The following is a 53513-nucleotide window of genomic DNA, read 5'->3' on the forward strand; positions in this document are numbered from 1 at the left end:
TGCCGTCGTCGGCGCCCCTTCCACGCGCCGCAATCCAGCGCACGTCGTCTTCTATGCAGATGCGAAAGTCGATCTCGTAAGACCCCACGAGCGATCGCGTCGCGTTGAACGCGGCGCGGACCCTGTCGCGATCGACGGGATGGATGCGAACCGACAATTCCTCGAACGTAACTTCGTCCGCCTGGGGCACGCCCCAGAGCTCGAAGGCACGTTCATCCATTGAAAACCGGTCCGAATCGACGTGCCACGCCCACACGGCAACGCACGCGGCCTCGACGGCCACCTTCAGTCGCTCTTCCGGCTGAATTATCAATTCCGAATTATTGGCCACCAACCGCCTGCCTCCAGTCGAGAAATCCCGTGCGCCCTTGAGCGAGATAGTACAAGCAAAAGGAATAATCAGAGCATCTGCAAACCCACTTACGGTTTGCGGGCGTCAAGATAACCAGTTCCTCACGGAGCATTTCGCAATTGCGGGATCCACCATATGTGATGAACCGCAATGTTAAATTGTAATCAATTTGAACGGTATGGGGCTAAAACTGACTAAATACTTTTGCGCCCGCCCGTCTTTTGGCGCAGCGCGCAACCCCAGACAACCAGTCTCTGCCTGACGCGCCTCGTTCTCTTGGCGGACGTTGAACGGCCGGTCATGGTCAGCGTCTGCGGGCCCTCGCCTTATTCCGCTCATGTCCGCAAGGCCACTCGACGCGTGGCCGGCGCAACAGCCAGGCGCCAAAGAGCCGCGCGACCGATGTTCCAGCCGGTCTGAGGCCCGCATTTTTCCATGCCCAAGACGGCACAAGAATTGGCTGACCGACGCGGAACGAAACAGCCTTGAAATTGTGCGCGTGCGAAGAGATACTCAGCTGATGCGCTGCACCGCAACACCCGCCGGCAAGCTCCGCACGACCCGACATACAAGATGATGTCGATGTCGCGCGTGACCCTTGTCACCCGACTTCCCGTGCCGGCGAGCACGGCATTCTCCCTTCTGACCGACCCGGTCCATATCCGATCCTGGTGGGCAGGACCCGGCGGTCGAGTTGCCAACGTCCAGATCGATGCACGCGACGCTGGCCTGTTCTGGATTGCGGCGGTTCCGGAAGGTGGGCCGGGCCGCAGTGATTATGGCTGCTTCACCTGCGTTATTCCGGGCGAGCTCATTGAAGCCGATTGGACCCATGACGCGACCCGCACGTCTCGCCTGGTCATCCAGCTGGTGCCGCTCGGGGTTCAGACCGAGGTTTCACTCCACCATCGCGACCTGCCCGACCCGGCCACGCGGGAGATGCAGGAAGCGCATTGGCGCCAAGCCTTCGCCGCGCTTGGCGCTTATGCCGAGACCTGCGCTGCGGACGACATCGACCCGGACCAATGAAGCGCGCACTCAGCGCACATCTGATCCGCGCCTATTCAAATGAAGAAGAAGAGACGCCCCGCGCGCGGACTTAGTAGGTGCACCCGCATTCGCGATCGTCACTGCCGCAGTCGGCCCCGGCAATGCGCGATGCCTCCCAGCAGCATAGCGCCTAGTCGCGTCACAGGCGCATAGCGCATCAACCCAGACCTCGGAACGTCAGCTCGGGGCTTGCGAGCGCAAGCGCTCCAACTGCTCGAGACCGAGTGCTTCCACGATGTCCCGAAGCTGGCGCACCGATGCAGCGAGGGCCTCGAGATCCTCGGCACTGATCTCGTAGCTGGGTGAATAACGCGCCTCGACATAGGCGCGCTTGAGCATCTCGAAACGACGCCGTTCAATACGGGTCGCGCGCGGCCAGACGTCCACAAGACGCGGCTCCTTGTCCTCGGAGAGCGAGCGCAGAAACTTGATGTTGTGTGATCGCGGAAAGTAAAGCGTCCTGACTAACAGAAAGCAAGCGTACGCGGTTTCGGTGGCCTGATGCAGCAGAAAGGCTGAATGTCTGCGTCGTCGGTCAGGATCATCTTCGCGCTCTCTGTGCCGGTCTGCATCCTCAATCCACATGTCTATATCCGCAAAGCGGTCGTCGAAGTACCTCTCCGCCATTGCCAGCGCATCCGCAGGGGTGAGCGGCTTAGGCGCCGCAAGCGGATGCTGCGGCAGCTCATACAGCACCACGCCGTCGCGAACGATGTCGGCCCAGAAATACTCACCGCGCTGGAGCGCCCGGTTTACCTCGTCGAGCGTGTGGACGATGATGTTGACCGGACGCTGCACCGCCGGATCGTGCAGGATCTTGTCCTCGGCGATATACCAGTAGCCAGCGATGTCGGTCAGGTCCTCGTGGCTGACGATCACAAGCAGGTCGAAGTCGGACTGGTAGCCGTTCTCAGGCTCGTCGACCCAGTCGTTGCGCGCATAGCTTCCAAACAGGATGATCTTGAGGATCCTGCCGTTCTTCTTCCAGGGCTGGGTGCTGGTCGCGATCGCCTGCGCGAACTCGGCCATCAGCGTGTCGCGCACGCGCGCCAGTTCAGCCTGCTGGACTTGGGGAAGATGATCGAGATCGACACGCATGATCGGTTCCTAGCGGTGGCTTGTCCTATGCTCAATGTTGGTGCGGCTCGGCATGAAACGAGACGAGATGCGCCATCGCACATGCAAGGCGCCGCTCGACCTCCTCGATCCCGATGCCAAGGTCAGCGGCAATCGCCGCAAAGTCGAGTTGCTCAAAGCGTGCGCGCTCGAACACGGCGCGATCGGGCGCGGGCATGGCGTCAAGGGCAAGACGCAGTCTGCGAAGGTCGCTTGTCATCGATCATTCTCCATCGCGTCGGCCAGGGCCGGGGGGAGAGACGGTTCGGGTTCGCGCCAGGAGGCGGGGCGCACCCGCAGGGCCGCAACGCCAGTGGAGGACGCGGGGCGCAGCCCCGCGTTGCGCCGCGCCGGCGCGGGCCCAAAGACCGGCTCGCCCGGCCCTTGCCGGTAGCGAGGCAGCGATCATCGGCGCCTGTGATCAAGGATCGCGATGCCAGCGCTGCGCGCCTTGTCGAACAGATTGTCCTGGATGCCGCCACCGGGGAATATGATGATCCCGCGCGGCATGAGACCGATCACCTGATCGTTGCGCTTGAACGGCGCCGAGCCGCGGCTGTGCCGCGCAAAGTCGGGCGCAACCGGCACCTGAGGCACCTTGCGCTCGCGCGCCCAGAGCGCAGCGATATGCTCGGCACCCGTGCGCGATCCGCCGTGCAGCAGCACCATCTGCGGATGGCGGCCATGGACCTGGTCGAGCACGAGCCAGACCTTGCGATGGTCGGCATAGTCCGCACCGCCGCTCAGATAGATGCGCGCGCCCTGCGGCACGAGCAGGGTCGCATCGGCATGGCGCCGGTCGTTTATGAATTCGCGGCTTTCAATCACCGATGCGGTCATCGCGCGCCGGTTGAGCATCGAGCCGGATCTGGGCAGCCAGGGCTTGCGCAGATAGTGGCGGAACTGCTCGGCAAACGCCTCGCGGAACGCTTCCATTGCGTCGCGGCGCTCGATCATCGTGCGGCCCTGCGCGATCAGCGTCTCGAGTTCGACAGACTTGACCTCCGAGCCGTCCTGTTCGCGCTGCGAACGTTGTTGCGCAAGTTCGTTGGCATCGAGCTGATGGTCGGCGCGCTCGGCAGCGCGGTGGAAGACATTGGCGACCCCCCAAAGCAGGTCTTCAAGCTCGGGTTCGAGCCTCGTGTCGGCAAGGCATGCCGCCATCGCATCAAAGGTGTCGGCTGCTGCCGCCTCGACCAGTCGGCCCTCGGGGAGCGGCCGTGGATCGAGTTCGTCCTCGAAGGGTCTTTGGCCATAGAGTTCGAGTTCCTGCAGCAGGTGGCTGAACTGGGTATCGCCCTCTCCTGTCGCGTGATCATCGTCCATTTCGCTATCTCCTGTCGGCTGCAGCCGCGACGCTCGCGGCCTTCCTGGCGACAACAGGCGGCGGCGCGCGCGCCCGCGCACGCCCGAGCGCAGCGGACGGCGCAGCCGGCGGGCGCCGGAGCGGGAGCGAAGGACCCGGGAGCGCGGCTAATTTGCTTCGCGATGCAAAGCGCGTCCCCGTGGGGGCGCAGCGGCGGAAAATAGCCGGGCGGACGGGTTGCGCTGGCGCACGCGCTGCCGACCCGTCGCCCTCTTGGGAAGGCGCGTGACGCGGCCTTGCGCAACCGGGATGCGGGTGAGGCTCGCTGCGAAAGGTCAGGGGCGATCCTCGGCGAACATCTGCGCCAGGATGCGGGATCGCAGGCGCGCGAGGCCGATGGCGCGAAGATCGGCATTGAGGTCGCCACGTTCACTGTCGAGCGGCAGGACGTCGATCCCGCTCCGCGCGGCACGCTCACTCAGCACGTTGAACGCCCGGCGCCCTGCCTGGTCGGGTTCCCGAGCTACATAGAGCCGTACGAGTTCGGGCGGGAACGCGAGCGCCCCGAGATGCGCTGCAGAGAGCGCCGCGATCACCGGCAGCCTCGGGACAGCAGCACGCAGCGAGAGGATCGATTCAACGCCCTCGCCTGCTGCCATGACCGCTGCAGCTGCTCCGAACCGGACGCCATTGCCGAGCAGTTCACCCATCGCACGGCGCGGACACGCGACCGCTGCCTTGTCGGTGCCGTCGGACCGAAGCCAGGTGCGATGCGCGCCTGAGACCTGTCCCGCGACATCGGTGACTGCCGCGATCATCGCGGGCATCGCACGCGGCGCATCGCGGTCATCGTACGATCGCCGATACCAGCAATGCGGATGAAAGCGCAGGGCATCAAGGTCGGCGACACAGGGGACACCACGCGCGCGCAGATAGGTTTCGACCGGTGTTCCGACGATCGGTCGGGTCATCGCCAGCAGCCGTCGCGCCGCCCCGGGGGAGCCGGATCGCGCCGCCCCACGCGCGCTGTGGGCGCTGGCCGGCGCTTCTTGAGGAAGGCTGAGAAAATGCCGGGCTTCGGCAAGTGCCTCGGCGAATGTACCCGAGGCGGTCGACGCCCGAATGATGTCGAGCAGGTCGCCATGTTCGCCCGATTGGGCATCGGTCCATTTACCCGCCCGACCACCCCCGTCCGGGACATCGCGCAGGCGGACATAGAGGCTGCGGCCTGGCGCGTTGCGCACATCTCCAACCAGCCAGTAGTTGCCCTCGCGCCGGCCATTCGAAAGATAGCGGCGGCACAGGCGCTCGGCCTGGCCGGCGAGCTTGCGCGCGATCGCGCTCGCTGAATGCGTCATGACGATCTCCCGCTGAGGCAGAATTGGCCGACGCCCGCGTCTTCGGGTTCAACGGCGCGGGCGCCTTATACGATGGGTTCGCTTGGATCGGCAGGCGGCCGGTAAAGCTCGAACGGGTTGCCCTCGGCGAGGTGACCAAATGGGGTCAGGCGATAGACGCCCTGATCAAGGGCAACGGCGCACACCACAAAGCGGGGATCGCCAGTGATCGCGTCGGCGCATTCGACCAGCGCAAGATTGCCGTCGGCTGCTGCGCGCAGCAGCGTGTCGAAATTGGCGCAATAGGCGTCGGGGATGGCCATGATGCTCTCCTGAGGCTGAATGGGGGGATGAGCGGGACACGCAGGTGTCCCGCTCCTCGAGTTCATTCGGCAGCGATTGCGAGCGAAATTCCACCCGAGTCCGCGCCCTCGCCCGACACAGTGAGGAACGCCGGAAGCGCTGCGCCTTCGCTGACCTCAAGCAGTTCGGCCTGGGCGGGCAGTTCGGGCGTACGCAACGGCTCGGGCAGCCAGCCGGCATCCGCCATGAGCCGCTCGGCCTCACGTGCCATGTCAGGCTTTTTCAGGTGATCGATCAGCGCTGCGGTCTCGGCTCCCCTGCCCTCGGTCACCGCCTCGAGGATCCGTGCCTTGGTCACCTTGCCGAAGAAATTCTCGGCGGTGGGCGTCCAGCCGGCGGCGACCAGATCGAGACAGACGCCCCGGGCAAGGACATTGGCGTGCGCAAGCCGGCGCTCGACCATATGCGCCGAGATGCGGCCATTGTCGTATTTGGGCGCAACCTCGAACAGCGCATTGACCGAATAGGCCGCGCAATGTGCAAACAGCTCCGCCTGAGCGCCCGCGTCGAGCAGGAGCAGCGCGTCCCACAGCTCCTTATCCGACCGGGGCAGCTGTTCCTTCCACATGGCATGACGCGCCTCGATCGCGCGCGCGGCGAGACTGTGCTGCATGCCCGATGGCTGCACCGCGAACCCGACCTTGTTCAGGGACAGCGTCAGGCAGCTCTCGGTGCGCCCATGATAGAAGCAGGCAAGCACGAAATTGTGCAGCACTGCGGCAAAGGCGATGGCCGGGTTGCCGGCGAGCGCGTCCTGCAAGGCAAGGGTGCGCTCTGCGGTCAGCTCGCAGACCAGTCGGTCGGGCAGAGGCTTGAGCCCCTCCTCATCCTCCTCGGTCGCCTCGCCTTCAGCGCTCGCCCTGGCCCCGGCGCCATCCGCCTCGGCGCTGCCTGCGTCAGCGCTGCAATCCTGCCCGGCCGCGACAGGCTCACGCTCGCGATCGTCCGCGCCCTCCATGTCAGGGTCCGGCGCGACAAGCGGCTCGTCCTCTGTGCGGACCCAGCCCGCCTCGACTTCCAGCGCACCGGTGCGATTGATCGTGACGAACACCCCGGCGATCGCCATCTCGGCCGGATCATAGCTCCAGCTGCCTCCAGCCAGCTGCGCGATGCGCTCGTCAAGCGCGGTGATCTGCGCATCGACCGTATCGGGGATTTCGTCGGCATTGGCCCATTCATCCTCAAGCGCCTGCGCCTGCGCATGAAGGCTTTCGACCTCAGTGAGGTCTTCCTGCGTCGGTGGCGTGTGCAAGGGCTCAATCCTGCGCAGTCCGTGCGCAAACCCATAGGGAAGGTCGATCACCGCCTCGACCCATTTCCAGCCCTGGCTGCCGATACGCTCGGCCTCGGCGCCGAGCTTTTCGAGCACCAGGCGATCGAGCAGGGCTGCGTCCTGGAGCCAGCCGCCACGATCCTCCTCGAACAGGTCGCGCAGGACGCAGCCGCCGCCTGCGACATAGGCATCGATGCCGACGAACAGCGCCCGCGGATCGCGCGCCGGAACTGTCGACTCGTTGAGGCGCGCGCGAATGAAATGCGCAGACTGATTATGGTGGGACTGTACCAGCTCCCAGACCTGCTCCTGTCGCGCATGGTCATCACAGACGGTAAACGCCATCAGCTGCTCGAGGCTCATGCCATCAGCGGCATAAACCTCATGCAGGGCCGGCGAGACACTGGCGAGCTTCAGTCGCTGGCGCACCACGGCGGGGGTGACATGAAAGCGCGCCGCGACATCCTCAATCCCGTCGCCCTGCTCGACCAGCATTTTCATGCCGCGGAATTCGTCAAGCGGATGCAGCGCTTCGCGATGGGTGTTCTCGGCATAGCTGTCCTCCTCGGCCGAGATCGCTGCGTCGGCTGGCTTGACGATGCAGGGGACGAGCGCGTCGGAGGCGAGGCGCTTGCGCCGGACCAGCATCTCGAGCGCACCGAAGCGGCGTCCCCCGGCCGGCACCTGAAACCTCCCGGTTTCGTTGCCCTGTTCATCGAGGACAGGCCGGACGCTGAGGCTCTGAAGCAGGCCGCGGCGCTCGATGTCCGCCGCCAGCTGCTCGATCGAAACCCCGTTCTTGACGCGGCGGACGTTCGATTGGGACAGCACGAGCTGGTTGAACGGGATGCCCTTTGCGGGCGCGAGGACGAGTTTGGGTTGGGCTTTCGCCATGTCACTTCTCCATGAGACGAAGCGGACAGGAAACTCTCTCCCGACCTTCACTTCGCCACAGGATCGGCGCAGCCCTCTTCCTCTTGGGGGAGCAGGACCGCGCCGGAGGTAACAACGGGAATGGGTTCAGCGGGCCGCAGCCAGGAGCCTTGCGCCCTTGCCTTCGAGATCGAGCCGCGCATCCTGGTGCGGCTTGTCGCGCGCCAGCGCGGTGATCCCCTGGACGAAGTCGAAGATCGAAGCGGGCGGATGCCCCTCCTCGTCGAGTACCGTTGCAATGATCCGCCCGGTTTCGGCCTTGGAGAAACCGCGCTTGCGCAGAAAGTCCTGCCGATCCTCATCGGTTCGCGCGACGATCCGCGCCCGCGCCGCCATGATGCCCGACATGAATGGCTGGGCGGACGAGGTCGCGAAATTCTCGAGCGCGGGCGCCGCCTCGTGCGCGAAGCGGTTGGCGGCGAACTTCGAGTGGCGGATGCTGATCTCCTCAAAGCCCTCCGCACCCCAGATATTGCGGTTCATGCACACCGCGCGCAGGTAGAAGCTCGCCATTCCGAGCGACTTTGCGCCGACCTCGCTGTTCCAGCAGTAAAAGCCACGAAAGAACAGGTCGGGGTCGCCATTGGGCAGCCTGCCCGCCTCGATCGGGTGCGCATCATCGACGAGGAACAGGAACACGTCGCGATCGCTCGCATAGAGGGTGGTCGTGTCCTTCGTGACGTCGACATGCGGATTGTGGGTCATGGTCGACCAGTCGAGCAGACCGGGCACCTTCCAGCGCGTGTCGCCGGTGCCGTTCCCTGCGATCTTCATCACGGCTGCGACAAGCTCATGGTCCCAGATCCGTCCATAATCGGGGCCGGTGACCGCGCGAAGCTCAGTGCGGCCGTCCTCGGTCTCGAGCGTCTTGATCAGTTCGGCGCGGTGCGAGAGCAGCCCGTGCTGAAGATTGATGCCGGCGAGCGGTGCCGGTAAGTCGCGCAGATATCCCGAGGGTGCGCCGACCAAGCTGCATAGCTGGCCGAATGACCAGTGGGTCGGCGCAACCGGCACATCGCGATCCGGTACGATCAGCGCCAGCCGCTCGGGATCATCGCGACTGGCCTCGACCCGCACCGCGCGGGACTCGAGTGTACGCGTGGTCGCCCTGCGCGCCCGCGCCATGGTTGCGGCGTGCAGTTCGCCCAGCGAGAGATAGCGTTCATCGTCAGGCCGCGAGAACCACTCGGACGAGACTCGCCCGATGCGGGACCCGCGCGAGATATCGACCTTATAGGGCGCCGAAGCCCGAAGCGGCGCGGATGGGTGATTGAGGACAGTTGCCATGGAGCGTCTCCGCGACGGGCGCCGAGAGCCTCTCTCTCAGCCCTGACCCGTCACGGCCGAACCGGCCGCCCTCTTTCTCTCCTGATCTGCGACGCCACGTCTCGAAAACGAAGCACATCTCGCGCCCGGAAGGCGGCGCCAGCGGGAATGCTCCTGTTTCGTTCATTTCGGAGGGAACCTTGCCTGCCCTTCGACAATTCAGGCGCCTGAAGGAGAGAGCCATGAGCGATGACAAGACGCTTCGCGCGCCTCAGGATGCCTCGCGTATCGCAATGGGCGAGGACTATGAGGTACGCTACTGGACCGGCAAATTCGGGGTCAGCCGTGAAACACTTCAGGAGGCGGTCGATGCAGTCGGAAACAGCGCCGACGCGGTAGCGACCTATCTGGAACACTGAGATTCAAGACGCCCGTCATTTGTTGGCGGCGGGTCACCGGTCCGGACTAGAAGCGGGCAGGCGTTCAATGCTGGCGCGACCAAGGGTCGTAGCGACGCGGGGCCGTCCGGAACCCGCACGCAGTAGGCGGAAGGTCGACACAGCCTCGCGGACGCCCGCGGTCTATTCATGGATGGACCGTATTGAGCGCCTTCATTCCACCCATCGCCGACTGAAACCGCATTTTCTGTCAGGGACTTGCGATGGGCGCTTTGTGCATTGGCTGTTTACGTGAACACGCAAGTCCCCCACATGTCGATCATGTTTGGCACTGATCTCGAAACAGCATGATGGGATCAAGTCACGCGATGACCATGCCCGGCACGCATGATCACAATCTGGTGATTCTCTCGGTCGCGGTCGCGATCTTTGCTTCCTACACCGCGCTCACGCTTGCCCGCCGAATCCGTGCGTCTCAAGGACGGGCACGGCTGGCCTGGCTCGCCGCGGCCGCGATCGCGCTGGGCGGTGGGATCTGGTCGATGCACTTCGTCGCGATGCTCTCCTTCAGCATGCCGGGCATGCCGATGAAGTATGAGCTGACGCTAACTCTCGTGTCGCTGGCACTCGCGGTCGGATTTACGGGGGCTGGTCTTGCCAGTTTCAACTGGCAGCACGCTTCGCGGGCGCGGATCGTCATCGCAGGCCTGCTGATCGCGACAGGTGTGGTCGCGATGCACTATCTTGGCATGGCCGCCATGCGAATGCCGGCGTCTCTGAGCTATGACTGGCGCTGGGTGGCGGTATCGGTGATCATTGCGGTCGTGGCCGCGACGAGCGCTATCTGGCTGGTTTCGCGTGATCGACAGACGCCCTGGCAGCTGCTTGCTGCGGTGATCATGGGGGCTGCAATCGCCGGCATGCACTATGCCGGAATGGCCGCAGCCATATTCACGATGAACAGCCCGGTCGATACCGTGCCAGGTGCGGCGAGTTTCAGCCAGACCAGCCTCGCGATCGCCGTCACGGTCATCACCGTTCTGATCCTGCTTTTGTCGCTGGGGGCTGCGCAGCTCGACCGAATGTTCGTTCGCGCGGAGCGGCGCGAGGCGCGCAGCATGCTGCGTCTGAAGGTCGCCGATATCTTGCGCGGCTCCAAAACCGAAGATGCGCTGACCGAAGTCGCCGAACTCTTGTGCACGCATTTCGGAGTCTCCCGCGCGGGGCTCGGCGATCTTGACCCGGTTGCTGACGAATTTGACTATCGGATCTGCTGGACCGACGGCAGCGTGCCACCCCTGAACGGTCGATTTCCTGCCGCAGCCTTCGGAGTGAAGATCGTCGCCGCGCTCAGCGCTGGCGAGACGGTGGTCATCGATGATCTCTTCGCAACGGCCATGAGCGATGAGGCCCGCACGCTCGAAACCGCGCGCAACGTCGATACAAGATCAATCCTGGTCGTCCCCTTCGTTCGCGACGGTCAACTGCGAACGATCGTCTATCTCAATGGTCGCGAGCCGCGGGCATGGCGGGCGGACGAAATCGCCTTCATGGAAGAGATGGCCGAGCGAATCCGGCTTGTGATCGAGCGAATCGCGGTGGAGGATCAGCTTCGCCAGCTTAATTCGGAACTGGAAGCGCGGGTCGAGGCGCGGACGCTGGAACTGCAGCACGCCGAAGGGGCAAGGCGTGAAGTAGACGCTCTGTACCGAGCCTATTTCGAAAATACGCCGGACTCTTTGTTTGTCATCGCGGTCACGGCCGAAGGCAGCTTTCTCGTCGAGCAGATCAACCCTTCGCATGCGCGCGACGTGGGCTTCGCGCTCGATCGCGTTCAGGGACGACCTGTCGAGACAATCCTGCCGCCGGGTGCCGTTGATCAGGTGCTCGAAAGCTATCGTCGCGTCGTCGAAACGGGAGAGATCGATCATCGCCGCGACTTTTTTGAGTTGAATGGCGGACCCCAGCATTGGGACACAACTTTGGTGCCGCTGAAGGGGCCCGACGGCCGCGTTACAAAGATCATGGGCGCGAGCAGGAACGTGACGGCGCAGGTCAATGCCGAAGAAGCGCTACGGCAGTCGCAGAAGCTCGAGGCGATGGGGCAATTGACCGGCGGGGTCGCGCACGATTTCAACAATCTTCTCACCCCGATCCTGGGGGCGCTGGATCGGCTGCATCACAAGGGCCTTGGCGACGAGCGTGATCGACGACTCATCGCTGGTGCACTTCAGTCCGCCGACCGCGCGAAAACGCTGGTCCATCGCCTGCTTTCCTTTGCCCGTCGGCAACCGCTCCGCCCCGAACCGGTCAATCTGTCCGATCTGACCAGCGACATGCTCGACCTGGTGAAAACCACGGTTGGCCCGCGGGTGAAAGTCGATCTTGAAGCACCATCGGATGTGCCGTCCGCGCATGCAGATGCGAACCAGATCGAAATGGCGCTGCTCAATCTGAGCGTCAACGCGCGCGATGCGATGCCAGAGGGCGGGACGCTGCGGATCTCGGTTGGACGGGCTACGGACCGGCCCGATCGTCCTGCCATGCTCCCGAACGACGAATTTGTGTTCCTGTGCGTGCGCGACACTGGTGTCGGCATGGACGAGCAAACCCGCCAGCGCGCGATTGAACCCTTTTTCTCGACCAAAGGGATCGGGAAAGGAACCGGGCTTGGTCTGTCGATGGCACACGGGCTTGCCGCTCAGCTTGGTGGAGCGCTGTCGATCGACAGCCAGCCTGGAACAGGCACCGAGATTTGCCTCTGGCTGCCCCAGAGTGAGGCGGCTGCGAAAGCACCGCAGGCGGAACCCCGCGTCACGAGCATCCTGGCCGGCGGCCGCGTTCTGCTGGTCGACGACGAGGATGAAGTCAGGGAATCGACCGCTCAAATGCTGGAGGATCTCAATTTTGAATTGACCATCGCTTCGTCTGCGGTTGAGGCATGGGAGATGATCCGGACCGGCTTCTTGCCCGAGATCCTGATTACCGATCACCTGATGCCGCAAATGAGCGGCTGCCAGCTCGCGCTCGCCACGCGAAGGGTCAGTCCATCGACGCGGATATTGGTCATCTCGGGATATACCGAAGGAGATGGAATTGACCCTTCCCTCCCGCTGCTTGCCAAACCATTTGCAAAGGCCGATCTTGCTCTCGCCCTGGAACGGCTGAGTGCCGACACTCGGGCAACGCTTGATGAACGGACTTCGCCGGAGGGGTTCGGGGAACGCAATCATGCTTCGGGACAGAACAGGCTGGCAGACGAGATTGATTGACGGTGTTGCGCCGCCGGGGGGCGCTGCTCGACTGCCGCAGCAATATCATGCAAGCGCCTCGCCATTCGTCGACCAACGCTTTGTGGGCCCGCTCGGTCAGGCTATTCGCATGGGCAACTCGATCGATCAGGCGATCGGCGGCCGGTCCGAACCGGTTGAGGCGCCAGTGTCTCACTGCCAGGCTCACTGAGCACAGCCATGCCAATGGGGACCCGGCATCGTGTCACAGGATTTCTCAAGGACTCGCGACGCGGTCTGATCCTCGAGGTCGATGGCGGCGGGGTCTACGCGCTCGACGCGGAGCCTGGCGCGCGCCAGTTCCTTGGTCGCAAGGTAACGGTCGAAGGCGTCCGCTCGGGCTTTGACCGGCTCGACGTCGACTGGATCGGCGCCGCGTAGCGGCCCCCCCCCCCCCGCCGTTCGGCGCGCATCGAGAGGCACCCTTGCAGGCGACCGGCCGCCCCGGCGGCGTGCGCCCGCGCAAGTGGGTCAGCCGCCGTCGGGTCCTCCGGGCGATCGCAAGCGTGCGACGCGGGCCAAAAAGAAGCTGCGCACCCTGCCGGCTTCTTCGAAGCCGCAGAGCGCGCTCAACTGGCCTCCCGCGTTCCGCCAGCACATCTTGTCGCGCAGTCGTTACCTGCACTTTGTCTGAGGCGCGCCAGCAGTCGAGACGGGGCCGTCCCAGTCGCTCGCGCAGTCAAGTTGTTCGATCTTCAAGGCATGGAGCTCCTGCTTCCCTTGGCTACCTGCACCGAGTGAGAGGGACGCCTGCCGCTGACCATGCTGTAAAGCAGATCGGTCGTGACGTTCCTTAGACAACCATAGGCCCGGACAGTCCATGGTTGCCCGCATGACGTGTCCTCGGCTCAGTACGCCGAACGAAGCCCGAGCAATCACCCATCGTTACGCGTCGTCACCAAACACGACCGGGATCAGTCCACGATCGCATCTCATGCGCACAATGGAACTAGCGTGCCGCCAGGCTGCGGAATGTGATCGACCAGCGTGTCACTTCGAGCGGCGCGATGCTGTGCTCCCAGCTGTGCCGCACCTCGCCGGAAAGATGATAGATCGAGCGTGGCGCAAGCGGCACTGCAATGCGCTCGAAGGTCTTTCCGTTTCGTCGCCTGAACCGCATCGTTGCCGCGTGGCCGAGCGAGATGCCGACGACATCCTCGAATACCGGCCGATCCTTGTGCCAGCCGATCCCGGCACCTGGATCATAGCGCAGGAGCAACGCCTGGACGAGCGTGTCTGGCCCCAACCCTGCGAACAGCTCCGCCCGCGCCCGGATCGGCTGCAGCCAGTCTGGGATCGCCTTGGTTTCGCGCAAGCTCCCTTTGTCGAAGTCGTAAGCCCATCCGAAGGACTGGGTCAGACGCTTGCCGAGCCAGCCCTGGAACCGAAAGGGCGAGAGATCCACACCATCGATTCCCGCAATCAGATCTGCTTCCTCCGCCGCACTGATCACAGCATCGTCGGAGCGAAAACCCGCGATCGCCGGACCGCCGAACAAGTCGGCCTGCAGCGTCATCGCAGCTGACTGTCCTTGCTGCCGCGCCGATTTATCCCAGCGAATGCGGCTCGCCGGGCGTCGCGCTCACCCTGACAACTCACGCACGTCCGCACGCCAACCAGCACCAGGCGGCGCCGTTGCGGTATTTCGTCCCCGCACATCTCGCAGTCCTCGAGGCTTTCACCGGTCGGCATGCGCGAGCGCGCCTCAAGGATCGCATCGGTAATGCTGTCGTCGATCTGATCCTGAACTGCGCCGTCCGGCGCCCAGCCATTCGCCATCGCAAAATCTCTTTGCAGTTGAGGAACATAGATAGGAATTGCGGGCCTTATGTCCACCGTTGCTGTTCGTCGGCGCTGCGAGCGTGTGATTTCGTTGCGGCCACAGAATGAAGCGCCAAATACCCGCAGCGGCAGACGGTCATAGGCGTGAGAGGTTCGCACCGGACTGCACCAAGTCTCGCAATTCAGCCGAAAACTTATGGATCTTTGTCCATCGCGTGGGCGAAGCGCGATGATAAGGTAAGGCCCGCGTCAGGTCAGACGCGCAAGATTCCCCGCCTACAGGCGGCACCGGCTGCCCGTGAACAGATTCCCCTAGCTGGAATCGCGGAGCATCGCGGGTATCAGACCGACGATATCGCGGGCGAGAAAGCCGAGCGGCCCTGTTCGGGCGGCGAGCGTTCGCCCCGCCTCGCCATGCGCCCAGACGCCCCATGCCGCAGCTTCATGTGGTGCCACGTGACGTGCAAGCAGTCCGCCGATGATGCCAGCGAGCACATCGCCCGAGCCGGCAGTGGCGAGGCCAGGGCTGCCATTGTCATAGCGCAGGCTTGGTTGCCCCGGCGTCGAGATCCATGTGCAAGAGGATTTGAGCACCACTGTGGCGCTAAACCGTGCCGCCGCCGCTTCGGCAAGTTCGCAGCAGATATCGTCCGGCGAGCAATCCATGAGGGCTGCCATCTCGCCAGGATGGGGTGTCAGTATTTTGGGACCGGAATAAGCTCGAAGCTCGTCGTCAACCTGCGGCAGCGCATGCAGCATCGCGGCATCCAGCAGCAGGGGAATGCCGGCTCGCGATTGAGTGATCTTGGCGAGAATGCCAGGACCATCCGACGTCGCACTCGTGCCTGGTCCGAGCACCGCTGCGTCGTTCAGCTTCATGAGACGCATGATCTCCAACGCGCTGCTCGCCGCCAGCTCGCCATCGGCGTTGCAGTCCAGCGCAAAAACCGCCGCCTCGGGAAAGGCCAGCCCGAGCCCTGTCGCGACCGTTGCAACGGTCGCCAGCTGAACCTTTCCAGCGCCGGCGCGCAACGCCGCTTCGCCTGTCAGAAGCAGAGCCCCCGGAACGGTTGACGAGCCGCCGGCCACAAGCAGGCGACCCCGGTCATTTTTGTCTGTGCCTTCGCCTGGAAACGGCAGCGGGTGACGCGCGACCCACTCAGCGTTGAGCTGTATCATCCGCGCGCTCCGACCATGGCATCGGGCGCCCGGGTAACCTCAGCGCTGCACCCTTCTTCGACCGGAGCCGTGACATTGTATCGGACCAGTGCCAGCCCGCCGTCCTTTCCAAGAGCCGAGTCATAACGATATTCAGTGACCGAGCAGTTCGCGACGTCGCCTTCCCGGTCGATCGCAAGGATTTCTGCCTCGCTCAGATTTTCAAGGATGTAGCGCAGGCAGAGCACCACGACCTGGTGTGCAATGATCATGACGCGACGCCCGCCATAATGGAGCGAGACTGTGTCGAGCAGCGCGCGGAGGCGGAAGATCACGTCACACCAACTCTCGCCACCAGGTGGGCGATGATAGAATTTGCCAAGCAGTCGCCGGAATTCAGCTTGCTGAGGCTCCTCGGCATGGACGCCCGCAACGGTCAGCCCATCGAGGATGCCAAATTCCTTTTCGCGCAGGCGCTCGTCCGCACAGATCGCTTCATTGGCGGCAGCCCCGCCCGCGCCGCGAAACAGGCGTGCGGTCTCCAATGCGCGCAGATAGGGACTGGAGAGAATGACATCCGGGCAGTCATCCGCGCCACTGCGGGCAAACCATCGGCCAAGCGCTCGCGCCTGATCTTCACCTAAGGAAGAAAGCGGGACATCGACATCGCGAATGTTCAACGCGATGCGATGAAGTCCGTCGGTCATGGCAGCATCGAGGGCGACATTGCCCGCGCTCTGCCCATGGCGGACCAGCCACAACCGTTCAGGCCATCGGCTTGCGCTCATCGCTCAGTGATCCGGCATGTCTTTTGGATAGTCATCGGGCGTGACCGAGCCGACCATCGGTCGATCCTCGACATCTTCAGGTGGTTGCACGCCCTCGCTCTGCGGCACGCTATCCGGCGTATGCTGTGGGTTTTGCGCATCGCTTGCAGCGGCGTGTTCCGTCGGCTTTTTCGGGCTCGACTGCGCCCCGCTGTCCGCTGTGCCAGTGTTGGCATAACCAGCGCGAGAGGCGGCGTCGATTTTGGAATCGTCCATCATCGCTCTCCGGTCCGTGTGGATAGAACCAAACGCGCGAGCGCTCTGAACGATGCAAGAGGTCGATGATGCCCCGCCTGGTTCTCGAACGGGAACTATATTCCGCAGCGGCTCCGGCTCGAGGGTCATTGTTCCCGAACGGGAATATGTTGATGTTTTGGTCGGCGGCGTCGATACGTGTTCCCGAACGGGAACGGAATATGGTCAAGTCTAACCCTCACTTTGACGATCTCGCCAAGCAAATGACACTGAGCGACCCTCTCGCGGCGGCGCGCGAGGCACTCGACCCGCTCTACAATGCCAGCCTGGGGGACGATGCGCTTCTTGCCTATCGACGCCAGCAGGAAGCGCTGAAGCTCGACCCCAAGCTGATCGATCGCGCACTTGGCGTGAATGAGGACACGCTCAAGAAGATCAAGCTGCTGGCCGATCAGAACAAAGCCTATCGCTCGCCGGTGCACGAAGCGATTGAGGCCCTGAAGCAGCCTCTTTTCCCCGCCAGCGGATCGCTGCCGGCAGCACCCGTGGCTGCGGCACTGCCAGCCCTCAATCCCCTGACCGTTGTCCAAAGCGTTGCCGATATCGGCAAGCACGTCCGCGAAGCGCGCCGCAAGATGGGCATGACGCAGCAGCGATTCGCCGACCTTGCCGGAGTCGGCCGTCGCTTTCTGCTCGAACTCGAGCGGGGCAAGACGACGCTCGAAATCGGACGGGTGCTCGCGGTCTGCCGGGCAGCCGGCATAAAGCTCAGGATCGAGCCATGACGCAGCATCGCGTGCTCGATGTGTGGCTCGACGGATTTCCAGAGCCCGCCGGGCAGCTTGACACATTGCTGTCAGGCAGCGTCGAGTTCCGTTACGCGCCTGCCTTTCTGGGGACGGACCTTACCCTGTCGCTTTCGATGCCGCGTTCCGAAGTGCCGGTCGCCGATCCGCTCACCCGTGCCTTCTTCGATAACCTGCTCCCGGAAAACAACCAGATGCAGCGCATGATCGAACGTGAAGGAATCGACCGCGGTGATTTGGTGTCCATCCTCGGCTTGGTCGGCGCGGATTGCGCGGGTGCAATCTCCTGTCTGCCGGCTGGCTCGCCGCCGATAAAGGTGCCGGGCGAGCTTGCGAGCGACTATACGCCGCTCGATCCTGCGGAGCTTGGCCTCATCGTGCAGCGCCTCGCCGACCGCGAACCGCTCCCCGCTGCCGTCATCGACCCGTCGCCGGTTGCTGGCATCCAGCGCAAGCTCGCGCTTACCATTCTACCCGATGGCCGCTATGCCCTGCCGGCCCGGGAGCGCAAGGTTCCAACCACCCATATCCTTAAGGTACCGCGCCGCACAGAAGGGGGGGAAGCGCTGCAGGAAGCCGCGGCCTGCAGCCTTGCGAGCGGATGCGGATTTGCGGCGTCGAACACGCAGCATGTCGTGATCGATGGCGTCAACGCAGTGCTTATCGAGCGCTTCGATCGCCTCGTCGTCGATAATGTCGTCTATCGCCTTCACCAGGAGGATTTCGCGCAGGCACTGGGGCTGCCCGCTTCGCTCAAATACGAACGAAACGGCGCTGAGGGACGCCGTTTCGACACAGCGGGCATCTATGGGATATTGATGCAACTCGCGCGGCCCGCCCAGGCGATCGAGACCTTCCTGCTTGCGACCATCTTCAACCTCGCGATCGGCAACACCGATAATCACGCCAAGAACCATGCGATCCTCTATTCGCCTGACGGAGCGGCGCGGCTGGCCCCGCTCTACGACATGCTCCCGATCCGTCTGAGCGAGCGCTATACTCACCAGCTCGCTTTCCACCTCGCCGGTGCTAAATTCTTCGATGCGATGACCGCAGCCGACCTCAAGGCCTTTCTCGGGGGCTTTGGCCTCGCTGGCGCGCGCGCGCGGCGCTTCATCGCTGGGCCAGTGCGCGAGATGCTCGAGCAACTCGAGCTGCGATCCGCAGGGCTTCGTGCCGCCGGGCTGCGGTTCTTCGACGATCTCATTGGCCGTGAACTTGGTCATCTCAATGGCCTGCTGGAGCTCGGCCTCGACCTGCGCGAGCGGGACTTTTTGGTGTCGGACAGGGCGCTACGGGGGGATGGGCGGGCGTCAGCTGAGGACTACTGATCGGCCTACCTGAAAACACGCACTGACGGAGCTGTTCACGGCACCGACTCGCAACACTTGCTGTTGGCATGGCCAGCGCATCCAAGCGCGGTTCCTCCAGAACAGCGGCGTCAAATGGAGATATCGCACGGTGCGTTGCACGGCGCGCTGGACGGACGCGCAATGTGAGCGGCTGTGACGGGCAAATGCCAGACAATCGTCATGATGCAGGTTACCATGATCGGTATTTCAGGAACCAGCAGCGGGACGCTCTGTTGGCTTGGCGTAGCATCCATGCTGCGGCCAGCTGGAGAATGCTGATGTCAGCCCATCATTGAGGCGCATGGCGGGCGGCTCTGGGCCGAGGCCGCTCCCGATGGCGGGACCGTTTTCCACTTTACCGTGAGCGCCGCAGATGGAGGAAATACCGTTGCGTGATGCCATGGGCCTACGCTTTGGCGCAGCGCGGTCTTTCATGACCCGCAACGATGGCCCGCGCGGCCTGCGCATCGGCTTTGCCAGTCTCAACGCGCATGAAGCGCGCATCGCCATTGCGGCATTGCGCGAAGCGGCGGGGTAAAGCGCACTGGTCCCTCGAACGCGATCAACTTGGATGTTTTCCGATCCACCGCATCGGCAGACATTTTGGGGAAACGGGAGGAAACCAGATGAAACACGCATTGTTTGCGCTCGCCCTGCTCGCCGCTCCAGCTGCGCTGGCGCAGGACACCCCGCCGCCCCCCGCACCGGCTGCCGAGGCAGAAGCAGAAGCATGGCCGGAGGCGTGGTTCGAGATCTTCAAGCTGGCACCGGGCAAGCAGGAAGCGTTCATCCGCCGCATCGCCCAGGCTGACGAAGTCGCGGCAGCGGGCGGACAACCGCCGATCCAGCTGTTTTTCCATGAAAATGGCGCGGACTTCGACGTCATCATCTTCAAGGCCGTGACGGGTCGCAAGCCGACTGCGGAACAGCAGGCGGCGATGGCGAAAAAGAGCAAGGAACTAGGGATGGAGAGCGGACCGGCCTATTTCGTCGGCATCCGCGAACTGATCGCCGAACATACCGATTCCAAGACCTATGGCCCGCTGTCCGCCGCCAAATGGCTTGGGCGACTGGACAAATGGCGGGCGGAACATCCGCCGCGTTCAAAGGCAGGTAAGTGATGCTCGGCCGCCGCGCACTCTTTGCGCTTGGTGCCGGAACCGCGGCGGCGGCGATCAACCGCACCGCCTTCGCCCGAAGCGACGACCAGCTCGACACTGCCTGGATCAATGCGCGCGTCTGGACCGGCGCGGGACCCGACACGCGGACCGATGCGATCGGGGTAAAGGGTGACCGCATCGCCGCGATCGGCGCCGATGCGGTGCGCGCGCGAACCGGCAAGCGTACCCGCATGATCGACCTTCAGGGGGCGTTTGTGACACCGGGCTTCATCGACCCGCATGTCCATTTCGTCATGGCCTCGACCATGTTGACCCAGGCGTCATTGCGCGATGCCGCGAACCAGAAGGCGTTCGTCGAGAAGATCGCCGACGCGGCAAAAGCCCTGCCCAAGGGCCAGTGGCTTGAGGGCGGCAATTGGGACCAGGACCGCTGGGGTGGCGAGATGCCGCACCGCAACTGGATCGATGCGGTCACCCCGGACACGCCGGTCGCGGTGATCCGCTACGACCTCCACATGCTGTTCCTCAACTCGCTGGCGCTCAGGCTCGCGGGGATCGATCGCAACACCGTGTCGCCGCCGGGCGGGGTGATCGAAAAGGATGCCGATGGCGAACCCACCGGAATCATCAAGGATTCGGCCAAGGAACTGGTGCTGCGCGCGATCGGCGAGCGCACCCCCGCACAGATCGACGCGACGGTCGCAAAGGGGATCGAGGTCGCGCTGAGCAAGGGGGTGACTCAGGTTCACCCGACCGAGCTGGAGACGATCAGCTTTGACTCCACCCGCCGCTTGCGCGCCAGGGGTGAGACGGGGCTGCGCTTCCGCCACTATCTCCCGCTCAAGGATTGGGAGGATCAGGCCAGGCTGATCGCGCGTGAGGGGCGCGGCGACGACTGGGTCCAGTGGGGCGGGTGCAAGGTTGTATTCGACGGGTCACTGGGGTCGCGCACCGCGAAATTCTATGAACCCTATCTCGACGACCCAACCACGCGCGGGATCATCGTCACCGACCCCGCCGACCTGCGTCGCTGGATTGAGGGTGCGGACAAGGCCGGGCTTCAGGTTACCGCGCATGCGATCGGAGACGAAGCGAACGATATCGTCCTCGACACGCTTGCCGCGGTTGCCAAGGCCAATGGCCCGCGCGACCGGCGCTTCCGCGTCGAGCATGTCCAGCATATGAAGCCGCACGCAATCCCCCGTTTCAAGGCACAGGACGTGATCGCGTCGGTCCAGCCCTATCATGCGATCGACGATGGCCGCTGGGCGGTACGCCGGATCGGCGAGAAGCGGCTGGAGACGAGCTTTGCGTTCGGATCGCTCGTGCGATCGGGCGCGCATGTCTGCATGGGGTCGGACTGGCCGGTCGCGCCGATCGACCCGTTTGCCGGGCTGGACGCAGCGGTCAATCGCGAGACGCTGGATGGCAAGCATCCTGAAGGCTGGCATCCCGAACAGCGCGTGACGCTCGCCCAGGCGCTGCGGTGCCATACGCGCGAGGGTGCTTATGCCGGGTTCAACGACGCGAAAATGGGACTGATCGCCCCTGGGCATCTCGCAGACTTCGCCGTGATGGATCAGGACCTGTTCGCGATTGAGTCGCATCTGCTCACGCGTACATCGGTGCTACGCACCATTGTCGGCGGTGTTCAGCGTTTCGGCTGAACGACTTGCCCGCCGCCTGAAGGGGCGCGCATTGCCGATGCGCGCCCCTTCCCGCCTGTTTATCGCACCACGAAGCTGGTCGTGGTGATCCGGCTGACCATCTGGACCGCGCCGGAGGACAGGGTGAAATCGCCCGTTTCCTTCAGCTCCGCCTTGACGATGTACCGGCCTTTTTCGCGCAGCGGGAGCTCGACCTGCCCCGACGCGTCGGTTTCCAGCGCCAGCATCCACCGTTCGGGCGAGACGAGCGTCACCGCCTGTTGCGCGACCGGCTTGCCATTGAAGATGACGGTGAAGCGGTTGCCATTGGACGAAACCGGAACGATTTCAAACGGCAGCCGCGCGGCCGTGTCGCTGCGCCCGCTGCGGGCGTAATAGACACCGCCAGCCGTCTTGCCGTCCTCCTGCCAGGGCGCAAAGATGTTATCGTCCCACACCCGCACGTCGCCCGGCGCGACATCCATCTCGATATAGCCCGGCCCGCGCGTCTGCTTCCCGGTCGATGCCGGCACCAGCTTGGGCGACTTGAGCGAAGGGAAGGCAGGATCGCCGGCGGCCGGGATCGGCTTTTCAGGCTCGCCCAACCAGATCTGAAGCTTGCCGTTGGCGCCGCGTTCGGCCCAAAGTTCATGCGCCTGGGCGCTGGTCGCGGCGGCCAGCGCCAGTGCGGCGATCCACATCTTCTTCATTCGATCTTCCCCTTGCGATGAGGCTCCCCGGCGGGGAGCAGGTTGAGGGCGAGAAACAACAGTCCCGCGCCCAGCATGACCGATCCGACCCACAGGATCGGGCCGAATACCCATCCCTGCGCGAGGATCGCGGGTGGGAAGGACAGCGCCAGCGCCGCCCATGCTCCCAGTCGCATAAGGCTGACTGTCGCGACGGCGGGCGCGCGGCCCAGCCGGCGGCGGTGATGCTCGGGCGTCGAAAGCCCGAACAACGCAAAGGCGAGCGCGGAAAGGGCGAGTGTCAGCGCGCTCATTGCGCCGGCTCCAGCGTCATTGCCGGAACCAACGATCTCCGCATTTTCGGCCTTGCAGGCCGGTATCGCCCCACGCGCCGCGCGACGGCGAGAAAGCCGAGGCCAAACACCAGCAACGCCCCGTCGATCCCGGCCAGCATCCCATCACCGCGCCCCAGCGCGGCGACGAGACCCGCATCGGTCCCGACCAGATTGAAGAGCGGCAAGGCCAACAGCAACGCGCCGGTCAGCGTGAACAGCACGACCCAACCAACCCGCGCCCGACTTGTCAGCGCCAGCAGCGATGCCGCGCCCCATGCAATGAACAGGCAGTGGATTTCCCACTCCGCGCGTCCCCCCATCCCGAGGGGCAACAGCCGATTGGCCCAGAACAGCGCCGCAATGCCGAGCGGCAGCCCGCCGATCGCCGCGACATTCAGCCGCTCGACCAGCCGGAACCCCAAATGCGGCCGGTTGGGATCGGGCAGCTTTTCGCGGCGTTTGACGGTCCACATGACCATCCCACTTGCGACCATCACGCATCCCGCCACACCGCTCAGGAAATAGACAAAGCGCAGCCAGTCATTCGCAAAGCGCCCGGCATGCACCCCGATCATCGCCCCGGCAGTAGTGGACGCCGCGTCCTGCGCCGGCGCGGTCCAAACCGGCTTCCCAGTCACGCCGTCATAGGTCATGCGCGGGGTGCGCGAAGACAGCATCGTCGCGCCCGACCGCAGCACGCGGACCTGAGCGCCGGCATCGCCGGGCTCGTTCACCTCGATATAGCCCGCCGCACCGCCGAGCCGTGGTTCGGCGTCACGCAGCACTGCGGTGAGATCGACCAAAGGAGCAGCGCGTCCGGTGCGTTCCGCCTGCACCCCCTCGGGATAGAGGCTGTCGAAATAGGCCTCGCCCTTGTCGGAATAGGCCGCGACGCTCGCCCAGGGCAGCAACGTCACCATCAGCGTGACGAGGCCGGTATAAGTGATCATCAAATGGAACGGCAGGCCAAGAACCGCGGTCGCATTATGCCCGTCCAGCCAGGAGCGCTGCCCCTTGCCCCGGCGCAGGGTGAAGAAGTCGCGAAAGATCTTCTTGTGCGTCACGACGCCGGACAGGATCGCGACCAGCATGAACAGCGCGGCGATCCCGACCAGCCACCGCGCCCAGATGACCGGCATGTAATAAAGGTCGAAATGGAAGCGGTAGAAAAACTCCCCGCCGCGCGTCGCACGCACATCGACGGGGTTGCCATTCGCGTCGATCGTCGCCTGTTCACCGCGGCGGCGACGGGGCCGTTCGCCCTCCTTGAGCTGTGGCACCCAGGACACGACCGCGCCATGGCTCGACGCGCCCGGCAGCGTGATGAACCAGCTCTTGGCGTCCGTTGCCCGTTGCGCCAGATAGCGCTGTGCCCCGGCGACGACCCGTTCGGGCTGGGTCACCGGGGGAAGCTCGGGCCGCATCCAGCGGTTCAGCCCCTCGCGATAAAAGGCGATGGTGCCGGTCACGAACACCGCGAACAGCAGCCAGCCAAGCAGCAGTCCCGACCAGGTGTGCAGAAACGCCTGCGACTGGCGAAAGCCCTGTTCCCCCGAGACGCTCATGGCCGCCCCCCGAGGAACGACAGCCACAACAACAGGCCCGCCGCACCGCCAAAGATCGCCGTGATCGCGAACGCGCGGGCCCCACTACGCGCCGCAAACGCCCACATTGCGATCACGGCACAGATGGCAAATGCCACCAGCATGCCCGTGGTGGTGGCGGCGGCTCGCGTCATCGGCAGCGTCCGCGACAGGGCCATCGCCCATAATGTCGCGACTCCGTAACCGATCGGCAACGCCACTGCGATGCGTAGCATCAGGTCGCCCAGCCGCCGCCGCCGACCGGCACGCCCTATCGCCACCCCGCTCATGGATAGGCGATCCGGAGCGTCGCGAACACGCTGCGCGAGCTGCCGAAATAGTTGCCGCGCCCGGTCGAGGAGATGCGGGCATAATAGGTGCGGTCGAACAGATTGTTGACGTTGACGCTCAGCGAGACCTGATCGGTCAGCTTGTAGCCGGCGCGCAGGTCAACCACCGCATAATCACCCTGTCGGACGATCGAGGACCGCGTGCGCAGGCTGCCATCGGCATTGAACACCGCCGCATTGCCGCCCCAGGTCGCGCTGAACCAGGTGACGCCGCCGCCAAGGCTCGCGCCCTTCAGCAGCCCGTCCGGCGCGACATAGTTGGTGAACAGCTTGACCGAATGTTCAGGGATCACCGGGACGAGCGAAATACCTTCGAGCAGTGCATTGCTGTCCTCGAGATATCGGCTCTTGGTGTAGCTATAGCCGCCATTGACGCGCCAGCCGGGCAGAACTTCGCCCGCCGCCTCGACCTCGATGCCGCGCGCGCGCACCTTGCCGATCTGGAACACGACATCAGGCAGGTCGGCATCGTTGAACAGGCGATTGGACTGGGTGATCTGATACCCGGCAAGCGACAGCAACAGCCGGTCGTCGGCGAGCGACAGCTTGGTCCCTACCTCATATTGCGCGCCGACCAGCGGCTCGATCTGCCCGCCATCGCTGCGTGGCTTGGCCGAGCTTTGCGGGGAGAAGCTGTCGGCATAGCTGGCATAGAGGTTGAGCTGGTCGGTGACGTCCCAGACGATGCCGGCATAGGGGGTGAACTTGCCCTCGATCCCATAGCCGGTCTCTGTCCCGAGGGTCGGCAGCACCGTCTGCAGATCGGTATCCCACCAGGTCAGGCGTCCGCCGCCGACCAGCGTCACGCCAGCGATCGGGCTGAGCCGCATCTGGCCATAGAGCCCATATTGCTCGACGCGCGTGAGCGTGCCGCCGCGCACCTGACTGACCGGGCCATTGACGCCGGCATAGGCCGGCAAGTTGGTGTAGGGATCGAGCGGCGGTTCGGCTGGCGAGACCGGGTTGTACACGTCGATCCGCGCATAGTTGGACAGGCGGGTATAATAGCTCGCGTAATCGCTCGCCTGATAATCCGCTCCCAGGATCAGCGTCTGATCGCGCCCGAACATCTTGAAGGTGCCGATGCCGTTGACGTCGAACGCCGTCGTTTTCTGAAAACTGTCGCCGCGATAGGCGATGTGGCTGGTGACGCCGCTCGCCTGCGTAATCGGCTGGTTGCCGATATAGCTGTACACGTCGATGCGATCGACATTGGCGATCAGCCCGGTCGCGCGCAGCGTCCAGCGATCGCTGATCTCGTGCGCGATTTCGCCGAACCACGACCAGCTTTCGGAGCGGAATCGATTCCAGTCCGCGCCGAGATAGGTGGAGCGATCGATGTCGAGCAGACGCCCGTCGCTGCCATCGGTACCGCCGATGATCCCGGGCAGGCCCGACTGGATCGCCGGCTTGAACCGGTCGTAATTCCCGCCCAAGGTGATCGTGGTGCGGTCATCGATGCGGACCGATGCGGTGCCATAGGCGGCGACGCGGTTGCGATGGGCGACGTCGAAAAACTGGTCCTGGTCCTGCACCATCGCGCCGACCCGAACGCCGATCGCATCGCTGAGCGGCGCGGACAGATCGATCTCGCCCCGGAAATTGTCGTAGCTGCCATAGCCGGCCAGCGCCTCGACCTTGAAGCGGTCGAGCGGGCGCTTGCGCACGAGGTTGATGCTGCCCGCCGGATTGCCCGAACCGCTGAACAGGCCGGCTGGCCCGCGCAGGATTTCGATCCGGTCATAGAAGAACAGGTCGGGGACCACCCCGGGGAAGCCAAAGGCGCGGGTCGCCACGCCATCGATCAGATAATTGTTGATGGCAAAGCCGCGCGACAGGAAGGACGGGTCCTCGCTGCCAACGCCATTGACGGTGATGCCGGGGGCGGCGGTCGCGACATCCTCCAGCGTGAACAGGCCCTGCGCCTCGATCTGCTCGCGGTCGACGACGGTGACGGTGTTGGGCACGTCCTTAAGCGGCGTGACCGTCTTGCCGACGCCGGTGCCATAGCTCTTGCCGAGGATCACCACCTCGTCACGCTCGGCGTCGTCAGCGGGTGCGGCGTCGCGGGCCAAAGCCCCCGGCGCCCACAATCCCGCCGCCGCAACGCTCACCAGCCACTTTCCCATCGTACGCATACCCGTTCACCCCTTGTTTGAGTCGGGGGTCGGATAGCCAAGATGTTTTTGCGAGTCACTAGCATTAGCGATTTAATGCGCAGGAGTGTGAGCTCTTCGCACATAGCGGGGCTCACATGGCTTCGCGGGCGCGGCGCGATGCCGCCCGGCTGCTCCGCGTGACGATCAGATAGGCAACGGTCGCCAGGATGGTCGCGTCGATCATCGGCACCGTCGTCACCGTCAGCGCGAACCGTTCGGCCAGCAGCGCCACTGTGATCGAACCGAGCCACACCAGCGTTGCGGGCCAGCGGATCGCGGGAAGCCCCCGGATCGAGGCGGCCGGATCGGCCTCACGAAACGCGGTGAAGGCATCGATGACATAGATCGCGGCAATCGGCGGAATGATGATCGCAAGGAAGATCAGGAACGGCACGAAGCTGTCGATGATCCCCCACAGCGCAAAACCACCGCCGATCGCTCCACCGGCGCAGATGAAGATCCACGGGCGCACACGTGGAAAGGTCGCCCCCATCGACAGGCTCGCAGAATAGAGATTGGCGGCGTTGATCGTCCAGATCGACAGGATCAGGATCAGCAGGACCGGAAGGCCAAAGTCGGCCATCACCACCAGCTTCATGATATCGGTCTCCCCCGTCGCCAGCGCCGGGAGCACCGATGCGATCATCAGCAGCGGGGTTGCCACCGGGAACGACAGCACCATCCCCACCGCTGCCCCGCGCGCCGTGCGGATGTAGCGCGCAAGGTCGGGCATCGCCGCGACGGTCAGCATGTTGCCGCCGACCAGTGCCGACAGCGCGATCCCGAAGGTCATCGGGATCGGCGGCGTTGCCGAGCGGTCGAGCTCGACACCCGACTGGCGCAAGATGATCCATGCGACCGCGCCGAGGATGATCGCCAGCAGCGGCACCGCCACCAGCGCCAGCCGGTCGAGCGCGCGGAAGCCGAAGATCGTCGAGACCGTCATGAGCACGCTGCCCGCAATCACGAATGTCCCGAAGCTGCCGGGGATCGCGTAGCCCTGCGACACCAGCGCCATGATCGCACCGGCGAAAAAGGACACATTCACGCCGAACCAGCAATAATGCACGATCGCGACAACGATATTGACCAGTGCCGCGCCCTGTTTCCCGAACGAGCGCTGGATCAGCAGATAGGTGGTGAGCCGTGTGCGCACGCTGACCCAGGCGGTGAAGCACGCGCCTGCGCACAGGATGGCCCCGGCGATCAGTGCGACCAGCACCGCCTGCCAGAAGCCGAGCGCCAGGCCGATCTGCGCCCCGTTGAGGAAACCCGGCAACGCGATCGAAAAGCTCGCGACGATCAGCGCGACGCGCCAACCCGCGACGGTCAGACGCTCCGGAAGCGGTGCATCGGCATATTCTCCGCCCGGAACGTCTGTGCTCATCCCCTGTCCCATCCATTGAGTGTTTCGATCGGGCAATAGGCGTCGGCAAAGCCGAATGCGGCCGGCCCGACCAGGGCCAGCGCGCGCGCCTCACGCAGCATCGCCGGCGCGGCCGCGCCGACGACCTTGACGCGCTGTCCATATTTCAGGCGCTCGGTCGTGATCGAATCCGCCGTCTCGCGGTCCATCACGGTGATCAGGTCGGGCACCATCGCCACGACATCGCCGTCACGACGGGCGACCAGATTTTCGTTCTGAAACACCAGCTCCATTCGCCCCGTGCCCGCAAAGCCCTCGATCACCACGCGACCGATCGAAAACCCGCCCTGTGTTTCGCGCTCCAGATCGACGATCTTTCCGTCGAACAGCTCGCCGGCAAAGGGATAGAGCGATGTTGCGCGCAGGGCCGCATAGAGCGCCGCGAACGGATCGTCGCCCTGCGCGCGCGCCTCACGGACTGCAGCGCCGATCGCGATCGCCGCCGATACGCTGCCGCCGATCGCATGATCCTTCGCCTCGCGCCCGGTCAGCGGATATTCGACCATGTGCGCAATGCCGCCGAGCGCGACCGACAGCCCGCGCGCGACGCGCTCATGCGTCAGATTGTCGGGCGTTTCGATCACGGTGAGCGACCCGCACGCGGCGGTCAGCACCGACGGGCAGGCCGAAAGCCCGCGAATGTTGAAGATCGCCATCTGCGATTCCGGGAACGCCCGGCCCATCCCGTCGGCATCGACCACCGGCACGCCCAGCCGCGCCGCGCTGACCAGCGGCGCCAGTCCGTTGCCTCCGCCAATCTCGATCGGCAGCACGGCATCGACCCGCCGTCCCATTTCGCGCTCCAATCGCCGCAGCCCGGCCAGCGCCTCCTGCCCGCTCGGCAGCTTTTCGACCGAGACGGTCGGCGCGCCGATCCATCCGCACGGGACGACGAGTGCATCGTCGGCGAGGCTGTCGAGCGACACCAGATCGAACGCATCGATCCGGCCAAGCTCGGCCTGCCCCAGCAGCAGGCTGTAATAAGGGTCGCCCCCGCCGCCTGATCCCAGGAATGCGGCGCCCTGGGCGAGGTCGGCCAGCGCCGTGCGATCAATCCGCATGCTGAACCTGTCGCGGCGCAGTTTCATCGATCGGCAGGCCGGCAAGATCGCCGACTGCCCGCACGCGCAACTGCGCGGCACGGCCCGGGAGATAACTCAGGAACACTTCATCCACTTCCACAATCTGGACACTCTGCGCGATGCCGCCCGCCGCAACCACTTGCGCGGTGACGTCTGCGCGCATGCGTTCGATCGCCTCGGCGCGCGGCTCGCGGTCATAGGCGATAATCTGCTCGATCTGCGCACCGACCTGCGCGATTGCGGCGCCGACCGCGTTGGCGACCGCCGCATGCTGCGGTCGCAGCACCCGCGCCGCGCCCTTCAGGCTATCGGCGATCAGGAAATTGCCGCCGCCGACCGCAAGGATCGTGGCATCCCCGCGCGTCGTCTTCATCCGGTCGACCGCTTCCTCCAGCATCGCCTGAAACCGCGCCCATGTCGCGGTGAGCATGGCGGCGCTGAATTCGGGCAGCGCGGCACGGTCGCCAAATTCCGCCCGACCGGTCGCGACTGCAACGTCGCTGGTGGTCAGCGTCGCTCCGCCGAACACCATTGCCTCGCGTGCAATGCGATAGCCGACCGAATCCGGCCCGACCTTGAGCGCGTCGGCCGGAACCTGCGCAGCGGCGTACAGCGCCGGATCGAGATGGACCCGCGTCCCCCCGCCCAGCCCGATCGCGAGAATGTCCGGCATCCGGAAATTGGTCCGCACCCCGCCGATATCGACTGCGATCGAGGACTCGCGGGGGAAGCCATTGGCCAGCACGCCGATATCGGTCGTGGTCCCCCCGACATCCATGACGATCGCGTCCTGAACCCCGGTCAGGAACGCGGCGCCGCGCATCGAGTTGGTCGGCCCCGATCCGATGGTCAGCACCGGGAACGCCGCGGCCTGCGCCGCCGAAATCAGCGTTCCGTCATTCTGGGAAATATAAAGGGGCGCGGCAATGCCAAGCTCCGCCAGCGCACGCTCGAACGAGGCCATGACGCTCGTCGCCAGCGCGGCAAGCGCGGCGTTCAAGATCGCCGCATTCTCGCGCTCGATAAACCCGATCCGGCCGATCGCGCTCGACACGGTGACGCGCGCATCGGGGTGCTCGTGCGCGAGGATTTCGGCGGCGCGCGCCTCCATCGCGGCATTGACCGGGGCGAAGGCGCAGGTGATCGCGACCGCGCGCACCCCGCGCGCCTTCAGCTCCAGCGCCGCTGCACGCACCTTGTCCGCATCGAACGGCGCGATCTCACGCCCGTCCACCTCATAGCCGCCGGGCAACAGGAAGACATGATCGCCGATCCTCCGCGACAGATCATCGGGCCATCCGGTCAATGGCGGCAACGCCTCACCCGACGGGCTGGCCAGCCGCAGCACGCCCACCGCATCCAGCTTGTTGCGTTCGATCAGGGCGTTGGCGAAATGGGTCGTGCCGATCATCACCGCGCCGACGGCATCGGGGGCAACGCCGGCTTCTTCGAGCACCGCGCGGATCGCGGCTGCAACGCCACCACTGACGTCCGCGCTGGTCGGTCGCTTGGTCCACGCCCGAATGGCCGACCCGTCCATCAACACGGCGTCGGTGTTCGTACCGCCGACATCGACACCAATTCGCACGCATCAAACTCCCGCCCTGAACCTGAGCCAAAGGGTGCGGCGGCAAGTCATTGCCCGCAACGCGAAAAACGGGTGCAGCGGGCGTGGAACGGGTAAGCGGCCCTGGATTGCGGGTAATCATGGAACCGCCGCTTGAGTGCAACGCGCGTGTAACATAGCGTGTCGGCCAGAGAGCGGGGGTTGACGGACACGATGGAGGTCGCGGCAGGGTGAAGCTGATGGATGAGCCGATCCACACCAAGCTCGCCCCGCCAATGTGGATGGGGAACCAGATCCGGCGCGACATGTTGCTCGCCCGTCTCGATACCGCGCTCGACCGACGGCTGACGCTGATCCAGGCGCCCGCCGGCTATGGCAAGACCAGCCTGTTGGCACAGTGGCGCGCGCGGTTCGATCCGGCGCTGGTCCGGGTCGCCTGGCTGACGCTGGAACGCGATGACGCCGACCTCAAGCATCTTGCCCGCTACATCACCCTTGCGCTGGACGAGACCGCGAGCGGCGAGAGCGAGCGCAACGCCGCCTCGCTCCCCGCGCGCGCGGCGGTGTCGGCGGTCGTCAACCGGCTGGCGCGCGAGACCCGGCCCGTCGTTCTGATCCTCGACGATTACCACCATGCCGAGGGGCCGGAGGTGGACGCATTCGTCCGCGCACTGATTCAGCTGGCCCCGGAAAACTGCCACTTCGTCATCGCATCGCGGGACTACCCATGGCTCGGCCAGTCGGCCCTCGCAGCCGAAGAGCAGCTGGTCGAGCTGACCGCGAGCGACCTGCGCTTTTCGACGCACGAGGCCGAGGCACTGCTGACGCGGGCGCATGGCGAGGGCCTGGCCGATACGGAGGTCCGTAGCATCGTCGCGCGGACCGAGGGCTGGCCGATCGCCCTGCAGCTCGCGTCGCTTTCGCTCAAGCGCGGGGCGGCGCATCACGCATTGGTCGAGCGGTTTCGCGGACCCAGTTCCGAGCTTGCCCGATATCTGTCCGAACAGGTGCTGATGACGATGCCGGAGGAGACGCGCGAGATCGTCGTGCGCACCGCCCTGCTCGATCGCCTGACCGGCGACGCCGTCAACCTGCTGTGCGACCGCAGCGACGGGTGGCTGGTGCTCGAACGGCTCGAGGAACAAGGCATGTTCCTGACCCCGCTGACGCCCGAGCGGCAAGCCTATCGCTACCACCAGCTGTTCGCCGAGCATCTGCGTGAACGGCTTGAGCGCGGGGACAGCGCCCGGTTCCGCGCGCTTCATCGGCGCGTTGCAACCTGGTTTGCCGAGCGCGGCGAGACGGCAGAAGCTGTCGGCCATGCGATTCAGGGCGATGACGATGCGCTGCTGGCGACGATCGTCGAGGATGCTGGCGGATGGCGCCTGATCCCGCAGGGGCAGCAGGCGATGGTCGAACGCGCGCTGGCCAAGCTGCCCGAAGCGACGGTATCGGCCCGCCCGCGCCTTGCGCTTGCCCGCGTCTATCTGGAGATCAAGCGCGGCGAGATGAGTCATGCCCGCGCAGATTACGACCGTTGCGCCGCCAGTTTCGACCGTGCCGACCTGTCCGCCGACCAGCGGATCGAAGTGCGCGTCGTCGGCGACGTGCTGGCCGATTACGAAAATGAGCCGGTGGGCCTCGACGACCTGCTCTCGCGCGAGGCATTGCTGCGGACGCTACCGTCCAACGACCATCTCATTCTGGCGAACGTCTGCGAGACCTTGGGCGCCAAATATTTCGAGGGCGGCTGGCTGGAGCGCGCGCTGGAGCCGACGGTGGCGGCGCGCGACCATTATCAGGCGATGGGGTCGCTCTACAGCGACCTGTTCACCCGCTTTCTCGAATCGCGCATCCGCCATGCGCAGGGACGGATGAAGGATGCCACCGCGATCCTGGCCACAGCACGGGCGGAGATCGAAAGCAATTTCGGGCCACGATCGGATCTTGCGGCCAATTGCGCGGCGTTCGAGGCGGGCCTGCTCTACGAACAGGACCAGACGGCCGCCGCGCTGGCGCTGCTCGACTGGGCAGTGCCGCATATGGAGCAGTCCGACGGCTGGGCCGATGTTTATGTCGCCGGCTATCTCAGCGCCGCACGGGCACACGCGGCCGAGGGGCGGATTGACGATGCACGCACGATGACCGCGCGCGCCCGGCGGCTGGCCGAGCGGCGCGGGCTGCGCCAGCTCGATCTGCTCGCCGCGCTGTGTGAGGTCGATCTGCTGATCGATCAGGACCTCGACGCCGCGCGCGCGGCTGCCGATGCAGTGGGCCTCGACGCGTTGGGTCAGGCCGATGCGGAGGACTCGTCGGTGCACCGTCCGGTCGTGACCGCGGCGCGGCTGTGCCTTGCCAAGTTCGCGCTGATCGACGGCGATCATGACGCCGCGCTCGACATCCTGCGCGGGCTGCGCCGCTGGGCGGCCCAGCATGGCGCCGGGCGGCTGTTGATCGACGTCAACATCCTGATAAGCCATGGCCTGCGCGTCTTGGGGGAAAGCGCGGCGGCGCAGGTCTGTTTCGACGACGCCGTCGGGACCGCGATGTTTCAGGGCTTCATCCGCCCGTTCATCGATCTGCGCCGGTTCGGCGAGGAAGGGGTCGATGCGACGCTGAACGGTGCAGCACAGCTCGACCGTTTCCGCGCGCAGTTCCTCAAGGGCATCGCCCGCACGCTGGCGGCCCGCCCGGTCAGCACCGCGACGCCAGGGGTCTTGAGCGATGCCGAGGCGGCGATCGTCGCACATTTGAGCTTTGGCTATTCGAACAAGGAAATCGCGCGGCTGATCGGGATGTCGCCGGACACGGTCAAATATCGGCTCAAGTCGGTGTTCAAAAAGATCGGCGTGCAAAAGCGGCGCGATGCCGTGCGCGTGCTGCACGAGCGCGGGTTGATCGCCGGGGATGCACCGGCAATCGCGGAGTGACCCGGGCGGCGCATCGCCCCTTCCCCCACCCGCCTTACCCGCTTACCCATCTTCCCCGCCACTTACCCTGAAAACCGCATGGTTCCCGGCGTGACATGGGTTTGAATGCAATCGGGAGGATTGGCGCCGCCACCGGACAGAAACGGGGCCGCCGACCAATACACATGCTCGGGGAAGGGTTCAGACAATGAGGAAGCACCACGAAGTTCAGACCAAGGCCGGCACCCGCGCAATGCGCCGGATCGCCCTGCTTACGGCCTGTTGCGCGATTGCCCTGCCCGGCCTCGCCGCGGCGCAGGACGCTGGCGAGACCGAGGATGACGTGACGGTCATCGGCACGCGCGCGCAGAGCGGCACCAAGACCGACACGGAACTCACCGAAGTCCCGCAATCGATCAGCATCATCTCCGCCCAGGAGTTCAATGATCGTGCAGCGGTGAACCTGCAGGACATCATCCGCTATAGTGCAGGCGCCAGCAGCGAGCTGAACGGCGTCGACACGCGCGGCGATTTCCTGGCGGTGCGCGGCACCGGGGCCGAGCAGTATCTCGACGGTCTGAACCGCATGCCCGGCTTCATCTATGGCGGACGGATCGAGATCTTCACGGTCGAGAGCGCGGAGCTCGTGCGCGGCCCGGCGTCGACGCTGTATGGCGGCGGCGGTGCGGGCGGCATCCTCAATTCGATCAGCAAAAAGCCGCAGACGACGTTCGGCGGCGAGATCGGGGTGATGGGCGGCACCGACGACTATAAGCAGCTTCAGCTCGACGTCACCGGCCCGCTGGCCGATGGCGTGTCCGCGCGCCTCGTTGGCCTGGTCCGCGACGCCGACCTGCAACAAAAGGGGCAGAAGAACGACCGCATCGTCGTGATGCCGTCGGTCACGCTGCGGCCCGGCGCCGACACCGAAGTGACCTTTATCGGCCTGTATCAGCGCGACAAGCTGGGCAGCCAGACCTATCTGCCGACCAGCAAGACCATCGACGGCAGCGGCGCGACCAAAATCTCCGACGACTTCTATCTCGGCGAGCCGGACTTCAACCACACTTTTGCCGACCATTATGCGCTGACGATGCTGATCTCGCACCGCTTCAGCGACGCGCTCGCGCTCAACAGCCGCACCCGCGCATTCGAGCAGGATACGGACTATCAGGAGGTGTTCGGCTATACCGGGTTCGGCGGCGCCTATGCCGATGCCGGGCGGACGGTCGCCAACCGCGCCTGGTATCTGAACCGCGCCAAATATTCGGGCCTCAGCAGCGATAACAATGTCGTGCTGAGCTTCAGCACCGGCCCGCTCGAGCATCAGATCCTCGCCGGCTTCGACTATACCGAGTTCCGCGAGGACAAGGAGGAAGGCTTCGGCGCGGCGCCCGGCCTCAACCTCTACAACCCGGTGTATGGCGTGCCCTTTGCCACCGGTGTGGGCTGGATGACCGATACCAAGAATACCCAGCTCGGCTTTTACGCGCAGGAACAGATCCGCGCATGGGACCGCGTCTCCCTAGTATTCGGCGCGCGCCACGACAAGGTGAAGTCGAACGTCAACGGGTTCCAGAACCCCGACAACGAGGCGTGGACGTTCCGCGCCGGGATCATCGGCGATATCGTGAAGGGCGTGTCGCCTTACTTCAACTATTCGGAATCCTTCCTGCCGGTGTTCGGGTCGAACTTCTTCGGCGTCGCCTATGTCCCGCGCACCGGGCGGCAGTATGAAGCAGGCATCAAGTTTCAGCCCAATTCGCGCATGCTGCTGAGCATTGCTGCGTATGACATCGAGGAAAACAACGTCCTGATCGCTGACCCGGATGAGCTTCAGAACTTCATCCAGGGCGGATCGACGCGGTCGCGCGGGATCGAGGCGGAAGCGAAGATCAAGCTGCCCGGCGCGTTCGACCTGACCGCATCGTACAGCTACATCCGTGCAGAGTATCTGGTGGTCGATGGCCGACAGCGCGGTGACCGGCGCGAGAATCTGCCCGAGCATCAGGCATCGGCGTGGGCGACCAAGAGCTTCGATCTGGGCGGCGATCTGCGCGCGAAGATCGGCGGCGGCGTGCGTTACCAGAGCGACAAGGTCAGCTTCGATCAGCTCTACACGATCGATCCGGTGACGCTGTTCGATGCGATGGCCGAACTCAGCTACGGCAAATGGTCGCTGTCGGTAAACGCCGCGAACCTGAGCAACGAGCGGGTCTACACCAATTGCAGCTATGACAGCTCGCCGACGGTGCAGGAGGGGTATTGCTATCTCGGCAAGGACCGCACCGTGCTGGCGTCGCTGCGCCGCAAGTTCTGACAACCAACAATCCGGGCCGGGGCCATGATGCGGTTCCCGGCCCCTTTCTGCTTACCGGAAGGACGATGATGCCAACCGCCGCCACCCTGACCGCCCGGCTGACCCTTGGCCTGTTGCTCGCATCCGGCGCGACCGGAGCGGCGTTTGCGGGGCAAGACCGCGCCCCGGCGGACACGATCATCACCAATGCGCGCGTCTACACGGTCGACACGGCACGGCCCTGGGCGGAGGCGGTGGCGATCCGCGATGGCAAGATCGTCGCGGTCGGGACCAGGGCGACGGTCGAACGGCTGAAGGGAAGCACCACTCGCGTGGTCGACCTGGGCGGGCGGCTGATCATGCCGGCATTCGGCGACGCGCACGCCCACCCCTTGTTCGGGGCATTGTCGTTCACGCGCTGCTCGCTGCACAATGGCAAGTCGATCGAGGATTATCAGGCGATCATCCGCAAGTGCATCGCCGACAATCCCGGTACCGGCACCATCTACGGCGCGGGCTGGGAGGATTCGCTGTTCCCGCCCAATGGCGTTCCCCACAAGAAATATCTGGATGCCGTCTCGACCGATCGCCCGCTGATTTTCGATTCCGTGGGCGGACACACCAACTGGGTCAATTCAAAGGCGCTGGAACTGGCGGGCATCACCAAAGATACCCCCGATCCGGTCAACGGCAGCATCGACCGCGATCCCGCGACGGGCGAGCCGATCGGTGGATTGCAGGAATCCGCTCAGCGCCTGATGCAGGCCCTGATCCCGCCGGTGACCGACAAGAACATCCAGGACTCGGTCAAATACACCGCCAAACTCTTCAACAGCCTCGGCATCGTCAGCTGGAACGACGCCGGGGTGGCCTGGGAAGAGGACGGCAGCAGCGCGATGATCGACGCGTACAAGGCGGTTCGCGACGCGGGCGAGCTGACCAGCTACGTTACCGTGTCGCTGACCTGGAAGAACGACAAGGGAATGGAGCAGCTGCCCGGCCTGCTCAAGGCCGCGGCGCGGGGCAACGCGCTGGGCGTGCCGACGCATACGGTCAAATTCTATGTCGACGGCGTGATCCCGCAAAAAACCGCGTACATGATCTCCCCCTATGAACACAGCCATGAACATGGCAGCGCACAAGTGTCACCCGAGACGCTGAAACAAGCGGTGAGCGCAGTCGATTCACGCGGCATGCACGCGTTCCTCCACGCGATCGGCGACAATGGCGTGCGCATCTCGCTCGACGCAATCGAGGCGGCCCGCACCGCGAACGGCAAGAAGCCGACCCATCACATGGTGACGCATCTGAACGTGGTCGATCCGGCGGACCAGCCGCGCTTCGGCAAGCTCGATACCTTTGCGCAGTTCCAGCCGACCTGGTCGTCCTGGTACCCCTATATGGAGCTGACCGAACAGGCGATCGGCAAGGAGCGGATGAAGCACATCTACCCCGCCGGGAGCATCGTGCGCATGGGCGGCAAACTGGCTTATGGTGCCGATTGGCCAGTGGCCACGGCCAACCCGCTGGAGGGGCTGGAGGTCGCGATGACCCGCCGCACCGCCGGCGACCCCGCTGCCCGCCCACTGATCGCCGAAGAGGGGGTCACGCTCGAGCAGGCGATCGAAAGCCACACGCTCAACGTCGCCTATGTCAACGGCTTCGACAAGGTGACCGGGTCGATCACGCCGGGCAAGAATGCCGACCTGATCGTCCTTGACCGCGACCTGTTCAAGATCCCCACGCATGAGATCGGCAAGACCAAGGTGCTGGTAACGCTGTTCAAGGGGAAAGCAGTCTATGGGGCGCTGGAGGCGGCAGGAAAGTAAGTCGCCCAGCCCCATCGGCAATCCCTCTAAATACATAGGGCCACCCCGGCACGACGCCGGGGTGGCCCTTATCATTTGGCGTAGCGATCGCCTAAGGCCAGGTTAGCGCGAAGCGCAGTGTGTCGGTGACAGCACGCGCGGGGACGGTCATATGACCTTCGTCCTTGTAGACGATCGACTGGACGCGCAGGCCTTGCGCGGAGAGCGGCTCCATCCGCCTGGCGAATGTCTCCGCGTCCCAACGCTCAAGGATCGCCTCCTCGCGCTCGCCCGAGACGACGAGCAGCCGTGCGACCTGCCCGCCCTTCCCTGCCTGCAGCCGTGCGACAAATTCGCGCTCCTCACGCAGCGTCAGCGCTTCGTGCCAGAACAGCGACGGGCTGGCGGCGATGATCGCGTGAAAGGCTTGCGGCCGAGTAAACAGCGTGTGCGCGGCGAACAGGCCGCCGAGCGAGTGGCCGAACAGCGACTGACGCGCGGGGTTGGTCTTGTAGCGCTTGCCGATCTCGGTCCGCAGCTCGCCGGTCAGGAAGTCAAGAAACCGGTCCCAGCCGCCATTCTTCTCCTTGGCGTATTTGGCGTAGGCCAGCGAGGTGGTCGGCGCCCCGGTGAAATCGTCGATCCGGCGCACGTCATAGGCCTGATCGGTCGGATAGCCGACACCGACCACGATCATCTCCTGCCCCTTGGTCCACCCGATCATCCGGCGGGTTTCGGCGAAGCTGGCGAACAGCGCGTTGCCGTCGACTACATAGAGGACGGGAAAGCCGCCCTCGGGCGCCTCCCCCTCGGGATAGGACACGAAGATGCGATAGGTCGCGCCATGCTGGGCGCGCATGTCCCACGTTGCGGTGAACGGCATGGTATAGCCCGCTGCTGCCGGCGCCGTCTGCGCGTGTGCAGCAGCGGGCGTCAGCATGCCTGCAGCCGCGCACAGACCCATCATCGCAACCCGTCTGATCATCGCTTCATCCTCCAGCCCGATATGTCGATTGCGACAGGCTAGGGTGAACGCGCATGGATCGGCAAACCCCGGTTCCGGGTAAGGCGACAACCTTCCGGGTAATCAGCCCGGAAAGGCGATCGACGGCCAGCGATCACCCCAAGGCGCGGCGACCTCAAGCTCCCGGCCCAGCGCCAGCAGCAGATCATCGCCCCCAAGGTCGGCGGAGACCATCACGCCTACCGGGAGGCCATCGTCGTTGTGGCCAAGAGGGAGCGAAATACTGGGGGCACCGGTCATGTTGTGGAGCGGCGTATAGTTGACGAAGCCGAACAGCGCGTCGAACAGCGCGTCGGTTGGCCGGGTCGGCGCAAGCTCGCCGAGCGGGGTGGCGACCGTCGCGGTCACCGGCGACAGGACGACGTCGTAGCTGGCGTGGAAAGCCGCCAGCGCGCGGCTGGCGCGGTCGATCTGCGCCAGCGCCTCGGCAAGCCGCTCGGGCGTGACCGTACCGCGACGCTCGGCGAGGCCAAGCGTCCAGGGCTCCAGGACCTCGGTCGCGCGGGCGCCATAATGATCGACGATCTCGCCGCCCAGATAATCCCACAAGGTCGTGAATCCCGCGCGCAATGCGGCGCGGTCGATCGGCTGCTGCGCCGGTTCGACTTGGTGACCGAGCGTCTCGCACAGCGCCGCTGCGCGATGTACCGCGTCGGCAACATCGGGCGAAGGCCCTGCGCCGTCGAGACCGGTGAGATCGAGCGCAATGCGAAGGCCCGGGCGCGAGGCGTCGTCCACCGCCTTGTCCGCCGGACGCAACAGGCGGGCAGCCCAGATCGTATCGCGCATCGAGCGTCCATACAGGCCGTCTGAACACAGAATGTCATCCACCAGATTGTGCGCACGCGCGCGGACGTTCCAGCCACGGCTGGGCTTGAAGCCGACGATCCCGCAATTGGCAGCGGGGATCCGGATTGACCCGCCTGCGTCGCTGGCGGTGGCAAAAGGCACGAGCCCTGCCGCCACCGCTGCCGCCGCGCCGCTGCTCGATCCGCCCGAACTGCGGCTCAGATCCCACGGGTTTGCGGTCGGGCCGTACAGCGAACCTTCGCAACTGGCGTTGAGGCCGAATTCGGGCATGGTCGACATGCCGACCGGAATCAGCCCTGCCGCATCGAGCGCGCGGACGAGCGGGAAGGCGCGGGTCGCGACCTCCCCCTGTTTCGCGCGCGACCCGGCCTCGCATGGAAAACCGGGATATTCGAGCGAGGCTTTGAGCAGATAGGGAACGCCCGCCATCGGCACGGTCGGGTCGATCCGCGCGGCAGCGGCGCGGCCATGGTCAAACGCGCGCGCGGCGATCGCATTGATCGGGCCGTTCACCGCCTCGATGCGGGTGATCGCTGCCTCGACCGGCGCGTCGAGCGCGATTTGCCCCGTTCGCACCAGTTCGGCCTGGCCATGCCCGTCCAGCCGGGCGATCTCGTTTGCTGTTTCAATCCGCATTGTCATCTCTCTGTTCCAGCGTGGCGTGGCCCGTGCGTCCAGCCTGTCACCCGTTTTTGCGCAGCCCTTACCCGCTGGCGCGGGTCAGGCGGCGCGCGCCTGCGCCACTGGAGCCGCGACCAGTCCGAACAGGTCGCGCGCGTCGGTCGGCGCGGTGATGAGGTCGAGCACTTCGAAGATGCCGGTTTCGCGCGCGAGATCACGAAACAGGCGGAGCGCGGCGAAATCCTCGATCGCAAAGCCGACCGAGTCGAACAGGGTGATCTCATCCTGGCGCGTCCGCCCCGGGGCCTGGCCCGCGATCACGCGCCAGATTTCGGTGACCGGGAAATCGGCGGGCATCTGCTGAATCTCCCCCTCGATCCGCGTCTGTTCGGGCAGTTCAACAAAGACGCTGGCGCGCTCGAGGATGTCGCGGTGCAATTCGGTCTTGCCGGGGCAATCGCCGCCGACCGCGTTCAGATGGACGCCCGCACCGACCATGTTGGGCGAGACGATCGTCGCATGCGCCTTGTCCGCAGTCACGGTAGTGATGATGTCCGCGCCCATCACCGCGCTGCTCGCATCGTCGCAAGCTTCGACGCGTATGCCCCGCCCGGCCATGTTGCGCATGAACTTGGCGGTCGCAGCAGGATAGACGTCGTGGACGCGGAGCCGGTCGATGCCGAGCAGGGCATGGAACGCCATCGCCTGAAATTCCGACTGCGCGCCAAGGCCGACGATCGCCATGGTCCGCGCGTCCTCGCGCGCCAGATGCCGGGCTGCGAGCGCGGACATGGCGGCGGTGCGCAGCGCGGTAAGGATCGTCATTTCGGACAGGAACAACGGATAGCCCGTCGCGACATCTGCCATCAGGCCGATCGCCACGACCGTCTGCAATCCTTTTTCAAAATTGCGCGGATGACCGTTCACATATTTGAAGGCGTAAAGCGCGTCGTCCTGCGTCGGCATCAGCTCGATCACGCCGCCCGGGCTGTGGCTGGCAAGACGCGGGGTGCGCTCGAATTCCTCCCATCGCGTGAAGTCGGACTCGAGATATCCCGCCATGCGGGTCAGGACGGTTTCGATCCCGACCTGTTCCACGATGCGCGCCACCTGACGGACCCCAACGAACTCGACCATGCCTGCCTCCCTGTTTGTCCTGGACAAGCTAAAGCGGGGCCGTGCGGACGCGACAGACGCATGCTGCGCAACCTCACCCATGTTTCTGGGCAAGTTACCCGGCGCAGTCGGGCAATTTGTACAGCGGTCGTGCTAGGTCGCAGCGATGTACGAACTCGACGACCTCGACCGCCGACTGATTGCCGCGTTGCGCGAGGACGCGCGGATGCCGATCACCCGCCTCGCCGCAGTCCTGAAGGTTTCGCGCACCACGGCGCAGGCGCGGCTCGACCGGCTGCTGGACAGCGGCGCGGTGCTGGGCTTCACAATCCGTGCGCGGCACGACCGCAACAGCATCCGCGCGATCATGATGATCGAGATCGAGGGGCGATCGACCAGTCAGATTATCCGGCGGCTGCGCGGATTTCCCGAGTTGATCGCGCTGCACACCACCAATGGCGGGTGGGACATGGTCGCGGAGATCGAGGCTGCGGGGATCGGCGACTTCGATCGCATCCTGCGAGAGGTGCGGCAAATCGAGGGCGTGCTGAACAGCGAGACCAGCCTGTTGCTGAGCAGCCTTTAGGTCTTCGCGCGGCGCTGTGCCCAGGGGAGCAGCAGTACCATCATTGCTGCGATCAGCCCGCCAAGCCCCATGGTCAGCGATACGACGAGCAGGCTGCTCCCGCCCGCGAACAGCGCGCCGGCCACCACCGGGCCGAGTGCAGATCCTCCGCGCCCGACCCCGATAACGAAGCCGGTGCCGCTCGCGCGCAACGCCGCCGGGTAGGTCTGCGCCAAGATCGGGTAGAGGCCGACGACGCCGGCATTGATGAAGAAGGCGGCGATCGCGGCAGTCAGCGACAGGCGCATGAGGTCCGCGCCCGCCAGCCCGAACGCGCCGATCGCGACGAAGCCGACGAGCATCGAACCGGCGACCAGCGGGCGCAGTTCGAACCGCTGGCTGGCAAGGCCGATGACAACCGCGCCGGTCAGGTTGCCGACATTGGCCCAGACCAGCACCCCGCCCGCCTGCGCCGCGTCGAAACCGAGATCCACGACGATCTTCGGGATCCATTTCTGGATGTAGTAGAAAAACAGGATCTGCGCGAAGTAGGCGACCGTCAGCAGGATCGTGACCCCGGCATAGCTGCGCGAGAACAGCGATCCGATCGACGGTTTGACGCGCTGTGCGGGCGGCGGCGGCAGGGCCTCGACCCGTGCGTGGCCAAGGCGGCCCAGCGTCCGGTTAACGGCCTCCAGCGCACCGGCCGGTCGCCGCGCGACCAGCGATTCGATCGACTCCGGCAGCGTGAAGATGGCGAGCGGGATGGCGACGGTGCTCGCCACCGCGCCCAGCATGAACACCGATCGCCAGTCACCGGTCGAGGCGAGCAGCGCGGAGGCGACCAGCCCGCCGAGGATCGCACCGGTCGAATACCCGGCGATGTTGAGCGCGACGTTGAGTCCGCGCCGTTTGTCGTTGGAGAATTCTGCGACCATCGCGCTGGTCGACGACAGCATCCCGCCAATACCGATGCCGGTGACGAAACGGATGACCGACAACATCATCACGTCGCGCGCGAATGCGGCGGCCAGCATGCCCGCGGCCATCACGATCAGACAGCCCAGGATGGTCGGCCGCCGCCCGATCCGATCGGCGACATTGCCAATCACGACCGATCCCGCCGCCATCCCGAGCAACTCCATCGACAACACCACGCCCAATGTCGCCCGATCGATCCCCCATTCCGCCGCGATGCCGGGCGCGGCAAAGCTGATCGCCAGCACATCGAACCCGTCGAGCGCGTTGAGCGCGATGCACAGGGCGACCACGGCGACCTGGCGCCAGTGCATTGGCGCGGCGGCGATCGCCGCGCGAGGATCGAGGGTCATGTCGCTCTCCTGAAAGACGCGTTCGCGCGTGCCGTTATGCGTTCATTCCTCCCCTGCCCCGCAGGGGAAGTGCCATCGCCAAGCGATGACGCAGGGGCGGCCGCGCGGGCAGCGGTACGGCCGGCAAGGAACACCGTCGTTTGCGCGGTGGCCCCTTCACCGCCCTGGGCGGTCCCCCTCCCCGTGCCGGGGAGGAATTGATCTACTTCAGCCGCTTCAGCCGATCCGCGACCACCGCAGCCATCTCGGCGCGCCGATCCAGGCAGCGCGAAACCGGGCCTACCACCACCACCGACAGCAACCGCTCCTCGCCGGGCAGCGGCATCGCGATGCCCGCCAAGTCCGGGGTATATTCGGTGTTGCTCTGGTGCCAGCCCATCGCCTGCGCCTCGGCCAGTCGCGCCTCGACCGCTTCCGGGCTGGCTGGAGTCGTCGGCGCATAGGCGACGAAGTCGATCTTGCGGTACAGCTTCTCCCGCTCCGCGCGCGGCATTTGCGACAACAGCGCGCGGCCTGCCGAGGTGGCGTGGATCGGCACCCGATCGCCGACCCGCGCGAAATAGCGCACGGGCTGGCGCGATTCCGCCACATCGACAAAGGTCGCGAAGATGCCCGCCGGGGCCGAGATCGCTGCCGTCTCGCCGGTCGCCTCCATCAGATCGCGGGCCAGCGAGTGGAATTGCTCGGGCAAAGGCTCGGCATCGGTCACCGCCTGCGCCAGCGTCAGCCAGCGCGGGCTGGGATAATAGCCGCCGCGGGTCCGCGGTTCGTAGAGATAGCCCATGCCGGCAAGCGTGCCGATCAGCTTGAACGTGCTCGAGCGCGGCCAGCCAAGATCGTCCGCCATCTCCGCCGGGGTGGCCGGCTTCAGACGGCGTGCGAAATACTCCAGAATCTCGAGCGCGTTGGCGGCTTGGCGGACGGTGGTCATAGCCTGATGTCTCGCCCCCGCCGCCCACTGTCAACGCGCCGTGAAGCCGCCATCAACCGGCAATGCGACGCCGGTGACGAAGCTCGCCTCGTCCGACGCCAGCCACAGCGCTGCGTCGGCGATCTCGCCCGCCTGCACCAGCCGTCCCATCGGCACATTGGCGATCAGCTTCGCCTCGTTCGCCGCGGCCTCGGCGGGATCGCCGCTACGCCCGGTAAAACCGGTCTTCATCGGCGTGTCGGCAAGGCCGGGGCACACCACATTGACGCGGATGCCGTCGGCGGCAAGCGCGAGCGCGAGGCTCTTGGTCAGCCCCACCACGCCCCATTTCGCGGCGGAATAGATCGGACTCATCATCGACCCGACCAGCCCCGAGACCGACGCAGTGAAGATGATCGAGCCGCCGCCGCGCGCTCGCATATATTGCGCGACCTGCCCTGCACCGAGCGCGGCCGCAGTGACGTTGAGATCGATCGCGCGGCGATAGGCATCGAGGTCGAGAGTCTCGACCGATGCCGGGCCGGGCATGCCGGCATGCGCCCACAGGATGTCGGCACCACCCAGCCATTGCGCGGCGGCGTGGATGCTGCCCTTTGCCTGTTCGGGATCGAGCAGGTCGGCGGGAATGCCGGTCACCTTGTCCGCGCCGAATTCGGCGACGACGCCCTCAAGCGCCTCCGCACTAATGTCGATCGCGGCGACCCGTGCGCCCTCGCGCACAAAGCGCTCGACGCCTGCGCGGCCCATGCCGGATGCTGCGGCGGTGACGATGGCGAGCTTGCCGTTCAGGCGCATGTACTGGGTCCTCAGCTTGCGAAAGGATCGGGGAATTTCCCGGTGGTGGAGATGATCGTGGTCTTGGTTTCGAGAAACGGGTCGAGCCCCTCGATGCCGTTCTCGCGGCCCCACCCGCTTTGCTTCACCCCGCCATAGGGGGTGGACCAGCGGATGTAGCGATAGGTGTTGACCCAGACCATGCCGGCCTCAATCCGCGCTGCCACGCGATGCGCGCGCCCGGTGTCTGACGACCACAGGCCGGCGGCCAGGCCATAGGGGGTGGAGTTGGCGATTCTCACTGCCTCATCCTCGCCATCAAACGGGATGATTGCGGCGACGGGGCCGAAGATTTCCTCCTGCGCGATCCGCATGTCGGCGCGCACATCGGCAAAGACGGTCGGCTCGACGAAATAGCCACCCGCCAGCCCGTCGCGATCGATGCGGTTGCCGCCGGTGACCAGTTGCGCGCCTTCGGCCCGTCCGATGCCGACATAGGATAAAGTCTTGTCGAGCTGCTGCGCATGCGCCTGCGGACCCATATGCGTGGCGGGGTCGAGCGGCATGCCGACCCGCACCCGCCCGGCGCGCTCGCGAAACGCCTCGACGACCTGAGTATAGACCGGGCGCTCGACCAGCACGCGGCTGCCGAGCGCGCAGCTTTGCCCGCATAATGCCCAGGCTGAGCCGGTCGCGGCGTTAAGCGCGTTCTCCAAATCCGCGTCGGCGAAGATGATGTGCGGCGCCTTGCCGCCAAGCTCGAAGGTGCAGCGGGTGAGCGTATCGGCGCCCGCCTTGAGGATCGTCTTGGCGGTCGATCCCTCGCCGGTGAAGCTGATCTTGGCGACATCGGGATGCGCGACCAGGTGCGCGCCCGCGACGGTGCCATCGCCAGGAACGACATTGACCACGCCAGGCGGGAACCCTGCCGCCTCGAACAGCTTTGCCAACGCGAGCGAGGACGCGGGGGTGGATTCCGCAGGCTTCAGCACGACGGTGCAGCCCGCTGCCAGCGCAGGCCCCAGCTTCCATGCTGCCGCCATCATCGGCACGTTCCAGGGCGTGATCGCGCCCACCACTCCGACCGGATGCCGGGTGGTGAAGGCATGCACGCTGTCGTCCATCGGAATGGTCCGCCCGCCAAGCTTGTCGGCGAGCGAGGCGAACCAGTGATAATAGTGCGCGTGCAGCCCGATATCGCCGCGCGATTCGCGCACCGCACGGCCATTGTCGCGCGTCTCGATCTGCGCCAGCGCGTCGACCTGCGTTGCGTAGAGATCGGCGAACTTGCGCAACAGCGCCGCGCGCTCCCACGGCGGCATCCGGCGCCATGGCCCGGTGAACGCAGCCTTCGCCGCAGCCACCGCGCGATCGATGTCCGCCGCGCCGCCCCAGGCGACATCGCCCCACGGCTCGCCGGTCGCCGGATCAATGCTCGGCCGCACCCCGCCGTCGATCGGCGCAACCCACTCACCGCCGATGAACAGCCTGTCGAAGCGAAACCCGTCGAACATCCCGACTCCATAATTTCTATTTGTGGACTTATTTGTCCCTGTATAGAAATTGAAGTCAAGAGAGGGAGACGGGTAAATGCTGCCACTGCTCGAGGGTATCCGGGTGATCGAAGTGGGCGCGGTGGTGCTCGGGCCCTATGCGGGCCAGATTCTTGCGGACCTGGGCGCCGAGGTGATCAAGGTCGAACCGCTGGAGGGTGATATCGCGCGCCATGCCCATCCCACGGGGCCGAGTGGCGGGGCGCTGTTCGTCAACAACAATCGCAACAAGAAGATGCTCGCGCTCGACCTCAAATCGGCAGACGGGCGCGCTGCGCTGGCCAGACTGATCGAGACCGCCGACGTGGTCTTCCACAATATGCGGGTAGATGCGGCGGAGCGGTTGGAACTGAGCTTCGAAGCGGTCGCCGCGATCAACCCGCGCATCATCCATTGCGCGGCGATCGGCTTTGGCCAGCGCGGCCGCTATCGCAATCGCCCCGCGTTCGATGACATTATCCAGGCGGCGAGCGGCATTGCAGGGCTGGGCACCGTGACGGGGGGCGACCCGCGCTTCGTGCCGACCATATTGGCAGACAAGGTGGCCGCACTGCACGCGGTCTATGGCATCCTCGCCGCGCTCGTTGCGCGGGGAAACGGGCGCGAGGGACCGATCCAGGTCGAGGTGCCGATGTTCGAGGCACTGGCAGCCTTTCTGCTCAACGAACATCTCGCTGCGGCGACCTTCGAAGCGGACGGCACGGTCGGCTACCCGCGCATCCTGTCCCCCAATCGCCGCCCGTTCCGCACCGCCGACGGATGGATCGCGGTGCTCCCCTATACGGACCGCCAATGGCGCGCCTTCCTGACCGAGGTCGGGCGAGACGACGTGATTGCACAAGACTGGTTCGCCGACTCGGCGCAGCGCCCTGCGCATGTCGACACACTGTATGCACTAGTCGCCGAGACGCTGCCCGCGCGGACCACCGATGCATGGATCGCGGCGCTGGAGGCGCGCGACGTGCCCTGTTCACGGATCGCAGAACTGGACGACCTGCTGACCGATCCGCATCTGGCCGAAATCGGCTTTTTCGACGTGCCAGAACACTATCCCGAAGGGATTGCCCGCGCCCTGCCCCAGCCCGTGGTGTACAATGGGGTTGCGCCGTCCCTCGACAAGCCACCGCGCGCGCTCGGCGCAGATAGCCGTCAGGTGCTGCAAGAGTGTGGGCTCGACGAGGAGCAGATCGAGCGCCTCATCCGCAGGGGCGTGGTACGGGAAGGATAGCCCGGGGCGACACTTCAATCGAGGCCGGCTGCGCAGGCTGGAACCCTAGACCTTCGCGTTCATGCTTCTTGTCTCAGCCGCATCGAGATAGTCAGCCCACCATTCCATCATCTTGCGGCGGTGGCTGAGATAGCGCGCAGAATTGTAGGCCGCACGGACACCCCTCGGGGTATGCGCCAGCTGATTCTCAATCCAGTCGGGCTCGAACAGCCCGCTCTCGTTGAGCACAGTGCTGGCCAACCCTCTAAAGCCGTGCACAGTGGCTTTGCCGCGCAGACCGATCCGATACATGATGTCGAGCATTCGGTTTTCGCTGATCGTGCCCGTCTTCGATGTCGGCACCGGAAACAGGAAGCGCCCGAACTTCATGTTGCCCGCCGCGAGGTAGACGTTGGCTCGACGAATCTCGTCGAGCATCTTCACCGCCTGGCGAGGGAGGGGCACGAGGTGCTCTGAACGCATCTTCATGCGCTCGGGCGGGATGCGCCACATCGGTTCCTCAGTATCAAGGCCCTCGAATTCCGACCATTCGGCGAACCGGGTTTCCTGCGATCGCACCATCGTGAGGATCGTCCAGCGGAGCGCGAGATGACTCATGCGGTCGCCACCATCAACGTTCAGCTGCACGAAGAAGTCCGGCAAGTCCTTGCTCGCCACCTTGGCGCGATGCTGCTTGGGCTTCGGCTTCGCCATAGCTGGCGCCAGATCGCGACACGGGTCGCTTTGGCACCGTCCATCCGGGATCGCGTACCGAAACACTTCGCTGCAGTGATTCTTGACGCGATGCGCCATCTCGATCGAACCGCGCTTCTCGATAGCTCTGAGGGCCTCCAGCATCTGGCGCGGCGTAATGGTCTCGATGGGTTGGCGTCCGATGATCGGGAATATGTCGGCTTTCATCCGGCGCATGAGCACGCCGGCGTAGCGCGGTGACCAGCTGAGAAGCCGCGTTTCGTACCACTCCATTGCCACAGCCTCGAAACTGTCGGGCGGCGGTTCATCGGGAGACAGCGCACGACGCTGTTTCGGGGGCTTGGGGCGCGCATTCGGCTCGAGGCCAAGAAGGAGCTGAGCCTTGATCGCGGCACGCCAATCGCGGGCCTGGCGCAAGCTGACGGTGGGGTATGACCCGCCCGAGAAGAATTTCTGCTTGCCGTTGACGGTGCAACCGAGGCTCCAGAATTTGCCTCCGTTGGGTTTGACGAAAATGAACAGCCCGCCACCATCAGAGCGCTTATAGGGCTTGGGGCCAGGCTTGAGGGCTTTGAGTGCGATATCTGTCAGCATCTCGGGTACTCCAGCGCATCCTGCACCTTGGTACCGTTCTTGGTACTTCGCTTGGTACAGCGTGATCGATACCAAGAAACTGGCTAAAAGTTGCATGGGCTGCAAGTCCAGCCCCTGGGACCCAGAGAGACGCTAAGCTCTTGTTTTTATTAGATATCAGAGGGGCGCTTGGGACGCTTTGAGGGGCCTTGGAACACCCTGCGAAAACGGTAATGGTCGGGGAGACAGGATTCGAACCTGCGACATCCTGCTCCCAAAGCAGGCGCGCTACCAGACTGCGCCACTCCCCGACGCGAGGGGGTCGCCTATACAGGTCTGAGCATAAAGGCAATGCGCTGGTGGGCCCGGCAGGACTTGAACCCGCAACCTAGCCGTTATGAGCGGCCAGCTCTAACCAATTGAGCTACAGGCCCCGCCAGCGCGACCCGCCGATTAAGGGCGATCCGCCGCTCCGGCAAGCGCTGCGAGTATCTGGTCGTGCGACGCGGGCGCGATGCCGAGCCGGTCGAGCAGCGCGAACGCCCGCTCCCACCAGCGGCGAAACCCGGCCAGCTCGCCCGCGTCGCGGACATAGGGCGTAAAGCCCGGCGCTGCGGACGGCGAATGATAGGAGAACATCAGCAGCCGCACGTCCGAATCGGCCGCCACCCGAATCGCGTCGAGCGCCAGGTCGATCGGCATGTCTTCAGGCGTCAGCGCGACGCGCGACGACAGTTTCAGCCGCGAGGCGATGCCCCGCCCACGCGGCACTCGGCCCAGCGCCTCATGCAACGCGATCCCGCCGCGCCGCAGTGCCCCGGTGTAAACGGTGGTCAGCGGGATCTCGATCAGATTGCCCTCTCCCGTCGCAAAGGCATGGTTGGGGATCGCGCGATAGTCCGGACCGCCCTCTGCGGCATAGCTATAGCCCGAGCGCATCGAGGTATCGACACGATAGTCCGCCGCCGCGAGCAGGCCGAGCGTGTCGGGCCCAAGGCCATAGCGCCCGGTCCGCATCATCACCGGCCGCCGCCCGAATGCGTCGGCAATCCCGTCGGTCAGCGCCGCGATTTTCGCCACCTGCAGATCGCGCGGAAGGTTGCCGAGGAAGCTGTTGCGCGGGCTCACCACTTCGTCATGCGGCGGGTTGACCCATGGGTGCAGCTGCGATCCAATCGCCGATCCGCCATCGGCCATCAGCGCCTTGAGAATGTCTACCGACCGCGCACAGCGCACGATCGGATCGTCGATCATATAGGTCGCCGGGACGCCATGATCGGCGAACAGCGCATGGATGCCGGGCAAGGCGTCCATCGCCCGCGTCCCCCGATTCTCGCGCGCCAGCGGCTGCGACCAGTCGAATTCTTCCTCGGTATCGACGAACACCGCAAAGCGCGTGCCGAAGCTGTCCGGCCACTGCACGGCGGCATCGGCTGGCGGTGCAGACGGCCGATAGCCGCCCGGTTCGGGCTGGGGTTGCGCTGCGCTATTCACAGGCGCTGGTTTAGCGCGCCTGTTCCAAAGACTTGGTTACCATCGCGGGTAGGTCGACCGTCACCGCTTCGGGCGTGATGGCCAGCGACCCGCCCAACTCGCGCGCGATGTTGCGGACTAGCCGCAGCGCAAAGCCGGTGCCGAGCAGCGCCGTATCCTCATGCTCGTCATCCAGGTCGAACAGCGTATCGCCGGTGTAGGCGGCGAGCGCTTCGGGCCGGTCAAACGCGATCGCGACCCGGCCGGCGTCCTCGCTCACCTGCACCCCGACCCGCTCGCCGTCACGCGCGGCGGACAACAGCGTCGCCAGGAGACGCGCCATCATCCGCTCGATCGCGCGCGCATCGCCGCGCACCACCGGATCATCGATCGGCAGCGAAATCCACGCACCCCGCATCTCGGCCAGCGCGGCCAGATCGTCGGCGATCCGCGAGAGCAACGGACGCAACGTCACTTCGCTCGATGCGAGCTTCAGCGCCGAAGCGTCGATCCGCGCCGCAATGTCCAAATCGTCGATCGCGGCGAGCAGCGCGCGCGCGTGCATGCGGATCGTCCCGGCACGCTCGCGATAGACCGGCGGCGCGTCACCCAGCATCTCGCGCTCAATCATCTCGGCAAAGCCCGCTATCGCATTGGTCGGCGTGCGCAGCTCATGCATCAGCTGCCGCAGCGAATCCGCAGCCGGGTTCGGCGGCGGCGGCGTGGTCACCACCGCGCTCTCTTCACGCCGTGGCCGACGCGCGGTGCCACGATAGCCCGAGAAGCGTCCGGTCGCGCGGTCGAACGCGGGCGCACCCGAAATCCGCCATTCCCCGGCAGCATCCGATTCGCCGACCACCATCAGCCGCGCGTCGCTGAACACCGCACGCTGGCGCAGCGCTCCGGCCGCCACGCCATCGGCGCGCGATGCTCCGCTCGATGCATTGAGTTCGAGCGACAGGCCGATCAGCGGCGCACGCGACACGCCCTCGACCCAGCGGATTACGCCCTGCTCGTCGGTTTCGAAGCGGAAGCCATCGACGCGCACCGGCATCGGCGTATGCGCAGCGCGCTCCTGCTGCAGCGTGTAGAAGGCGTCGATCCGCGCGACGACCTCGGCAATCTCGAACGGGCCAGCGGGCTCGGCGACCGCATCGTCCGGTCCGGCCGCATCGGCTTCCGAATTACCCAGAATGAAGGAATCATCCATGTCCGACGCCTGCCCGTCGTCCGACTCCGCGGCAAGGGGCAATGCGACGGACCGTTCGGCATCGGTCCCGCTTTGGGCCGTGGCGAGGCTGTCCTGGTCCTGACCTGCCCCAAGCGCCCGCGCGACCACCGGAATGCCGAGCGCCGCCGTTGCCAGCGACACGAAGGGCGAGATGTTGGCGGGCACCGCGCTGGGCTCGGCTTCCTGCTCAGGTTCAAGCTCGGTCTCAAGCTCAGGCTCAACGGCGACCGGCGCAGGCTCAACTTCCACCGCCGGCAGCACGACCGGATCGAGCACCGGACGCAGTCGCATGCGGATCCGCGATTCGACCTTCGCCACCGCATCCAGCACCGAATCCGCTTCCCCGATCGCAATCGGCTCGGCCTCCTCATCCTCCCGGATCACCCGAAGCGCGACGAGCGCGGGCGTATCGGCATGGGCGAGCTCGACCGGCTCAACCAACTCAGGGTCAGCCATGACAGGCACTTCGTCGACCGCTTCGACCGGCATCGGCTCGACTTGCTCCAGCGCAGGAGCCTCCTCGATCACAACCGGAGCCGCGTCGGAAACCGGCGCCTCCAGCACCTCCGCCTCGGCAGCGACCGGCTGAACATCCTCCGCGACCGCACCCGCTACAACGAAATCGACCGGCCCGAACGCCTCCAGCGCCCGCTCGATCCCCGGCGGAAGGTCACGGCGTCCGCGCAGCACCGATCGCGCCGCCGACGACATGCGCGGCAGCAGTTCGATCCACTCGCCCGACGCCAGCCGCGCCGAACGCAGCAGCGGGGCCGCCACCGAAATCTCGTCGAGCACGCACAATGCGACCAACGGCGCGGGTGGATTGGCATGCTCCAGCGCGCGGGCGCTCGCCGCGCGGACGCCGATCGGCACCTCGTCGCGAATCCGCCGAAGCAGGTTGAACGCGCGCGCATCCGCCGCTACCCGACGCCGGCCGATCAGGTCGACGATCTGACGCCACGCCGATGCCTTGCCGAATGATGTCGAAACATCGCCGGCCAGCACGGTTTCCAGGGTGTCGTCGTAACGCAAAAAACGGTCTGCCCAGTCGGGCCGGAAAATCGGCCGGTAAGGATTCCTTAACCCGCCCGAAGCCCCCGTGGAAACAGGAGAATTCGTCCCGAAAGCGTGCCGTCGCATAGTGGGACAATTGCGCTTGCCAGTAATTATATTATGTCTAACTCGCACAATGCGACCGAATCATGTGGCGCAGGGGAATCATCAATGGCTTTCGACGATATCGACCGGCAAATCATGGCGCATCTGCAGGATGATGGGCGCATGACCAATGTCGAGCTGGCCGATCGCGTCGGTTTAACCGCCCCGCCATGCCTGCGCCGCGTCCGCGCGCTGGAAGAAAAAGGTGCGATCCGCGGCTATCATGCCGATCTCGACCCCAATTGGCTGGGCTATTCGATCACCGTCTTCGCGATGGTCAGCCTCAAGAGCCAGGCCGAATCCGATCTCGAAGCGTTCGAGGCGCATGTCGCCGCGATCCCCGAGATTCGCGAATGCTATATGCTCAACGGCGATATCGACTTCATCCTCAAGATCGTCGCGCGCGACCTGGCGGGGTTCCAGCAGTTCCTCACGACCCGGCTGACCACTGCGCCCAACGTCGCGCATGTCCGCACGTCGCTGACCATCCGCACGTCGAAGTCGCACCCCGGCGTCCCGGTCGACTGAACAAAAAAGGGGCGGCACCACGGCCGCCCCTGTTCCCCAGCGTTGTTGGGCGGCACCGGCCCGCTCCCCCACCCGGCCACCCAACGACAGTGTATTCTCTGGGTGGCCGGGTGGGGGAGCGGGCCG

45 protein-coding genes and 2 tRNA genes (1 of these 47 cut by a window edge) are annotated in these 53513 nt (G+C 65.2%); 14 read left to right on the plus strand and 33 right to left on the minus strand.

The window, feature by feature from the left end:
• On the minus strand, positions 1-331 hold the 5' portion of the coding sequence (locus K9B35_RS19585; RefSeq protein WP_224923691.1) for a sensor histidine kinase. Its footprint begins 668 nt before the window's first position; 331 of the gene's 999 nt are visible here — the first part of the coding sequence; it begins with the start codon at positions 329-331; the stop codon falls past the left edge of the window.
• Between the two features lie 603 nt (positions 332-934).
• Here K9B35_RS19585 and K9B35_RS19590 point away from each other — a divergent pair.
• Positions 935-1381, plus strand: coding sequence for an SRPBCC family protein (locus tag K9B35_RS19590; protein ID WP_224923692.1), 447 nt, complete (start codon positions 935-937; stop codon positions 1379-1381).
• Positions 1382-1579: 198 nt separating this feature from the next.
• Here the strand turns inward: K9B35_RS19590 and K9B35_RS19595 are convergent, their stop codons facing one another.
• From K9B35_RS19595 to K9B35_RS19625, 7 genes are all read right to left on the minus strand, one after another.
• Positions 1580-2500 carry a HEPN domain-containing protein gene (locus tag K9B35_RS19595; protein WP_224923693.1) on the minus strand — a complete coding sequence of 307 codons (921 nt, stop codon included), beginning with the start codon at positions 2498-2500 and terminating at the stop codon, positions 1580-1582.
• Positions 2501-2531: 31 nt separating this feature from the next.
• Positions 2532-2738, minus strand: coding sequence for a sigma-70 region 4 domain-containing protein (locus K9B35_RS19600; protein ID WP_224923694.1), 207 nt, complete (start codon positions 2736-2738; stop codon positions 2532-2534).
• 185 nt (positions 2739-2923) lie between these two features.
• On the minus strand, positions 2924-3844 hold the full coding sequence (locus K9B35_RS19605; RefSeq protein ID WP_224923695.1) for a DUF2493 domain-containing protein: 921 nt from the start codon (positions 3842-3844) through the stop codon (positions 2924-2926).
• Positions 3845-4159: 315 nt separating this feature from the next.
• Complete coding sequence (locus tag K9B35_RS19610) at positions 4160-5182, minus strand: toprim domain-containing protein (protein ID WP_224923696.1); 1023 nt, start codon at positions 5180-5182, stop codon at positions 4160-4162.
• A gap of 65 nt (positions 5183-5247) precedes the next feature.
• Positions 5248-5484, minus strand: coding sequence for a DUF6117 family protein (locus tag K9B35_RS19615; RefSeq protein WP_224923697.1), 237 nt, complete (start codon positions 5482-5484; stop codon positions 5248-5250).
• Positions 5485-5546: 62 nt separating this feature from the next.
• A complete protein-coding gene (locus K9B35_RS19620) occupies positions 5547-7691 on the minus strand; it encodes a ParB/RepB/Spo0J family partition protein (RefSeq protein WP_224923698.1) in 2145 nt (714 codons plus the stop codon).
• Positions 7692-7817: 126 nt separating this feature from the next.
• On the minus strand, positions 7818-9017 hold the full coding sequence (locus K9B35_RS19625) for a DUF932 domain-containing protein (RefSeq protein WP_224923699.1): 1200 nt from the start codon (positions 9015-9017) through the stop codon (positions 7818-7820).
• 221 nt (positions 9018-9238) lie between these two features.
• Here K9B35_RS19625 and K9B35_RS19630 point away from each other — a divergent pair, with 221 nt between their 5' ends.
• The 3 genes from K9B35_RS19630 to K9B35_RS19640 all read left to right on the plus strand — a co-directional run bounded on the left by K9B35_RS19630 (position 9239) and on the right by K9B35_RS19640 (position 13065).
• Positions 9239-9415, plus strand: coding sequence for a DUF3606 domain-containing protein (locus K9B35_RS19630; RefSeq protein WP_224923700.1), 177 nt, complete (start codon positions 9239-9241; stop codon positions 9413-9415).
• A gap of 347 nt (positions 9416-9762) precedes the next feature.
• On the plus strand, positions 9763-12666 hold the full coding sequence (locus K9B35_RS19635) for an MHYT domain-containing protein (RefSeq protein ID WP_224923701.1): 2904 nt from the start codon (positions 9763-9765) through the stop codon (positions 12664-12666).
• 198 nt (positions 12667-12864) lie between these two features.
• Positions 12865-13065, plus strand: a complete 201-nt coding sequence (locus K9B35_RS19640) for a DUF5818 domain-containing protein (RefSeq protein WP_224923702.1) — start codon at positions 12865-12867, stop codon at positions 13063-13065.
• Between the two features lie 568 nt (positions 13066-13633).
• Here the strand turns inward: K9B35_RS19640 and K9B35_RS19645 are convergent.
• The 5 genes from K9B35_RS19645 to K9B35_RS19665 all read right to left on the minus strand — a co-directional run bounded on the left by K9B35_RS19645 (position 13634) and on the right by K9B35_RS19665 (position 16667).
• A complete protein-coding gene (locus K9B35_RS19645; RefSeq protein WP_224923703.1) occupies positions 13634-14200 on the minus strand; it encodes an alpha-ketoglutarate-dependent dioxygenase AlkB in 567 nt (188 codons plus the stop codon).
• Positions 14197-14463: a DksA/TraR family C4-type zinc finger protein gene (locus K9B35_RS19650; RefSeq protein ID WP_224923704.1), complete on the minus strand. Its 267-nt coding sequence runs from the start codon at positions 14461-14463 to the stop codon at positions 14197-14199. The genes K9B35_RS19645 and K9B35_RS19650 overlap by 4 nt, the downstream gene beginning before the upstream one ends.
• A gap of 315 nt (positions 14464-14778) precedes the next feature.
• Positions 14779-15645 carry an NAD(P)H-hydrate dehydratase gene (locus tag K9B35_RS19655; protein ID WP_224923705.1) on the minus strand — a complete coding sequence of 289 codons (867 nt, stop codon included), beginning with the start codon at positions 15643-15645 and terminating at the stop codon, positions 14779-14781.
• Complete coding sequence (locus tag K9B35_RS19660; protein ID WP_224923706.1) at positions 15642-16412, minus strand: histidine phosphatase family protein; 771 nt, start codon at positions 16410-16412, stop codon at positions 15642-15644. The genes K9B35_RS19655 and K9B35_RS19660 overlap by 4 nt, the downstream gene beginning before the upstream one ends.
• 3 nt (positions 16413-16415) lie before the next feature.
• Complete coding sequence (locus tag K9B35_RS19665; protein WP_224923707.1) at positions 16416-16667, minus strand: hypothetical protein; 252 nt, start codon at positions 16665-16667, stop codon at positions 16416-16418.
• Between the two features lie 200 nt (positions 16668-16867).
• Here K9B35_RS19665 and K9B35_RS19670 point away from each other — a divergent pair, with 200 nt between their 5' ends.
• The 4 genes from K9B35_RS19670 (at position 16868) to K9B35_RS19685 (ending at position 21592) form a co-directional block, all read left to right on the plus strand.
• Positions 16868-17431 carry a helix-turn-helix transcriptional regulator gene (locus tag K9B35_RS19670; protein WP_224923708.1) on the plus strand — a complete coding sequence of 188 codons (564 nt, stop codon included), beginning with the start codon at positions 16868-16870 and terminating at the stop codon, positions 17429-17431.
• A gap of 20 nt (positions 17432-17451) precedes the next feature.
• Positions 17452-18783, plus strand: a complete 1332-nt coding sequence (locus K9B35_RS19675) for a HipA domain-containing protein (RefSeq protein ID WP_318245991.1) — start codon at positions 17452-17454, stop codon at positions 18781-18783.
• A 647-nt stretch (positions 18784-19430) separates the two neighbouring features.
• Positions 19431-19925, plus strand: coding sequence for a hypothetical protein (locus K9B35_RS19680; protein WP_224923710.1), 495 nt, complete (start codon positions 19431-19433; stop codon positions 19923-19925).
• On the plus strand, positions 19925-21592 hold the full coding sequence (locus K9B35_RS19685; RefSeq protein WP_224923711.1) for an amidohydrolase: 1668 nt from the start codon (positions 19925-19927) through the stop codon (positions 21590-21592). Before K9B35_RS19680 ends, K9B35_RS19685 begins: the two co-directional genes overlap by 1 nt.
• A 59-nt stretch (positions 21593-21651) precedes the next feature.
• Here the strand turns inward: K9B35_RS19685 and K9B35_RS19690 are convergent, their stop codons facing one another.
• The 8 genes from K9B35_RS19690 to K9B35_RS19725 all read right to left on the minus strand — a co-directional run bounded on the left by K9B35_RS19690 (position 21652) and on the right by K9B35_RS19725 (position 30783).
• Positions 21652-22281: a DUF4198 domain-containing protein gene (locus K9B35_RS19690; RefSeq protein WP_224923712.1), complete on the minus strand. Its 630-nt coding sequence runs from the start codon at positions 22279-22281 to the stop codon at positions 21652-21654.
• A complete protein-coding gene (locus K9B35_RS19695) occupies positions 22278-22574 on the minus strand; it encodes a DUF3325 domain-containing protein (protein WP_224923713.1) in 297 nt (98 codons plus the stop codon). The genes K9B35_RS19690 and K9B35_RS19695 overlap by 4 nt, the downstream gene beginning before the upstream one ends.
• Positions 22571-24160, minus strand: coding sequence for a PepSY-associated TM helix domain-containing protein (locus tag K9B35_RS19700; RefSeq protein WP_224923714.1), 1590 nt, complete (start codon positions 24158-24160; stop codon positions 22571-22573). Before K9B35_RS19700 ends, K9B35_RS19695 begins: the two co-directional genes overlap by 4 nt.
• Positions 24157-24468, minus strand: coding sequence for a hypothetical protein (locus K9B35_RS19705; RefSeq protein WP_224923715.1), 312 nt, complete (start codon positions 24466-24468; stop codon positions 24157-24159). Before K9B35_RS19705 ends, K9B35_RS19700 begins: the two co-directional genes overlap by 4 nt.
• Positions 24465-26666: a TonB-dependent siderophore receptor gene (locus K9B35_RS19710; protein ID WP_224923716.1), complete on the minus strand. Its 2202-nt coding sequence runs from the start codon at positions 26664-26666 to the stop codon at positions 24465-24467. The genes K9B35_RS19705 and K9B35_RS19710 overlap by 4 nt, the downstream gene beginning before the upstream one ends.
• Before the next feature lie 112 nt (positions 26667-26778).
• A complete protein-coding gene (locus tag K9B35_RS19715) occupies positions 26779-28074 on the minus strand; it encodes a cytosine permease (RefSeq protein WP_224923717.1) in 1296 nt (431 codons plus the stop codon).
• Positions 28071-29174, minus strand: coding sequence for a DUF917 domain-containing protein (locus K9B35_RS19720; RefSeq protein WP_224923718.1), 1104 nt, complete (start codon positions 29172-29174; stop codon positions 28071-28073). The genes K9B35_RS19715 and K9B35_RS19720 overlap by 4 nt, the downstream gene beginning before the upstream one ends.
• Entirely contained in the window at positions 29164-30783 is a 1620-nt protein-coding gene (locus K9B35_RS19725) for a hydantoinase/oxoprolinase N-terminal domain-containing protein (protein WP_224923719.1), read from the minus strand. Before K9B35_RS19725 ends, K9B35_RS19720 begins: the two co-directional genes overlap by 11 nt.
• Positions 30784-31001: 218 nt before the next feature.
• On the opposite strand from K9B35_RS19725, the gene K9B35_RS19730 reads away from it, so the two are divergent.
• From K9B35_RS19730 to K9B35_RS19740, 3 genes are all read left to right on the plus strand, one after another.
• Positions 31002-33692 carry a helix-turn-helix transcriptional regulator gene (locus tag K9B35_RS19730; protein ID WP_224923720.1) on the plus strand — a complete coding sequence of 897 codons (2691 nt, stop codon included), beginning with the start codon at positions 31002-31004 and terminating at the stop codon, positions 33690-33692.
• Positions 33693-33879: 187 nt separating this feature from the next.
• A complete protein-coding gene (locus K9B35_RS19735) occupies positions 33880-35991 on the plus strand; it encodes a TonB-dependent siderophore receptor (protein ID WP_224923721.1) in 2112 nt (703 codons plus the stop codon).
• A 68-nt stretch (positions 35992-36059) separates the two neighbouring features.
• The gene (locus K9B35_RS19740) at positions 36060-37799 is read left to right on the plus strand and encodes an amidohydrolase (RefSeq protein ID WP_224923722.1); all 1740 of its coding nucleotides are present in this window, start codon (positions 36060-36062) and stop codon (positions 37797-37799) included.
• A gap of 91 nt (positions 37800-37890) precedes the next feature.
• On the opposite strand, the gene K9B35_RS19745 is transcribed toward K9B35_RS19740, so the two are convergent.
• The 3 genes from K9B35_RS19745 to K9B35_RS19755 all read right to left on the minus strand — a co-directional run bounded on the left by K9B35_RS19745 (position 37891) and on the right by K9B35_RS19755 (position 41370).
• Positions 37891-38763 carry an alpha/beta hydrolase gene (locus K9B35_RS19745; protein WP_224923723.1) on the minus strand — a complete coding sequence of 291 codons (873 nt, stop codon included), beginning with the start codon at positions 38761-38763 and terminating at the stop codon, positions 37891-37893.
• A 102-nt stretch (positions 38764-38865) separates the two neighbouring features.
• Complete coding sequence (locus K9B35_RS19750) at positions 38866-40254, minus strand: amidase family protein (RefSeq protein ID WP_318245992.1); 1389 nt, start codon at positions 40252-40254, stop codon at positions 38866-38868.
• A 78-nt stretch (positions 40255-40332) separates the two neighbouring features.
• A complete protein-coding gene (locus K9B35_RS19755) occupies positions 40333-41370 on the minus strand; it encodes an ornithine cyclodeaminase (protein ID WP_263622776.1) in 1038 nt (345 codons plus the stop codon).
• Positions 41371-41515: 145 nt separating this feature from the next.
• On the opposite strand from K9B35_RS19755, the gene K9B35_RS19760 reads away from it, so the two are divergent.
• On the plus strand, positions 41516-41935 hold the full coding sequence (locus K9B35_RS19760) for an Lrp/AsnC family transcriptional regulator (protein WP_224923725.1): 420 nt from the start codon (positions 41516-41518) through the stop codon (positions 41933-41935).
• Here K9B35_RS19760 and K9B35_RS19765 read toward each other — a convergent pair.
• From K9B35_RS19765 to K9B35_RS19780, 4 genes are all read right to left on the minus strand, one after another.
• Positions 41932-43245 (minus strand): MFS transporter, encoded by a 1314-nt coding sequence (locus K9B35_RS19765; protein ID WP_224923726.1) that lies wholly within the window; start codon positions 43243-43245, stop codon positions 41932-41934. The genes K9B35_RS19760 and K9B35_RS19765 overlap by 4 nt on opposite strands.
• Positions 43246-43447: 202 nt before the next feature.
• Positions 43448-44176: an IclR family transcriptional regulator gene (locus K9B35_RS19770; protein WP_224923727.1), complete on the minus strand. Its 729-nt coding sequence runs from the start codon at positions 44174-44176 to the stop codon at positions 43448-43450.
• Between the two features lie 30 nt (positions 44177-44206).
• Positions 44207-44971: an SDR family NAD(P)-dependent oxidoreductase gene (locus tag K9B35_RS19775; protein ID WP_224923728.1), complete on the minus strand. Its 765-nt coding sequence runs from the start codon at positions 44969-44971 to the stop codon at positions 44207-44209.
• An 11-nt stretch (positions 44972-44982) separates the two neighbouring features.
• The gene (locus tag K9B35_RS19780; protein WP_224923729.1) at positions 44983-46464 is read right to left on the minus strand and encodes an aldehyde dehydrogenase; all 1482 of its coding nucleotides are present in this window, start codon (positions 46462-46464) and stop codon (positions 44983-44985) included.
• A gap of 76 nt (positions 46465-46540) precedes the next feature.
• Between K9B35_RS19780 and K9B35_RS19785 the strand changes: the two genes are divergently transcribed.
• On the plus strand, positions 46541-47731 hold the full coding sequence (locus K9B35_RS19785; RefSeq protein ID WP_224923730.1) for a CaiB/BaiF CoA transferase family protein: 1191 nt from the start codon (positions 46541-46543) through the stop codon (positions 47729-47731).
• Between the two features lie 45 nt (positions 47732-47776).
• Here K9B35_RS19785 and K9B35_RS19790 read toward each other — a convergent pair whose 3' ends face one another.
• From K9B35_RS19790 to K9B35_RS19810, 5 genes are all read right to left on the minus strand, one after another.
• On the minus strand, positions 47777-49018 hold the full coding sequence (locus tag K9B35_RS19790) for a tyrosine-type recombinase/integrase (protein WP_224923731.1): 1242 nt from the start codon (positions 49016-49018) through the stop codon (positions 47777-47779).
• Positions 49019-49231: 213 nt separating this feature from the next.
• A tRNA-Pro gene (locus K9B35_RS19795) sits at positions 49232-49308 on the minus strand.
• A gap of 46 nt (positions 49309-49354) precedes the next feature.
• A tRNA-Ile gene (locus tag K9B35_RS19800) sits at positions 49355-49431 on the minus strand.
• 19 nt (positions 49432-49450) lie between these two features.
• Positions 49451-50491, minus strand: coding sequence for a WalW protein (locus K9B35_RS19805; RefSeq protein ID WP_224923732.1), 1041 nt, complete (start codon positions 50489-50491; stop codon positions 49451-49453).
• A gap of 10 nt (positions 50492-50501) precedes the next feature.
• Positions 50502-52733 carry a sensor histidine kinase gene (locus tag K9B35_RS19810; protein WP_224923733.1) on the minus strand — a complete coding sequence of 744 codons (2232 nt, stop codon included), beginning with the start codon at positions 52731-52733 and terminating at the stop codon, positions 50502-50504.
• A gap of 192 nt (positions 52734-52925) precedes the next feature.
• Here K9B35_RS19810 and K9B35_RS19815 point away from each other — a divergent pair, with 192 nt between their 5' ends.
• A complete protein-coding gene (locus K9B35_RS19815; protein WP_224923734.1) occupies positions 52926-53387 on the plus strand; it encodes an Lrp/AsnC family transcriptional regulator in 462 nt (153 codons plus the stop codon).
• The last annotated feature ends 126 nt before the right edge of the window (positions 53388-53513 follow it).

The organism is Sphingomonas sp. R647, from assembly GCF_020177055.1.
Taxonomy (GTDB): Bacteria; Pseudomonadota; Alphaproteobacteria; order Sphingomonadales; family Sphingomonadaceae; genus Sphingomonas.

Bases quoted from the DNA above. Each gene is read 5' to 3' on its own strand.
- K9B35_RS19590 (WP_224923692.1), top strand. From the start codon at position 935: ATGTCGCGCGTGACCCTTGTCACCCGACTTCCCGTGCCGGCGAGCACG.
- K9B35_RS19595 (WP_224923693.1), bottom strand. From the start codon at position 2,500: ATGCGTGTCGATCTCGATCATCTTCCCCAAGTCCAGCAGGCTGAACTG.
- K9B35_RS19600 (WP_224923694.1), bottom strand. From the start codon at position 2,738: ATGACAAGCGACCTTCGCAGACTGCGTCTTGCCCTTGACGCCATGCCC.
- K9B35_RS19605 (WP_224923695.1), bottom strand. From the start codon at position 3,844: ATGGACGATGATCACGCGACAGGAGAGGGCGATACCCAGTTCAGCCAC.
- K9B35_RS19610 (WP_224923696.1), bottom strand. From the start codon at position 5,182: ATGACGCATTCAGCGAGCGCGATCGCGCGCAAGCTCGCCGGCCAGGCC.
- K9B35_RS19615 (WP_224923697.1), bottom strand. From the start codon at position 5,484: ATGGCCATCCCCGACGCCTATTGCGCCAATTTCGACACGCTGCTGCGC.
- K9B35_RS19620 (WP_224923698.1), bottom strand. From the start codon at position 7,691: ATGGCGAAAGCCCAACCCAAACTCGTCCTCGCGCCCGCAAAGGGCATC.
- K9B35_RS19625 (WP_224923699.1), bottom strand. From the start codon at position 9,017: ATGGCAACTGTCCTCAATCACCCATCCGCGCCGCTTCGGGCTTCGGCG.
- K9B35_RS19630 (WP_224923700.1), top strand. From the start codon at position 9,239: ATGAGCGATGACAAGACGCTTCGCGCGCCTCAGGATGCCTCGCGTATC.
- K9B35_RS19635 (WP_224923701.1), top strand. From the start codon at position 9,763: ATGACCATGCCCGGCACGCATGATCACAATCTGGTGATTCTCTCGGTC.
- K9B35_RS19640 (WP_224923702.1), top strand. From the start codon at position 12,865: ATGCCAATGGGGACCCGGCATCGTGTCACAGGATTTCTCAAGGACTCG.
- K9B35_RS19645 (WP_224923703.1), bottom strand. From the start codon at position 14,200: ATGACGCTGCAGGCCGACTTGTTCGGCGGTCCGGCGATCGCGGGTTTT.
- K9B35_RS19650 (WP_224923704.1), bottom strand. From the start codon at position 14,463: ATGGCGAATGGCTGGGCGCCGGACGGCGCAGTTCAGGATCAGATCGAC.
- K9B35_RS19655 (WP_224923705.1), bottom strand. From the start codon at position 15,645: ATGATACAGCTCAACGCTGAGTGGGTCGCGCGTCACCCGCTGCCGTTT.
- K9B35_RS19660 (WP_224923706.1), bottom strand. From the start codon at position 16,412: ATGAGCGCAAGCCGATGGCCTGAACGGTTGTGGCTGGTCCGCCATGGG.
- K9B35_RS19665 (WP_224923707.1), bottom strand. From the start codon at position 16,667: ATGGACGATTCCAAAATCGACGCCGCCTCTCGCGCTGGTTATGCCAAC.
- K9B35_RS19670 (WP_224923708.1), top strand. From the start codon at position 16,868: ATGGTCAAGTCTAACCCTCACTTTGACGATCTCGCCAAGCAAATGACA.
- K9B35_RS19680 (WP_224923710.1), top strand. From the start codon at position 19,431: ATGAAACACGCATTGTTTGCGCTCGCCCTGCTCGCCGCTCCAGCTGCG.
- K9B35_RS19685 (WP_224923711.1), top strand. From the start codon at position 19,925: ATGCTCGGCCGCCGCGCACTCTTTGCGCTTGGTGCCGGAACCGCGGCG.
- K9B35_RS19690 (WP_224923712.1), bottom strand. From the start codon at position 22,281: ATGAAGAAGATGTGGATCGCCGCACTGGCGCTGGCCGCCGCGACCAGC.
- K9B35_RS19695 (WP_224923713.1), bottom strand. From the start codon at position 22,574: ATGAGCGCGCTGACACTCGCCCTTTCCGCGCTCGCCTTTGCGTTGTTC.
- K9B35_RS19700 (WP_224923714.1), bottom strand. From the start codon at position 24,160: ATGAGCGTCTCGGGGGAACAGGGCTTTCGCCAGTCGCAGGCGTTTCTG.
- K9B35_RS19705 (WP_224923715.1), bottom strand. From the start codon at position 24,468: ATGAGCGGGGTGGCGATAGGGCGTGCCGGTCGGCGGCGGCGGCTGGGC.
- K9B35_RS19710 (WP_224923716.1), bottom strand. From the start codon at position 26,666: ATGCGTACGATGGGAAAGTGGCTGGTGAGCGTTGCGGCGGCGGGATTG.
- K9B35_RS19715 (WP_224923717.1), bottom strand. From the start codon at position 28,074: ATGAGCACAGACGTTCCGGGCGGAGAATATGCCGATGCACCGCTTCCG.
- K9B35_RS19720 (WP_224923718.1), bottom strand. From the start codon at position 29,174: ATGCGGATTGATCGCACGGCGCTGGCCGACCTCGCCCAGGGCGCCGCA.
- K9B35_RS19730 (WP_224923720.1), top strand. From the start codon at position 31,002: ATGGATGAGCCGATCCACACCAAGCTCGCCCCGCCAATGTGGATGGGG.
- K9B35_RS19735 (WP_224923721.1), top strand. From the start codon at position 33,880: ATGAGGAAGCACCACGAAGTTCAGACCAAGGCCGGCACCCGCGCAATG.
- K9B35_RS19740 (WP_224923722.1), top strand. From the start codon at position 36,060: ATGCCAACCGCCGCCACCCTGACCGCCCGGCTGACCCTTGGCCTGTTG.
- K9B35_RS19745 (WP_224923723.1), bottom strand. From the start codon at position 38,763: ATGATCAGACGGGTTGCGATGATGGGTCTGTGCGCGGCTGCAGGCATG.
- K9B35_RS19750 (WP_318245992.1), bottom strand. From the start codon at position 40,254: ATGACAATGCGGATTGAAACAGCAAACGAGATCGCCCGGCTGGACGGG.
- K9B35_RS19755 (WP_263622776.1), bottom strand. From the start codon at position 41,370: ATGGTCGAGTTCGTTGGGGTCCGTCAGGTGGCGCGCATCGTGGAACAG.
- K9B35_RS19760 (WP_224923725.1), top strand. From the start codon at position 41,516: ATGTACGAACTCGACGACCTCGACCGCCGACTGATTGCCGCGTTGCGC.
- K9B35_RS19765 (WP_224923726.1), bottom strand. From the start codon at position 43,245: ATGACCCTCGATCCTCGCGCGGCGATCGCCGCCGCGCCAATGCACTGG.
- K9B35_RS19770 (WP_224923727.1), bottom strand. From the start codon at position 44,176: ATGACCACCGTCCGCCAAGCCGCCAACGCGCTCGAGATTCTGGAGTAT.
- K9B35_RS19775 (WP_224923728.1), bottom strand. From the start codon at position 44,971: ATGCGCCTGAACGGCAAGCTCGCCATCGTCACCGCCGCAGCATCCGGC.
- K9B35_RS19780 (WP_224923729.1), bottom strand. From the start codon at position 46,464: ATGTTCGACGGGTTTCGCTTCGACAGGCTGTTCATCGGCGGTGAGTGG.
- K9B35_RS19785 (WP_224923730.1), top strand. From the start codon at position 46,541: ATGCTGCCACTGCTCGAGGGTATCCGGGTGATCGAAGTGGGCGCGGTG.
- K9B35_RS19790 (WP_224923731.1), bottom strand. From the start codon at position 49,018: ATGCTGACAGATATCGCACTCAAAGCCCTCAAGCCTGGCCCCAAGCCC.
- K9B35_RS19815 (WP_224923734.1), top strand. From the start codon at position 52,926: ATGGCTTTCGACGATATCGACCGGCAAATCATGGCGCATCTGCAGGAT.